The organism is Candidatus Methanoperedens sp. BLZ2, from assembly GCF_002487355.1.
Lineage (GTDB): Archaea > Halobacteriota > Methanosarcinia > Methanosarcinales > Methanoperedenaceae > Methanoperedens.
Window position 1 is genome coordinate 1 of the sequence record NZ_NTMG01000040.1, and the last position, 57,671, is coordinate 57,671.

The 57,671-nt window shown below is 38.4% G+C and carries 49 protein-coding genes (1 of these 49 running past the window's edge); 23 read left to right on the plus strand and 26 right to left on the minus strand.

Annotated elements, in window-relative coordinates; all coding sequences use genetic code 11:
* Positions 1–227 precede the first annotated feature (227 nt).
* The 3 genes from CL181_RS06550 to CL181_RS06560 all read right to left on the minus strand — a co-directional run bounded on the left by CL181_RS06550 (position 228) and on the right by CL181_RS06560 (position 2,339).
* Positions 228–1,196, minus strand: a complete 969-nt coding sequence (locus CL181_RS06550) for a methyltransferase domain-containing protein (RefSeq protein ID WP_097298504.1) — start codon at positions 1,194–1,196, stop codon at positions 228–230.
* Positions 1,197–1,402: 206 nt separating this feature from the next.
* Positions 1,403–1,531 (minus strand): DHH family phosphoesterase, encoded by a 129-nt coding sequence (locus CL181_RS06555; RefSeq protein ID WP_097298505.1) that lies wholly within the window; start codon positions 1,529–1,531, stop codon positions 1,403–1,405.
* 28 nt (positions 1,532–1,559) lie between these two features.
* Complete coding sequence (locus CL181_RS06560) at positions 1,560–2,339, minus strand: DUF6293 family protein (RefSeq protein ID WP_097298506.1); 780 nt, start codon at positions 2,337–2,339, stop codon at positions 1,560–1,562.
* A gap of 273 nt (positions 2,340–2,612) precedes the next feature.
* Between CL181_RS06560 and CL181_RS06565 the strand changes: the two genes are divergently transcribed.
* Both CL181_RS06565 and CL181_RS06570 read left to right on the plus strand, forming a co-directional pair.
* Positions 2,613–6,065, plus strand: a complete 3,453-nt coding sequence (locus CL181_RS06565) for a hypothetical protein (protein ID WP_097298507.1) — start codon at positions 2,613–2,615, stop codon at positions 6,063–6,065.
* Positions 6,062–8,191 carry a hypothetical protein gene (locus CL181_RS06570; RefSeq protein ID WP_097298508.1) on the plus strand — a complete coding sequence of 710 codons (2,130 nt, stop codon included), beginning with the start codon at positions 6,062–6,064 and terminating at the stop codon, positions 8,189–8,191. The genes CL181_RS06565 and CL181_RS06570 overlap by 4 nt, the downstream gene beginning before the upstream one ends.
* Before the next feature lie 175 nt (positions 8,192–8,366).
* On the opposite strand, the gene CL181_RS06575 is transcribed toward CL181_RS06570, so the two are convergent.
* The 7 genes from CL181_RS06575 to CL181_RS06615 all read right to left on the minus strand — a co-directional run bounded on the left by CL181_RS06575 (position 8,367) and on the right by CL181_RS06615 (position 23,753).
* Positions 8,367–11,636, minus strand: a complete 3,270-nt coding sequence (locus CL181_RS06575; RefSeq protein ID WP_097298509.1) for an ATP-dependent DNA helicase — start codon at positions 11,634–11,636, stop codon at positions 8,367–8,369.
* Positions 11,637–11,946: 310 nt separating this feature from the next.
* Positions 11,947–13,350: a helix-turn-helix domain-containing protein gene (locus CL181_RS06585; protein WP_097298511.1), complete on the minus strand. Its 1,404-nt coding sequence runs from the start codon at positions 13,348–13,350 to the stop codon at positions 11,947–11,949.
* 82 nt (positions 13,351–13,432) lie between these two features.
* The gene (locus CL181_RS06590) at positions 13,433–15,025 is read right to left on the minus strand and encodes a hypothetical protein (protein ID WP_097298512.1); all 1,593 of its coding nucleotides are present in this window, start codon (positions 15,023–15,025) and stop codon (positions 13,433–13,435) included.
* The gene (locus CL181_RS06595; protein WP_097298513.1) at positions 15,004–16,074 is read right to left on the minus strand and encodes a nucleoid-associated protein; all 1,071 of its coding nucleotides are present in this window, start codon (positions 16,072–16,074) and stop codon (positions 15,004–15,006) included. The genes CL181_RS06590 and CL181_RS06595 overlap by 22 nt, the downstream gene beginning before the upstream one ends.
* A 678-nt stretch (positions 16,075–16,752) precedes the next feature.
* Entirely contained in the window at positions 16,753–20,049 is a 3,297-nt protein-coding gene (locus CL181_RS06605; RefSeq protein ID WP_176505100.1) for an Eco57I restriction-modification methylase domain-containing protein, read from the minus strand.
* Positions 20,046–23,414 carry a helicase-related protein gene (locus tag CL181_RS06610; RefSeq protein ID WP_097298516.1) on the minus strand — a complete coding sequence of 1,123 codons (3,369 nt, stop codon included), beginning with the start codon at positions 23,412–23,414 and terminating at the stop codon, positions 20,046–20,048. Before CL181_RS06610 ends, CL181_RS06605 begins: the two co-directional genes overlap by 4 nt.
* Positions 23,415–23,450: 36 nt before the next feature.
* Positions 23,451–23,753: a hypothetical protein gene (locus CL181_RS06615; protein ID WP_097298517.1), complete on the minus strand. Its 303-nt coding sequence runs from the start codon at positions 23,751–23,753 to the stop codon at positions 23,451–23,453.
* A 443-nt stretch (positions 23,754–24,196) separates the two neighbouring features.
* Between CL181_RS06615 and CL181_RS06620 the strand changes: the two genes are divergently transcribed.
* Together CL181_RS06620 and CL181_RS06625 are read left to right on the plus strand one after the other, a co-directional pair.
* Positions 24,197–24,436, plus strand: a complete 240-nt coding sequence (locus CL181_RS06620; protein WP_097298518.1) for a hypothetical protein — start codon at positions 24,197–24,199, stop codon at positions 24,434–24,436.
* Positions 24,437–24,468: 32 nt separating this feature from the next.
* The gene (locus CL181_RS06625; RefSeq protein WP_097298519.1) at positions 24,469–24,867 is read left to right on the plus strand and encodes a hypothetical protein; all 399 of its coding nucleotides are present in this window, start codon (positions 24,469–24,471) and stop codon (positions 24,865–24,867) included.
* A 53-nt stretch (positions 24,868–24,920) separates the two neighbouring features.
* Here CL181_RS06625 and CL181_RS21365 read toward each other — a convergent pair whose 3' ends face one another.
* From CL181_RS21365 to CL181_RS06635, 3 genes are all read right to left on the minus strand, one after another.
* On the minus strand, positions 24,921–25,298 hold the full coding sequence (locus CL181_RS21365; RefSeq protein WP_097298520.1) for a DnaJ domain-containing protein: 378 nt from the start codon (positions 25,296–25,298) through the stop codon (positions 24,921–24,923).
* 87 nt (positions 25,299–25,385) lie between these two features.
* Positions 25,386–25,508, minus strand: a complete 123-nt coding sequence (locus CL181_RS21110; RefSeq protein ID WP_255251460.1) for a hypothetical protein — start codon at positions 25,506–25,508, stop codon at positions 25,386–25,388.
* 25 nt (positions 25,509–25,533) lie between these two features.
* Complete coding sequence (locus CL181_RS06635; RefSeq protein WP_097298521.1) at positions 25,534–25,755, minus strand: hypothetical protein; 222 nt, start codon at positions 25,753–25,755, stop codon at positions 25,534–25,536.
* Between the two features lie 421 nt (positions 25,756–26,176).
* On the opposite strand from CL181_RS06635, the gene CL181_RS06640 reads away from it, so the two are divergent.
* From CL181_RS06640 to CL181_RS06665, 6 genes are all read left to right on the plus strand, one after another.
* Positions 26,177–27,145: a replication factor A gene (locus CL181_RS06640; protein ID WP_097298522.1), complete on the plus strand. Its 969-nt coding sequence runs from the start codon at positions 26,177–26,179 to the stop codon at positions 27,143–27,145.
* Positions 27,146–28,249 (plus strand): hypothetical protein, encoded by a 1,104-nt coding sequence (locus CL181_RS06645; protein ID WP_097298523.1) that lies wholly within the window; start codon positions 27,146–27,148, stop codon positions 28,247–28,249.
* 252 nt (positions 28,250–28,501) lie between these two features.
* Positions 28,502–28,795, plus strand: coding sequence for a hypothetical protein (locus CL181_RS06650; protein ID WP_097298524.1), 294 nt, complete (start codon positions 28,502–28,504; stop codon positions 28,793–28,795).
* Positions 28,756–29,238, plus strand: a complete 483-nt coding sequence (locus CL181_RS06655; protein ID WP_097298525.1) for an SLOG family protein — start codon at positions 28,756–28,758, stop codon at positions 29,236–29,238. Before CL181_RS06650 ends, CL181_RS06655 begins: the two co-directional genes overlap by 40 nt.
* Positions 29,239–30,229: 991 nt before the next feature.
* On the plus strand, positions 30,230–31,708 hold the full coding sequence (locus CL181_RS06660) for a hypothetical protein (RefSeq protein ID WP_097298526.1): 1,479 nt from the start codon (positions 30,230–30,232) through the stop codon (positions 31,706–31,708).
* A gap of 595 nt (positions 31,709–32,303) precedes the next feature.
* Positions 32,304–33,509, plus strand: coding sequence for an ISAzo13 family transposase (locus CL181_RS06665; RefSeq protein WP_097298527.1), 1,206 nt, complete (start codon positions 32,304–32,306; stop codon positions 33,507–33,509).
* 63 nt (positions 33,510–33,572) lie between these two features.
* Here the strand turns inward: CL181_RS06665 and CL181_RS06670 are convergent, their stop codons facing one another.
* The 3 genes from CL181_RS06670 to CL181_RS06685 all read right to left on the minus strand — a co-directional run bounded on the left by CL181_RS06670 (position 33,573) and on the right by CL181_RS06685 (position 37,565).
* On the minus strand, positions 33,573–34,343 hold the full coding sequence (locus tag CL181_RS06670; protein WP_141398819.1) for a hypothetical protein: 771 nt from the start codon (positions 34,341–34,343) through the stop codon (positions 33,573–33,575).
* A gap of 893 nt (positions 34,344–35,236) precedes the next feature.
* Complete coding sequence (locus CL181_RS06680; RefSeq protein ID WP_097298530.1) at positions 35,237–36,937, minus strand: DUF262 domain-containing protein; 1,701 nt, start codon at positions 36,935–36,937, stop codon at positions 35,237–35,239.
* 241 nt (positions 36,938–37,178) lie between these two features.
* Positions 37,179–37,565: a hypothetical protein gene (locus CL181_RS06685; protein WP_097298531.1), complete on the minus strand. Its 387-nt coding sequence runs from the start codon at positions 37,563–37,565 to the stop codon at positions 37,179–37,181.
* Between the two features lie 384 nt (positions 37,566–37,949).
* Here CL181_RS06685 and CL181_RS06690 point away from each other — a divergent pair, with 384 nt between their 5' ends.
* A complete protein-coding gene (locus tag CL181_RS06690; RefSeq protein WP_097298532.1) occupies positions 37,950–38,405 on the plus strand; it encodes a hypothetical protein in 456 nt (151 codons plus the stop codon).
* 504 nt (positions 38,406–38,909) lie between these two features.
* Positions 38,910–40,037 carry a HEPN domain-containing protein gene (locus CL181_RS06695; RefSeq protein WP_097298533.1) on the plus strand — a complete coding sequence of 376 codons (1,128 nt, stop codon included), beginning with the start codon at positions 38,910–38,912 and terminating at the stop codon, positions 40,035–40,037.
* A 286-nt stretch (positions 40,038–40,323) separates the two neighbouring features.
* On the opposite strand, the gene CL181_RS06700 is transcribed toward CL181_RS06695, so the two are convergent.
* On the minus strand, positions 40,324–40,737 hold the full coding sequence (locus CL181_RS06700; RefSeq protein WP_097298534.1) for a hypothetical protein: 414 nt from the start codon (positions 40,735–40,737) through the stop codon (positions 40,324–40,326).
* Between the two features lie 391 nt (positions 40,738–41,128).
* On the opposite strand from CL181_RS06700, the gene CL181_RS06705 reads away from it, so the two are divergent.
* The gene (locus CL181_RS06705; RefSeq protein ID WP_141398820.1) at positions 41,129–41,347 is read left to right on the plus strand and encodes a hypothetical protein; all 219 of its coding nucleotides are present in this window, start codon (positions 41,129–41,131) and stop codon (positions 41,345–41,347) included.
* Here the strand turns inward: CL181_RS06705 and CL181_RS06710 are convergent.
* Positions 41,333–41,689 (minus strand): hypothetical protein, encoded by a 357-nt coding sequence (locus CL181_RS06710; RefSeq protein ID WP_097298536.1) that lies wholly within the window; start codon positions 41,687–41,689, stop codon positions 41,333–41,335. The genes CL181_RS06705 and CL181_RS06710 overlap by 15 nt on opposite strands.
* 463 nt (positions 41,690–42,152) lie before the next feature.
* On the opposite strand from CL181_RS06710, the gene CL181_RS06715 reads away from it, so the two are divergent.
* On the plus strand, positions 42,153–44,561 hold the full coding sequence (locus tag CL181_RS06715) for a COR domain-containing protein (protein ID WP_097298537.1): 2,409 nt from the start codon (positions 42,153–42,155) through the stop codon (positions 44,559–44,561).
* A 266-nt stretch (positions 44,562–44,827) separates the two neighbouring features.
* Here the strand turns inward: CL181_RS06715 and CL181_RS06720 are convergent, their stop codons facing one another.
* The 3 genes from CL181_RS06720 to CL181_RS06730 all read right to left on the minus strand — a co-directional run bounded on the left by CL181_RS06720 (position 44,828) and on the right by CL181_RS06730 (position 46,210).
* A complete protein-coding gene (locus tag CL181_RS06720; protein WP_176505101.1) occupies positions 44,828–45,166 on the minus strand; it encodes an AbrB/MazE/SpoVT family DNA-binding domain-containing protein in 339 nt (112 codons plus the stop codon).
* Between the two features lies 1 nt (position 45,167).
* Positions 45,168–45,419 (minus strand): DUF4258 domain-containing protein, encoded by a 252-nt coding sequence (locus tag CL181_RS06725; RefSeq protein WP_097298539.1) that lies wholly within the window; start codon positions 45,417–45,419, stop codon positions 45,168–45,170.
* Positions 45,420–45,484: 65 nt separating this feature from the next.
* Entirely contained in the window at positions 45,485–46,210 is a 726-nt protein-coding gene (locus tag CL181_RS06730; RefSeq protein ID WP_097298540.1) for a tyrosine-type recombinase/integrase, read from the minus strand.
* A gap of 296 nt (positions 46,211–46,506) precedes the next feature.
* Between CL181_RS06730 and CL181_RS06735 the strand changes: the two genes are divergently transcribed.
* Complete coding sequence (locus CL181_RS06735; RefSeq protein ID WP_097298541.1) at positions 46,507–47,484, plus strand: endonuclease/exonuclease/phosphatase family protein; 978 nt, start codon at positions 46,507–46,509, stop codon at positions 47,482–47,484.
* Between the two features lie 7 nt (positions 47,485–47,491).
* Here CL181_RS06735 and CL181_RS06740 read toward each other — a convergent pair whose 3' ends face one another.
* Positions 47,492–48,115: a hypothetical protein gene (locus CL181_RS06740; RefSeq protein ID WP_097298542.1), complete on the minus strand. Its 624-nt coding sequence runs from the start codon at positions 48,113–48,115 to the stop codon at positions 47,492–47,494.
* Entirely contained in the window at positions 48,106–49,488 is a 1,383-nt protein-coding gene (locus tag CL181_RS06745) for a hypothetical protein (RefSeq protein WP_097298543.1), read from the minus strand. The genes CL181_RS06740 and CL181_RS06745 overlap by 10 nt, the downstream gene beginning before the upstream one ends.
* A 196-nt stretch (positions 49,489–49,684) precedes the next feature.
* Between CL181_RS06745 and CL181_RS06750 the strand changes: the two genes are divergently transcribed.
* Entirely contained in the window at positions 49,685–49,993 is a 309-nt protein-coding gene (locus CL181_RS06750) for a hypothetical protein (RefSeq protein WP_097298544.1), read from the plus strand.
* A gap of 75 nt (positions 49,994–50,068) precedes the next feature.
* Here CL181_RS06750 and CL181_RS06755 read toward each other — a convergent pair whose 3' ends face one another.
* Positions 50,069–50,602 (minus strand): M48 family metallopeptidase, encoded by a 534-nt coding sequence (locus CL181_RS06755; RefSeq protein WP_097298545.1) that lies wholly within the window; start codon positions 50,600–50,602, stop codon positions 50,069–50,071.
* A gap of 125 nt (positions 50,603–50,727) precedes the next feature.
* Here CL181_RS06755 and CL181_RS06760 point away from each other — a divergent pair, with 125 nt between their 5' ends.
* The 5 genes from CL181_RS06760 to CL181_RS06780 all read left to right on the plus strand — a co-directional run bounded on the left by CL181_RS06760 (position 50,728) and on the right by CL181_RS06780 (position 53,667).
* Entirely contained in the window at positions 50,728–50,952 is a 225-nt protein-coding gene (locus CL181_RS06760; protein WP_097298546.1) for a hypothetical protein, read from the plus strand.
* A complete protein-coding gene (locus CL181_RS06765; RefSeq protein ID WP_097298547.1) occupies positions 50,942–51,220 on the plus strand; it encodes a hypothetical protein in 279 nt (92 codons plus the stop codon). The genes CL181_RS06760 and CL181_RS06765 overlap by 11 nt, the downstream gene beginning before the upstream one ends.
* Before the next feature lie 393 nt (positions 51,221–51,613).
* Positions 51,614–52,120, plus strand: coding sequence for a hypothetical protein (locus tag CL181_RS06770; protein ID WP_097298548.1), 507 nt, complete (start codon positions 51,614–51,616; stop codon positions 52,118–52,120).
* Positions 52,121–52,659: 539 nt separating this feature from the next.
* Complete coding sequence (locus CL181_RS06775; protein WP_141398823.1) at positions 52,660–52,905, plus strand: hypothetical protein; 246 nt, start codon at positions 52,660–52,662, stop codon at positions 52,903–52,905.
* 12 nt (positions 52,906–52,917) lie between these two features.
* Positions 52,918–53,667, plus strand: coding sequence for a hypothetical protein (locus tag CL181_RS06780; protein WP_097298550.1), 750 nt, complete (start codon positions 52,918–52,920; stop codon positions 53,665–53,667).
* A 124-nt stretch (positions 53,668–53,791) separates the two neighbouring features.
* Here CL181_RS06780 and CL181_RS06785 read toward each other — a convergent pair whose 3' ends face one another.
* Positions 53,792–54,499 carry a hypothetical protein gene (locus CL181_RS06785; protein ID WP_097298551.1) on the minus strand — a complete coding sequence of 236 codons (708 nt, stop codon included), beginning with the start codon at positions 54,497–54,499 and terminating at the stop codon, positions 53,792–53,794.
* Positions 54,500–55,019: 520 nt separating this feature from the next.
* Here CL181_RS06785 and CL181_RS06790 point away from each other — a divergent pair.
* Complete coding sequence (locus CL181_RS06790) at positions 55,020–55,664, plus strand: hypothetical protein (protein ID WP_097298552.1); 645 nt, start codon at positions 55,020–55,022, stop codon at positions 55,662–55,664.
* A gap of 266 nt (positions 55,665–55,930) precedes the next feature.
* Positions 55,931–56,710: a hypothetical protein gene (locus CL181_RS06795; RefSeq protein ID WP_141398824.1), complete on the plus strand. Its 780-nt coding sequence runs from the start codon at positions 55,931–55,933 to the stop codon at positions 56,708–56,710.
* A gap of 300 nt (positions 56,711–57,010) precedes the next feature.
* On the opposite strand, the gene CL181_RS06800 is transcribed toward CL181_RS06795, so the two are convergent.
* Positions 57,011–57,671, minus strand: partial view of an NB-ARC domain-containing protein gene (locus tag CL181_RS06800; RefSeq protein ID WP_097298554.1) — the final stretch only. 3,281 nt of this gene lie beyond the right edge of the window; only the last 661 of its 3,942 coding nucleotides appear in the window; its start codon lies off the right edge, out of view — the gene reads right to left on this strand; its stop codon occupies positions 57,011–57,013.

Below are 57,671 nucleotides of genomic sequence, written 5' to 3' on the forward strand. Positions count from 1 at the left end.
TAAAATAATTTCAAGTTATTTGAAGCTATTTTCTTTTAACTATATGTGTTTTAATATTTAAATTTTGTTTTTCAAAAAATTCCTTAATATATTCAAAACTAAAGGTTGACTATTATTTCAAGCATTTTTTCGATGACCTTGGGCTGTTCAGACTCCTAGAAGAGTTCAGGACTGTTTTGTAATAATCGTTGCCAGGGTAAGCGAACTTGAGAGCGACCCTCACAAGTTCATTTCTCCAGGAAAGCCGTGATAAGCTGTTTCTCTTTGTCAGCGAGGTCGAGAACTTCAATTTTGCTAAAACCTGCGTCTTTTAGCCACTTTATGTATTGTTCCTCTGTCCATGTTCCACCACCTTCTGTATTTGCAAGCATGTTCACAGCGAACATCTCTGCATATGGGCTTCTTGCGCGAACGAAATCTTCGATGGCTACCATTCCCCCTTTGTTCAGAAGTCTGCCAACCCGCATCAAGAGACTCCTGTTTACATCCTCAGAATATATATGGGTTATATTTCCCATGAACACGATATCGAACAATTCTTCGAACTCATTCACGAACAAATCTTCCGTGAAATCGCTTTTCTTAAGCGTGAGGTTCCTGATATCAGTGAGCCCGAATTTATCGCTGACATAGTCTATAGTCTCAGGTGTGTCTAAAAGGACTGCTTTTAATCCCCTGTTCACAAAGACCTTTGAGTATTTGCCAGGTCCTCCGCCCAGGTCGAGCACTGTCTTTGCATCCTTCTTTTTATCAAGACATTGATTTACTATCTCCTGTATGTCTTCTTCTGGTGTGGAAGCCATTGCATTAATGAATGTAGATATATTATCTGGCTTCCTTCTTCCGGTTTTTTCTCCTATTATTATTTGAGGAAGCTCAAGCCAGGCATTCAATTTATTCAAGGTATGTGGAAGGTAGCCGCCTACATAATCCTTGCCACCATTTATGAAGAGGGGGTGCGCCCGGTCAGCGATGATATACCCGTCTTTTTTCTTTTCCACGTATCCCATTGCACACAACGCCTCAAGCACGATATACAGGGCGCGCTCATCAGCCCCCAGTTCCCGCGCCAATGAAGGAATATCCTTTTTTTTGGTGAGTGATGAAAATAGTCCGGTTTTCAATGCTGACCCAAGAAGTATTATCTTATTTGCATCTTCGATCGCCCTGTCAAAATCAAGTTCTTCGTAATTCATATTAACCTCTTATGGCGCAAAATTTCAAATGAAATATTCTATTTATGACCTGATAATAGTAAATGTATAAGCAGCACATTGAATCCATCTCCTCAAATATCTTAAAGTCCCCTATTTGTTGGCTAATTTATCATCTTTCTTTCACTTGGCAATTAAACAATAACCATCTTTAATTAAAATAGCTGCTATGACTTTTTTCATGTACCTCATGTGCCTATCGCTTCATCCAGGTTATATAGAAATGCTTCCAGCTCTTTTCCTGGTATACGTGCTCCTGCTGCAAATGGATGACCGCCTCCTGTCCCGCCATGATCTGGCGCCACACGACGCAGTATTGTATTTCCTCATCACCTCAAGTTTATTTCATACGGTAGCGGCCTTTATGAATGTTTCAAAGGTGTTTTTACCTTCTTCCGTGATTTCAATATAAGATGAACGCCCCTTCCCTTTTTTAACAATCCACTCTTTATCTTCGAGTCTTTCGAAATATTGCCTTTTAGCTTTAGCGTATCCTTTTTTGGTAACTTCTTTCTTCCTACTGTGCTTTGCAATTGCATCACTTATAAACCCTTTCTCCTCAAGTTGGAAAATGTAATCTTTCTGGGTTATTCGTCCTCCGTTTTTCGAAAGTATAGCTAGAGCATTGACAAGCTCATCGGCTGGTGGCTCTATTGTATATAGGGGTATCTTTAATATCTTACGAACTCCGCTTGTCATGCCGCGTATTTCCCCACCTTCAGTATCTGGTTCTATATTGTATTTCTCTGCCTGTGCATAATATGGGACTGCTCCATACATGAGCGAAGCCAGTGTGCCTGCGATAGCAGATAATTTGTTTCCAGATGATAGATTTATATAAACAAAGTTACCTGCTAGCTTTTCTTTTCTGACAAGTTCGCAAAGAAGGGACATAGATTGACGAAAATCCCACATCGGGCAGTTCAATACTTTGAGCTCTTTCTCCGGGATCAACTTCCTTATTCTTCTTCTGAGTTCTTTGAGATATAGAAGTCCTTTTTCTTCATTTTCATCTATTACAAGGTATACTCTATCAGCACCGACATTCTTTAGGGGTATTTCGATTCTATCAATTTCAAAACCCATGGGTACGATATGGACTTTCTTTTGGCCTGTTAATTCCATATTTATCAAGTAAGTAACATTGTTAACGTTACCAATATATGTAACGTAGAAAAAATGATATAGTTCAAAAATATACTATGGTGGAGACGAGATATTACGGATAATAAATCTAAAGATGCAAATAACTAACAAAAATCGAACACACTGGTGGCTTAATAAGAGGTAAATGATAAATCAAATATCTAAACAAACATATCAATATCAATTCGGATATTTTCAAGAGACCAGACTTGCAATCCTAAAAAGATTATTTTTTGGATGAGGTAATGATTTATGCAAGAGATTCTTGAGAAGCATTGTCTGAATGAAAATGCCAATGGTCTGCTTCTTCTGAGTATGCCCACAGGATTCGGCAAAACTCATAACGTATTAGATTTCATCTACAAACATTACAAAGACTTCGTTGCTCATAATAGGAAAATATTCTTCATCACCAACCTAAAGAAGAACCTCCCATATCAGAAACTTCAGGATCGGTTCAGAGATGATCACGCAGAAGATGCTTATGACCAGCATGTCCTTTTCATTGATTCAAATGCTGACGCTGTCATTAATCATCTTTTATCCGTCGATGCTCAGATTCCAGATCAGTTTAAAACAAAGGACTACACTCACCTGAAATCTTTTATTGAAACTTTGAAGAATGGTAAAAGGCCCTCGAAAATGGTCAAAGAGGCCCTTGAAAATGAAATATCTGAGAAACTTGAGCCTGCTTTCCGTGAATCCATCCAAGTATATCTTCATCGAGAGTTTAGGACTAAGAAAGAACGGTTGAATGCCATTAAAAAAGACTCCAATTACCAATGGATTGGAAATCTTTATCCAGCCGTCTTTACTGACGAGAAAACAATTCTTTTTCTCAGTATGGATAAGTTTATTCGCAAAAACACTACTCTTGTGGAAAGGTCATATTATTTCCATGAACGTCTGCTTGAAAAAGCAGTGGTATTCATTGATGAATTTGATGCTACTAAGGAAAATGTGCTCAGAAGCATTATAGAATCCGGTGCTCGGCATCGAATCAACCTTCTCGATCTATTCCTTAATATTCACAATCACCTTATGGAGAGCGAGTATCCTGAAAGTTTATTGCGGGAATCTGAACAACGCAGAAAAATAAGCGATGGAAAAAATTGGCGGTCACCTAATGAAATGATCGAAATTTTCCGACAAAAATCTGACGATATTTTCAAGAAATACAACCTTCAACATACTTGTAAATCCCATGAAGATTTTTCTTATAACAAGCGGAATTTTCTTTTTTATGATTTTCAGTTTCACCATATACTCAATGCTCGAAATAAACGGATCGAGGTTGTTCAGGATGTTAAAAACCGAACTAACTGGATAAAAACCTTGGAAGCAGGAAAAGAAGGTTCTGGTATAAACATTCGTTCTCTCTTGAGTGAGATTGCTGGATTTCTGACATATTTTCAAAGACGTGTCAGTTATTTGGCTGATAACTACTGTCACCTCAAAATAGAGGACGATACAAGTCAAGAAGTTTTCCCTTACGAGTATGCTGTTAGAACAGTCCTGTATAATTTCGGCCTTGATGCGGATATTGTGGATTTCTTGACAAACAATATAATAGAAGGGAGTATGCTCTCTGATCCACGTTCTAAAAATAACGCAATCCAACAGAAGGGATTCTATGACGCTGGTTTTCGTTATTATGATATTGTAGACAGTGATGAGCATGATACTTTATCAAAGATTTACATGTATAACTTTTACAGAACACCGGAATCATTTTTGGTTGGAATCTGCTCAAAAGCAATGGTAGTAGGAACTTCCGCTACGGCTGGATTATATACAAATATCGGGAATTACGATTTGGAATACCTGCATTCTCGTCTTGGACAAGCATTTTTCAGAATTTCAGGCGGGCCACTTGACCGAATTAAAAACCAGTTTTTGGAGACAACTCGTGGGTACGACCAGATATCCATTAAAACGGAGTTTATTGGGTCGGACAATCCCGAAGAAACTTTAACGAAGCTCCAATCGTTGCTTGAAGACGAAGAAGCTGCTATCGCCCTTAGGAACAAAGTTATATATAGTAATCCTGATGCTGATAAACAGAAAATTGAGTTTATTTTTTCTCGCTATGTACGTAGTCTGATTGTATGGAAATACTTCCTAGATAACCCTGGAATCCATGCATTCTTCTGTTTTTTTAATAAGTTCCCTAAACCTGATGATCCAGAGTTCGATTTGGATGTTATTCGGAAATATGCAGAATTGATTCAAGATGGACTCACATCTGTGGGGAATGAACCAGTTCATGAGACCGTCATTGTTTTAACAGGCGATGACTTTAATGATAATAAGATAGGCTTATTATCTGAATTGGGTGGTGGCAAACGACGGTTCATTTTCTCCACTTATCCGACTATTGGTGCCGGGCAGAATCTACAATATCCAATCCCTAAATCCGTACATCCTATACATATCAATGCATTCCCCGCCCGAAGCGAAATGGACGTTGAAGCTATTTATTTAGATCGTCCAACCAATCTTCTTGTGAATATTTTCAAGGATAATATCGACAATGAGCAATTCATAAAATATCTTTTCCAGCTTGAATTTCTTCTCGAAAATGGTGCGATATCTCCAAAAGAATTCAATAGTAAACTTGATGAAGCTTTTCATCTATTCGTTGGCAAGCGCAGGCAAAAGAAGAGGGCGGAAGATTTTACAAACCTCTATCAGACCGAGGCATATACGCGCTTTCTTAACAAGATAGTCATCCAGGCCATTGGGCGAATCTGTCGAACGAACATGAAAGCACCAACAATTCATATTCTTGCTGATTCTTCAATTCGCAGGCATTTGGCGCGATTCTCTTTGGGAGATGAGATAATCCCTGTTAGAGAATACACAGCATTACTTGAATCAGCCGGAGAAACAACAGTTATTCCTGCAAATATTGTACAACATCAAAATCGGGCATCAAATAGAAGCAATACAACAGCCGCATTTATTCATCGCCAACTGAAAATCCAATGGACAGAGGATAGTATAAAACAATGGCAGGAGCTAAGAAAATACGTGCTTAAGCACCCGACAATTTCCGAAAAAGAGAAATGTAATTCCAACTGGAGTCTAATTTACGTTGAGCTTCCATCACCGAGATGCTCTTATCGATTTACCCAAGAAAAAGATTATAGAGATACTGAGGTCTTCTTTTCAAATGATAAGGGAAAGCAGGAGGTAAGTGAGCAAACCGCGCGGTTGCCAGAATTGATGTTAATAGAACCACTGCGCAAGCTTTTTCAAGAAAATAATTGGGCAACCAGTTTCCCTGAAAGTAAGCTCATACTGACACCGCCGATGTTTAACAACATCTACAAAGGAGCTTTGGGTGAGGTATGTGGTCGCCATATTATACAAGATATTTTAAAAATTAACCTTAATGAATTGGAAGTTTCAGAGTTTGAGAAATTTGATTTCAAGACTGAAAACAACATTTATTTTGACTTTAAACTTTGGAATGACCAGACTGCTGTTTCTGCGGATGAACATATCCCTAAGATTAGACGAAAAATGGAAGATTGTCATGCAAACCGTGTATTTATAATAAATATACTGGGAAAATCCGGGGACGAGTTTCACCCGATAATATCCACTGATGGTCGAATTATTGAGGTTCCTTTTATTTGCCAGGGCAATTCTTTCAACGAAGAAGCGTTAAAATTTATTATGGAGGAATACCACAAATGAGCATTCAAACAAATAAACTAAAAATCAACTTTAATATTGATGCCATCGAACGTGATTTTGCATTTATCCGACTTAAAAGGGAACAGAAAAATTACTTTGGAGCTCACCAGCTGGATCGGCTTTTGGGTGAGGAGTATCAAGCAACATCTGTCATGTGGCAATACAGCAGTTTCGCTTATGCTATGTTCAAACGACCTGTGAATACTTACGAATTGATTTCCAAAATTCGAGCTGATGATGATTTTTCTGATGATGCAGTCGTCGAAGCCGTGCCTAGAACCTATTGGACAGAAGCAGATGTTTGTATATCTGAAGCATGGCTGGCACAAATTTTGCTAAATTCCCTCGCTTCATCGAGATCGCGTTATAGACAGTTTCACTACTGTAACTTGACAGGTGCGCTACTCATTGTGCCTGACCTCAATAGCAAGGATGGGGATATTATTGATGCGGCTAAAGTTGTGATTAATAGAGATTATTTGCTGAATGTGCAAATTATACGCCATCGTAAATTGATATCTGTACAAAATGAGATAAAAACAGGTAAAATAGCATCTGAAAGTATAAACAAGACCCCTCGTTATATTTTGAATGATGGTACAGGCACATTACGTAGGTTGTTGCCACGCGACGGTGAACCTGATGCGAAAAAAATCTATGTTCAACGCGGCATTCAAGGGAAAAAAGCAAACCGTAACTTTCTCGATTTCAGTTCTCTAGAACGTTATGAAGAAAGCCGAGCAGGCATTATGCATTATGTTTTGGATAGCTTCCGAGAACATCTCTCTGACTATATGTCTGTCGCATTATCTCCAATAGAGACGTTGCGCGCTGTAGAAAAATTGACAGAGACTATTTTGAAGATCCCTAATGTTCAGTCGAAACTTGATGGTCAAATGATTCATATAGTGGACAGAGTAAATTCAGAAGACTCAAATAATTTGGTTCAAAATTTGAAAGAAGCAATTTCACCATACCTATCGAATAACAAATTTTTGACCAATGGGAATCAAGACAAACACAATTCTCTGAACCTTAGAATTATACATGAGGCCGACTACTATCAAGAAAAAGGTGAAACGGATGAACACCTTGCTTCCAGTCCTGACTTTCGCAGGCAGCATGTTACTATCGAAAGCACAGAGGCCTTTCCAAATAATGCCGTAGTTAAAACAATTGTCAAAGAACTATTGATAAAACGTGACATAGGAGAAAGTAACCTTAGGCTATTTGATTGGAGCAAATTGAATGCAAACCGAAAATGGACATTTGCCATAAATGATGACAAGTCAAAGCGCATTGTGTTCATGGATATTTCACCTGATGGCCATTTTGAGTTCCGAAAACTGGATGGAAACGATCTTTTTGGGCATGGTGAATACCAAGACTATGTCGAAATAATTAACGAAGCAAAAAATAAAGAATTTAAAACACACCTCTTTCTAGAAGGTCTTATCATTTCCGAGGATGGGGATAAAAATTTAATATTCCGTACTGAAGAAATCACTATTCCTGACCTTACCAATATAAAGAAACTAATTGCTGAAAAGGACGCTAAACTACCAGAAGGAAAGCAAATTGGAAGTGAACTGGCTCTAATTGTTGAACAATGCTTCGCTAAAGCATTTGAGACGGAAAATTACAAAGTTAATTTACTAATAGAAGAGCTACGCAAGATTGGCGCTCAGGAGTTATTAAAAGAGGATTTCAGGAAGATGTTAAATACAAATCTTGGGAGTACCTCGAAGGCAGCCGCCAAATTGAGGAATTACTTGCTTGAAAATCATAGTGTAAGGTTGATTTTTCCAAAAGACAATCAAAGTAAGGATGCACTATTCGATTCATCTATAAATATCAACTATTTTGGAGAAACAGATTCTGAAGCTTACTACTTCGTTGGAGATCGCCGGGAGAATGTTCAATTCTCATTTAAAGATGCCTGTCATCTCCGCAAGGTTGTTGCTGTGGATGGAACGAAGCTGATATTTAAGGAACTTCTCCGTACCATGAATGTTGATTTTGTTCGAACCGGACAAAGTACCGTTGTGCCTTTTCCGTTCAAATATCTGCGTGAATATATGAAATTTGAAGAAAATAAAGAGAATAGAGAGAATAGAGGGATTTAGTTGAAGTGGTTAGATATACCAGATTCTTTAATTATCGATATGCAGCTCAATGTATGTATCAAGAGTCAAGGATTATCTCCAGACATTTCAGCTAGAATATGTTACTGAGAAATCCTGGTGAATCATCGAATATGAGCTTGATAAACTCTTTCCATTTTATTAAGCCATAGCTACTCTAACAATATAATCTATATCCACACTCCCCGCAAGCCTTCTCATCCTTCGTCATCTCAAACCCATGTTCGTAATCATGCGCAATCGACTTTGCGATCTTGATCATACCATCAACAGCATTCTCATCAAGCCCTTCCATCCGCGAGCCACCCGCGCTCTCAAACTTCCCATCGATCAGCTCAAATGTCCTGGGATTGGGAAGACCAAGCTGCTCAAGAGTGAGTCTTTTCACTTTATATTGAGGATAAACATGCTCAATACCCCTGGCATAAAGCAAAAGTTGTTTTGAGCGCTCATCAGGTCCGGGTTCAGATTTTCCGGTCTTGTAATCAATTATCTCGATTTCATTCTTATTGCCAGACATCAAATCCACCCTGTCAATGAATCCCTTGAAGGTAAATCCTCCAAGCGGTACAGCGAATCTTTGCTCAACCATCAGGTTATTCGCAATTCTATTTTTGTTCCGCTCCCAGAATACATCGAGCGCTCCAGTTGCAGCTTCAACATCAACACCCCTGAAATCAGGTTCTTTTGCGACCGTGTCCCTGATCTCATACAGCTTTTCCTTCGTGGTTATTTTCTCACTCACCGCTATCTCAAGCACCCTATGAACAAAAGTTCCCCTGTTCATGGCTCCCGTAGAATCTTCAGAATCGCGTGTTGGCATCCTGAGAAGTTCCATGAGTTCATACTGCCGGGGACAGTTCTCATAAGTACTTATTGAAGAATAGCTGAAAGTCATGCTTGCAGGATTGAATTTCAAACCGTTTTTATTATCTTTTATTGTGCCGAGAATCTTTTCAGCGTCCTCTGCAGGATTTATTTTTGACCAGTTGGATTCAATAAGCTCCTTGAAGTCCGGCGCCTCCCCCACCTTCAACGCCTGATACAACAATGTATTTTTCATGATTTCGGCAAAATTCCCTGAATCAAGCGACTCGATGAGTAGTCTTTTACGCATTGCTTTTTCCCGCTCAAGAGCACTGTCCTTTACCATCTCCCTGACTTTCGTATCAGTATCCCTGAAATAACTGAGATCCCCAACTATGATATTCCCGCCAGCCCTCCAGTTGTCATATCCGATATCTATAAGGAACTCGGACGGCTCTCTTTCATCGTCAGCGTATTTTATTGCCAGTGTCATGAAAAGATGTTCTTTTGCCCTTGTAAGTGCCACATACGCAAGCCGTTTCTCTTCTTCCTTTTTGATCTCTTTCTTGCGTTCCCTGACTGCTTTTTCAGTGTCTTTGATGGATTTATCCTCAAAAATGTCTCTGTACTGTTCCATCAATTCAGGCGGAATAAGTGGTTCTGCGCCTCCCCGATACAATGGGAACTTATCTTTTGCAAGGTTCGTGACAAATACAACCTTGAACTCCAGCCCTTTTGCCGAATGTATCGTCATGAGGTTTATTGCATCCTCATCCGCTATTCTTGCAGGCGACGGATTTCCGTCCATCTCGTCAAGGATCTCAAGATAATCTATAAACAAACTCAGGTCTTTTCCATGGAACTCCTCAAAATTACTGGCTAATTCATGAAGCTGCCTGAGATTCAAAAGCGCTTCTCTGCTTCGCTTTGTGTCAGTATGGGCGAATTGCCTTGACAGTCCCGATTGATCATACACCTCAAAGATGAGGTCTGATACATCCAGATTCTTCTTCGAGCACAGTAAATCGACTCTCTTTTTTACATTGTTTATGGTCTCAAGACCGCTCTTAGAAAGTCCAAGTTCTCCAATGTGATGATATATAGCTTCCTGGAACGAGACCCATTTTTTCTTCAGATATTCTCCTATCCTGATGGAATCTTCCTGGTTCAGAGCATTATTGTAATGGAATATCCTCCACCACGCCTCTGTTCCGCGGGCTGTGGGATGAGAGATATTATTGATAATATACAGGTAAGCAAGAGCTGTCTTTATTTCAGGCTGTTTCAGGAAATCGGTATCATCTTTGACCCGGAAGGGCAGACCTCTGTTCTCAAGAGCTTGTCTAACCTTGCGTCCCTGGGCATGTGTCCTGTATAATACAGCGATATCTTTTGGAGGGATACCCTGTGCCAGATAGTATTCGATCTTCTCGACTATGGCTCTTGCTTCTTCATTATCATCCTCTGTTTCAATGATACTGACGTTATCTCCTTCAGTATCTATGTGGTTTTTCAGGAGCAGACATTCCTGCTTTTTGTCCTCGCCATAGTTCTTTTCGATCAGGGTATGAGCAACTCTGAGGATCTTATTGGTTGATCTGAAACTCACATCCAGTGATACGATGTCTTTTTCTGAGAGAGAGAATTGCTTTTTGAACTCCTCTATATTATTGGTGTACGCTCCCCGGAATGCGTAAATGGTCTGGTTAGGATCTGCCACCACTGTTATGTTTTTATTCGATGCTGTTAGCTTCTTAATCAGCTCGAACTGGACATAATTGGTATCCTGGAATTCATCAATTATGATGTAGCGGAATGTGTTGTTCAATTCCTCAGTGCCGTACACGTCGAGATACCAGAGGGCGATCTTATTCAGGTCGCCGTAATCCAGTGCACCTATAGCTGATTTCTTCTCTTCGTATTTCTCCCAGGCTGATATGAAGTTTGAATATTTCAGGTATTCTTCATAAAGGTCTATGAATTCAGAGTATCTTTTTTTATCTGCCTGTTTTGCCTTCTTATCTTCTTTGTCTTTGAATTCCTGAAGATGGAAAGTATTGAGTTTGAATTTAGATTCTCGATAAAGTTCCTTCCATGTGCTCTCATCTTTTTCAATATCCTGAACTTGTTTTTTAAGCGTTTCAAGAAATTCTTTGAATTTATCTATCGAGATATTCAGGTCTTTGGCTTTTCCGATCGTATTTGCATACAGGCTGGCGGTCCTTGCATCTGTTTCAAGTTCCCTGAATATGAAAATGGCTGAATCCACCTCCTCAAATATCTTGAAGTCGCCGGGAACTTTGCATCTTTCTGCATGATCCTTGATAAGCTCGGCGCAGAATGAGTGAAAAGTCTTAACGATCACTTCCTTTCCGTGAAGGAGTTTCTCGACCTTTTCGCGCATGTTCCTTGCTGCTTCTTTGGAGAAGGTGAGGGCGAGGATATGGGAAGGGTCGATGCCTTCTTTTTCGACCATGTATGCTATTTTTGCTGTGATGGTCGTGGTCTTGCCTGTTCCTGCACCTGCGAGGATCAGCTGGGGGGCTTGGGTGTGCTTGATGGCTTCAAGCTGGCGGGGTTTTAGGGATGAGAGGAGGGAGTTTAATGTGATGGATACCACCTTTTTAAATATTCATTTGTATTTCATAATTGATAATTGTGAATTGCCTCAATAAAACGTGCGCGCTCGTTTCCATAATTGTGCGCGCACATTTAAATGAGCGATTAATATCCCATGTGCGCTGCATCCTGTTCATTATTCGGTATATACAATAATCAAGGTCTTCCGAATCGAACTGGAATAATTTTCTAAGTAAATTCTTAAGACTTTTTCTATAATCTTCTACCATTTTCCCTCATTTACTGTAATTTTATTATATTAATACTGGCTTATGAATTATATTACTGGCTCATACTGGCTCATTACTAGCTCACAAGGGGACTTTCTTTGAGCCAGTAAGTTCATAATATCCAGACGGATCTTTTTGACTTCTTCCAACCCATATGAGATATCCATTATCGATAAGGTTTCTGATCTTTCTTTTTATTGTAGCCTTACTTTTTCCCAATTTCTTTTCCAATTCCTTTGTGCTGGCTTTCCCTTGTTTTTGGATATATGCCATGATCTCCTTTTCATCAGGATCAAATTTTAACCTCTCTTGCAAAGGTTCATTATAAATTATCGTTTTAAAGAAACTGTTAATGTCCCTAAATTCAGGCGGCATTAACCCCATTTCCTCAATTTCATTTCTTATCCGCCTTATCCCTGTTCCCCAGCCTTCGATCAAACCTGCTTCATTAAAGATCCTCCCGATAATCTTATTCCTGAGCTCTGATACTCCTGTGCCTAAATCAGAAAGTGATATCTGTGGAAGAAGCCCTCCCGGACTTGTAATTTCAATTCTTTCATCGAAAATTGCAAATTTTATATCCGCACCCTTGCGGCTGTAATCCCTGTGGCACACAGCATTTACCACTGCCTCCCGTATGGCTTTCTCAGGATACTCATATTCTTCTTTTCTATAAAGACCCTCGATCTTCGCGCTTCTCTTTACGTTCTTTTTAAAGAACCCTATTGTTTCCTCTATCTGTGAAAAAAGCGAACCTGTGATTATTCTCTGGTCAATGAATTCATCCATTTCAGTGCCTTTGAATCTGGCACATTTTATGACCGCACCTTGAATGTATTTTTCAGGTTCACTTGAAAATAACAGTATTCCAGCAACAGTTGGATGAATACTGCCGTTTTGCTGTCTTAAGGCTTTGATTTTTTTAAGGAATTCCGCATCAGGTTCAACCTTTGGTATGTCCCTGACCTCTTTCCTTTTCTTGAGGTAAATCTCTATATTTTTCAGATCGATATCTTCTATCGTAGCATCAATGATAGAAGTTTCATCAAAGCTGATGTTCATCCTCTGACGTCCCAGTTCTTCGATGGTTTCCAGGTCTGCCTTCCTGTTTGTTGAACCCACTCTGATGTACGTGCCTTCGATCTCTCCTTTGTTCTTAAGGTGATATGGTTTGAGACTTCCTGGAAACACATCGATCTTTAAAATCAGTTTTCCTTCAAGATTGTGGATCGATATGTGAAATGCTGCTGTCGGTTCAACCATCGTATACACTATATTTGCTATTTTTTCTTCCAGAGCGTGTATTTCCTGCTCATTTATTCCTGTAATGGTTTTTTCCTTATCAACCACTCCGATAAGGATCGTGCCCCCGCCGCTGTTTGCGAACGCACAGGCTGTTTTTGCTATTGCATGAGGTTCTGGCATTTTTTCTTTGAATTCCAGAGTTTTGCTTTCTGGCAGGGATATGAGGTCAAGGATCGACATGATCAGATAAACTCCTTACGTATTATACCTGCAAATAAGTTTGTAATGGCATTGTCCACAGAAATATATACTATAGTTTATATTATTGTGTGACATGCAATATGACTACGGGAACCTTTATTGCAGCGTAAATTGCAAGGATGATAACTATTATGTAGGCCAAAAGTGTAGCTATAAACCAACTCTTGAAACTATGCTCGCTTTCAGTTATATTTGTACCCATGATTTCCTTCACTTTATCGGGATGTAGCCGCTCTTCAAACCGATGGTGCCGAGCTTTGAACTCTTTATCGATTGTCTTGTAACGATGCCACTGATAGCTCATATTGTAGACTAGAGGGAATATAAAAACATAAGCTGCGTAGACCGCCATCCCGATTATGAAAATAGTTTGGTTGAAACTATTTTGAAACAGGGCAGCTATAAATGAACCTAGCAGCACACCTACTGCAGCCAACATAGTATCAGACAGGCTCTTGATCATGGCTTCGGTCTGATCAGCAAATGCCTGGCTGGTGTCACCAATGTAATCCTCCAGTGCTCGTACTTCTGACATATAGGCATCCACCCTACCTTCTATGAAGGCTTTCCAGTGCCATATTAGTCCATCGAATATATTAACAGCATTATGCATGAGCAACCGATAACGAACGTGCGGATCGGCTACGTAAAGAGCCTGTACTACGCTAATCTGCACGAGAGGTAGACGATCGACTGACCATTGAGGTTCATAAGTCCACTCCAGCATTTTCAACAGGGACCGAATACCATCTCTTTCCTCTTCTTTCAACTGGTCTTTAGGATTTGTCAGAGTCAGGTTCACACTCTGAGTTGCTTTAGCATAAGTAGAGAACTCGGGTTTATCTGTATTTCCTACTGTCCTATCAGCCGTATATAAGATGATAGAATTAACTAAATGAACGTGCAGAGCATTAGCGATGAGGTCTTTAGGCAGAGCTTTTCCTTCTACCTTGATATGTAAAGGCGTAAGAAGCTGGAGCCATGACTCTTGCCATTTCAGGTTCTCTCGGCATGTCAGATACATTTTCTCCACTTTTTCGATGTCTAATGGATCTCGTGGGACTTCATTACGCCAGTTCTCTATTTGCTCACCGCCAAGCACAGCTAGATAGGGGCCAGTCAGCCAAATCTCATGTTTTGGTATAAGTATGATTACCTTGTGCTTGGTTTCTGTCCCCCAAAGCGATTGCTCTAAACCTTTCAATTCACTATATAGGAAACGTTCCAGTGCGTTTGGAAATAAGTATAGAAACAAACGGCAGTGGGGAGGTAACTCACCCTGTAGTTTCTCGATGAGTTTTGACTTGTCTAGCCTTAACTCAAACTTCAATGTAGGACTATGGTGGGCTTGATCTCGGAATTGTATTAGTTTTTCATCATTTATATCGGGTGTTATTTCCAGAACGACAAGTTCACCCAATATGAAATGACACATAAGCGCATTACCATAAGTGTTTATCAGGGGGACTATCTGGTCTAAGGTTAGGTTAATTGCCTTTGTGCAGTCGAAGTCTGGGTCGTCGTATGTGAGCTTTTCTAATTCTTCTTGTTCTTCCCATGTTTCTGCTCCAATCCCCAGTAGTTTGCCAAAGGTTACCAAAGCCTCGGATGGGTTTCTTAACGTATGTACATTCACCGTGTCACTTCGTTCCATTTCTTTGTATGGATCTCAATGCTGTAATACATTATTCCTTTTTCTGGATCGGGTGGTTTTACTGAAGAGATGACATCCTTAAAGTTCTTCGTGGATATAGTAACTTTAAGGTCATTGTCTCCTTGAAAGATCCGTTTACGAGTGAGTTTCTCCGCAAATGTTGTATCTATATTGAATTCACGATCAGGCAATGCCGTTGAAATCTTCTGGTCAATTTGTGTTTTTACTTCTTCTGATACAGGTAGTTCACTAATCCATGAATCTACATTTATATGAGCCAATTTGACGGCATGTGTAACCGAATCCCTTAGTAATTCATTTTCATGTGGCTGCAATTTGGATTGGACATCATGGCATGCGCCAATCGCGCTTATGTAGAAGAGCTGTGTTCGTTTTTGGTCATCGAATGCCATATTGGCATCTAAGAAGCGTTCGACGAAAAACCGTGCCATCTGAAGGTTTTCAGTTCCTGTCTGTTGGTCAAGAACGATCATGTCATATTCAAGAGGTCGTGGATCCAATGGCTGAATGAAGGCACATTTCTGAAGTCTCTCCCTCGTAGTAGGCATTGCCGTTCCATCAATTTCAAGACTTATATACCGTTTACCTTCAGAGTCATGTTTGATTTTGTTGCGGTAGACTTTTGATGGGTCGATCTTTAATATGGCCAAGTAATGGGGTACTTTAGGTTTGTTTCCAGCTTTAAAGAAAGCTATCGCTAAATCGCCTGGTGCAATACGCTTGTCATCCTTTTTGATGTCATACAGTATCTTTGCTAGCAGTTGAGAACCGTGAACGAAGTTCATGCTTCCGTTTATGATGGCTTTGCATATTCCAGATGCTATGTTTTCATCAATTGCTTTGAAACGGGCTGCGGTGGCTTTTGAATAGTGTAATGAGTGCTCGATGTGACTATTGATGTATTCGACCAGCTGCTGTTTATCGTCCAGCGGTATAGATCGTTCTGATAGTTCCAGATCGTTAGATTCTCCATCGCCAAGCGAGTGAATAATTATTTGTTCAAGCTGAATGTTAGTTGCGTAACGCATGTGACTCGCCTCCACTTATTATATTGGCATTTGTTGCCATGTTGTTATTGCCTCGGATTACAGGATACACATTTGTTCTGAAAGTTATGGGTACAACACCTTCTTTGGTTTCCGTTTTCAAATCGTACGGATAACCTTTCTGATAACTTATTTGCTTCGTTATATATTTGTCTTTGAACACTTTTACCACCGTTCTATATAATGATTAACAAAGATTTCCGTTTTTTTATGAGGTCTTGATTACTTGTATCTACTTTAATTAACAGTTGTAATATATAATATCTCCTTCAACAAGTTTTATTTCTTCTTCGTCAACCCAAACAGCTTGTAAACTACCTGGTCAATGAGCCTGTCGGTGGCTTCAATCCTGGCCAAGAGCGAATCCAGTTCGTTGACTGATTGTGTGTACCATTCCTGCTGGAGAGGATATCAATATTGGCATTATTTTCAACTAAGCCGATAATGCGAGTATAACCTGGATTGGAAAACGTATGAGAGGAACGCCATAGGAAAGCTCATATCGTAATGTATCACAACATGTTGATGAACTGGCCTGCTCATTACATCTGGTATCTTTATGAATCCGAAATGGTAGACTGTAACAAAAGACTTGGTCTACTTACTGGTAATTGAGGAATCGGGCGTAAAGTATGAAGATTGTAAAGGTAAATCGATCAATTATTCTTCGTTTTCGTTATCCTGTCCCATACGATACTTGATGTCGTAGTTTATTATATAATCTAGTTCTTCTTCCGTGAATCCATAATGCTGCGCCAGCACGCGGTCAATCTCGTCTATGATGGGCTTAGATAAAGAAGGAGTAAAGGATTGGATTCTCACTTCACCTGTCTGTTGTTGATGCCTAACCTGAAACCAAGAATTTGCCTCCATACCTGTCTGCAAGTCCTGGGATAGTCTTTCCAGCGTTGGTTCATCTAACAAAGACGCAGGTATACGGAATGTCTGGATGTCTGAAGGATTAAGATCGCGGCAGTTACTCAATTGTTGATAGACAACGAAATAGAGGGAGCTGCTCAAAACACAATGAACGACTGCGATTAATTTGGGATTTTTTAGTCTCAATGCCGTCTCACGCGAGCTTGGTTCTTTTTTGCCGTTGATAAAGCACTCGGGTGGCTTCTTTGTTACTACCACAAAATAGCCGATTCCAGTGTTCTTATGGTACAAAACGCTGGAAGTATCATTGCCCAAGCAATCAGCTATCGAAACATCTTGTTTTTCTACTTTGCGAAGAATATCTTCTGCCACAGGGCTGCCAAGTTTCGGCCACACATCTCGTAATGTCTTGTCTTTTGACCACTTTGAGTATTCAAGGCCACTGAACACATAATCTCGTTCGTCCGAATTCCATTTGATGTACTGGGTCGTCCAGATGTCTTCGTTGCCTCCTCGATAAGCAATGAAAATAGTAAGTCTTTGCTCCGCCCCTGTGAAAAGTTTGCTTGGTCGAATAGCATAATTACTCAGCCATACATTTGAATTGTCATTTAACGCTTTGCGAATACTTGCCATTCTATCTGTGCTCATAAGTGCCACAGGTACAATCATCGACAAGTAAGATTTATCGTGACAAAGAGTTAAACTTCTGTAAGTTACCATTGAGTGGAGGTTTCCTCCAAGCATTAGTTGCGGATCTCGGACTGTGTACTTTGTTTTGACCAAATTATACTCGACATACGGGGGATTTCCAATAATGACATCAAACCCGCCGCTCTGGATAATTTCATGAAACTCCGTATACCAATGGAAGGGAAGGTGTGTCTTACGCCACTCTTCATACTGTAGATCTTTATCTTTTTTCAACTCATCTAACCCATATTCAGCGAAAAGATACCTATTTAATTTATTCCTCAAATCTGCCAACTTGAACTCAAGTTTCTTCTTGGCGACAGCCTGCATATTCGGGTTTATATCGGGTTTTGTCTGAAGCCTTTTGAATTCTTTGAACGCTTTATCAACTGCACTACATTCTTTTTCAATATCACCCATTCTATCAATTATATCTTCTGTTATGAAGACGGTTTGGTATTGAGTTAAACGAGTCATCACTTTTCTTAACTTCAGTTGGTCAGTTTTTCCCTCACCAATCTTATTTGTGCGAACGGCACTATCTACCTCACTTTTATTGGTATAGCCCACCAGAGTATTACCACATCGTATATTATAATCAATATCAGGCAAAGGTCTGATCTCGTTGGTGTTCTCCATGTTAGCCACAAGTTTAAGGAACAGTCGCAGTTTGCATATCTCCACCGCTTCTTCCATAATGTCTACACCATATAGGTTGTTGAGGATTATGGTTTTTAGAATGAAGTACCGTCGGTTGGGATGTTCGAGGATGTTATTCTGTATCTTGACGAAGTCTTTGCACAGGTCGGGAGAAGACTCCGAGAGAGACTGCATTTTATCAAGGCATGCTTCATAAAGTGGCTCGAGTACATTAAGTCCAGCGAACAGGAACGCGCCGGAACCGCAGGTCAAGTCCAATACAGTTATTTTCGTTATAACGGTATAGAACGACAGTAGAATTACAGGATCATTTATAGTTCTGATATAATCCCTTGCAAACTTGTTGATGTTGAGGTTGTAGGTAATCAAATCGTCAATTGATTTGATATCTCCTTTCTTCATCATATCCAGGATATCTTCATATCTGGTTCGCCTGGCAACTACCTCACGCCAGGTCTCGGTTTCTAAAGCATACTTTTCATCAGCAGGTTTGTTCCAGTCAGTCCGTTTCGATACATCTCGTATCCCTGCGGTTATGTTATCAGGAAGAACTATAGGGTTGCCATTAGCATCTTTGATGCCTTTCTTCATTGCAGGATAGAAGTATTCATCGGGATTATCTTTTAAGAGGTGCCATCTTGACTCTTTACTTGTGAATGCTTCTGGGTGTTCTGTCTGGACTTTATTAAATATGAATGGGATTATCGTGTTCTTGCTGATGTTTCCTGTAATATCTTCTTTTGTATAATATGCACCCATTTGTCTCTGGTTGACGTATTTTTCAAAAATATAACCAAGTACATCAGGATTAATCTCCTCATCTGCGGAGACTTGCTGTTCATCATCAAAATGTCTATCATCCAGATACCATGACCATTCATCAAAGAATGTGAATAAGTCTTCAAAAGCTTGATCTTTGATATTTATATCTGGGTTGTCGATTTCGATCTTATGTTTTAGAAATAAGCCACCGTTCAAGTACTGTATTTTATCTCCAAGTAGATCTTTTGCTTCATGTGATCTTTCCTCGTAGCGTTTGGCAAATCCTTCGAAGAATAGAGTCCTCAGAAACTTTGTGTAAAACTTATCAATGCTTTCCGGTGGTGCAGATTCTAGTATTGACCTCAGATAATATTCATCATAACATTTCTTTATGTTATTGAATAGTAGTTTCTTCTTCTGAAGGAAATAGATGAACATCAAACGATTAATGATTATGGAAGCATACCAGTCTCTTGTTTCTGTAACTGAAATCCCAGTTATTTCTTTTGAGAACTTTTCGTGTTCTTTTTCGAATTGATCAAAGAATCTTTTTACAACTTCTTTAACAACGAACATGCTTTCGAATGTATCTGTTTTGTCAAAACTCAGACCGTTCAGCTTCTTAATTGTGGTCCTGGAAATGTTTGATTTATTGAACTTGAACGTGGAGAACTTCTCAGTATCGAGTTTGGTAAACCCTTTCTTCAAGAATGCGAAGTTCTCGAAATTTGTTGTGATCAACAGTAGATATTCCACTGGATATTTTAGGTATGAATGATATTTCTGGAGATCTGATAACGAATCTATCAACACTATCTTGAGGAGGTCTTTTTCTTCAGAAATCTTCATGACCGCATTATTATCTACAATTTTATGTTCTGAGAATCCTTTTCCTTTGAACATATTTACAACGTCGTTCATGTTGTTTATCTTAAGGATATCTTCTCTGGTTATTTCGGTCATATAAACGCGCCCCAGCATATCTGTTTATATTCGATATTCTTTTCACTTCTCAGGGATTTCTGATAGTCTGGGTTTTTGTTTATAATTTCTTTCCTGAACTCTTTCAGTATCTTTATGAATCTCTCTACATCTGTAATAAACACACCTTTTTCGAACATCTTATTCAACTTCGCAGCATCTCCCTGGCTGAGGAATACGTTTGTATAGATGCTCTTGAGATCGTAGAGTGTGCTTTTCTGTCGTTGGATATCCTCATTCAGAGACCTTGTTTTCAGAACATCCTTCAGGTATTTGATAACCATCTCTTGAACCTTAGATATCTTGAATCCCGTAATCATTTCAACATCACTGTACCCGCTTTTTAATGTGAAGAACATTTCTTCAAACTGTTCAGTTATTTGTTTCATACCAGGTTCGATATCTATCGTTTCATTACCTGCGAGTCTTGTGTGTCCGAGTGTGCCCGGCATAATCTGTATATCTAGTGGTGTTATTTCAGAGACTTTCTTAGAATCAGTATCATAAAATAGAAGGACATCTTTGAACTTATGCCCATCCTTTGTATCGTATATCCTGTACATTGAGAATAGTCCTTTCTTTCCGGTTCCTGATATGCTGTAAGGCACATTCCCATATTCTTTAAAATCGCTTCGGGATAAACCCAACTCTTTGATGTTAGACCTTAATCTGAACCTTATCTGTGCTTCTCTCTCATCTCCGATATTGCCGAATATAGGGTTCTTTGTTTTATCTTCGAACTCTATTATATCCGTGAAGCTTCTCATTTCAGTTATCTTCTCTCCTATGGTCTTGATATTGATGTTCTCTTCTCCATGGAGTATACCATTTTCTTTTCCTATGATTGTTGCTATGTTTTTTATCTTGTTCTGCAGTTTTTCAAGAAGTTTTAACAAACTTTCAATACCCTTGTCAGGGAAGAAGTTGTATACTGTGACTTGATTTTTGTTACCTATTCTATCAACCCTGCCTACTCTCTGCATTATCTTTGTTGGGTTCCAAGGTAGGTCATAGTTAATAATAAGACTGCAATCTTGCAAGTTCACTCCTTCACTCAGGGTATCGGTCGAGATCAGAATATCAATTTCACGTTCATTTGACTCTAATTTAAAGTTATATGATTTCGGGCTGAACAACCTGACCTTAAGATCCCTATGGGAAAGAGAACGTTCTTTGATCTTTCCATTTTCTTTATACTGTACTTTTCGACCGGATGGAGATGTCTCTCCGCCAAGTACCATTTTAACATTTCTGTTAATATCAATCTCCTTTAGATGATAATATAGGTACTCTGCAGTTGTGCGGAACTGAGTGAAGATGAGAATCTTATCCTTTCTTTTCTGCAGGAGGATCCTTATTATCCTGTCCAGTTTATCATCGTCGAAATCATATTCTCCATTGCTTCTTTTTACTTTCAGGAGAAATGTCTTCAGAAACTCGGTAATTGTATGTATATCGAATTCGATCGCATTCAGAACCTCCGATTCTGTCATATCCTCGAACTTGCCATCAGACACGTTCTCATCTATAAATGCACTGAGATCAATGTCGGCACTGATCTGTTCATCGATCTTTTCGAGATCATTTTTCCGTAAACCTATAGCTGTGTTGAATCCGAGCTTATTTATGTCTTCTTTCAGATTGGTCTCTTTCTCTATTATATGGTTCAGAGACTTTATGAACGAATACACACTGCTTTCGAGTCGTTTCAGAAGTAGTACTTTGAACAGTCCTTCTAGTGTCTTTCCATTTGACTGATTCACGACATACAGGTGTGGAAGCTTTAAACTTGATATGAATGTATCGATGTTCTGGTAAATAGGTTCGTAACTAGACGATAACCTGTACTCCATAGGATAAATCTTTGGTGTGGGAAACTCTAGATTCTTGCCCTGGATATCAAGATTGGGATATTTCTCTTTAATGATCTTCCTGGTGCGTAGAATCATTACTTCGTCAAGTATTTTGCCAATCTCATGTATTGTCTTATCAAGTTTCACAATATCTTCAGGCGATGTTGTTTTATCTATAACGTTCTTAGACAACTTATAGTACTCATCGAATGCATTAAAATCCAAGTGTTCATTTCTAAGTGTTATCTGGTTTGTGAATATATTGACTAGATTCTTTAAATCTCGGATTGTATTGTTCAATGGTGTAGCTGTGAGCAGAATAAATGTCCGACCTTTCAACTTTTGGATGTTGGTGTAACGGTTCGGTTCACTGTTCCGAAAATTGTGTGCTTCATCTATGAGAACCACGTCAAAGCTTCCATATTCTTTTAATATTTCATTTTCAGAGTGGTTGCTGAACTTAGTATCGGATATTATCTTTATTCCTATATCGTCCACTGAAAGACCAAAATAAGGTTGTTCTTCAGAGATGCCGTCTGTCTCCAACAAGTTTCTCCATTGTTCGATGAGACTTGCAGGGACAATGAGCAGTATTCGTTTGTTCTGGTCCCGATACCATTTGATCAAATCGCCACCGATGAAACTTTTGCCGAGTCCTACGGAATCCGAGACTATTACTCCGTTGTATTTCCTTATCTTTTCCTTGGCGTTCTCAACACCTAGTTTCTGAAACTCTGCTAACACACTCTCATATACTGTTATATCTTCGTTCAGATACCTGTAGATGATATATTTATAAAGTTCAAATGGTGTTATATAATCAGGGTCAATCTGTGCAGCTTGATGTTGTTTGATAGCTGGGGAGCTTTCTATTATGGTGATTAGATCTTTGTTAAACTCCTCAGCTTGATTGAACATTTTCATGAACCATTTATTGAGGTCTTTTATGGTTGCATAGTCCTTTATGACATAGTTTAGTTCCGTGTTGCCTCTCATCCCAGGTTCTGTGAAATTACTCGATCCGATTATAGCTATTTGTGGGGTTACTGCATCATCTCTAAAGATAATGTATAACTTTGAATGAAATATATTCTTATCACATTTGGTATAAACACGGAAGTTTACTTTTCCTTCTTTGATTAAATCTCTCAGTTCTACTAAACTCTTAAGTTGTGGGCTTCCTTCCGAAAGGTTCTGAGAGTCTTTATGCAAATCATTGGTAATCTCTTTTTTTGCATCATATCCGGCGGCAATTTCTTCATATGTTGTTCTGTTTGTTTTTGGACTCATTAATATGTTGATAACTTTCAGATCTTTTAAATCGTCTTTTAAAAGTCTAAATCCATTTAGATAGAAGTATCCTGTTGCAAAATTAGCTTCCGTACCATGTTCTAAGAAATCATGGATTGTTTGGTCAAAATGCACTGAGTCATTGTCAATGATATCAGGGTTTGGTGTATAATTGGAGGGGGATGTTGTTTTTGTGTCTTGCATAATGTGATTATCTAAATGATTGGATAGATATTTGATTTACATTTTTATTATTGCAATTAAATAAGATGCATTGAAGCTTATCTTTGCATAATGTCCTGGTCTCATGGGGTCATAATCGGAATCTATGACCTCGTTGAACTTCTCAGCGAATCGAGTCCATTCTTGTTTACCGATTGTTCGGGATATTCCTGTTTGTTTTGGGGTTATGGTAATTGTGTTTTTAACAGGGTCTGAGATTGCAGTAAATTCAGATCCTTTTGGAAGCTTGAAAGTAGTCTCTGTGGATAGATTTGAGATCACTTTCTTCCAGTTGTTTTCCACATCCAATCTTTGGATCATAGTACTTATCATGTAACCTTGATATATCAATCTATCTGTCAATCAATCAAATGTAGCTCTTTGGATAACAACAACTACTGAGGCATTTTCTTAGGAAGAAGAATCAATTAGAACAAAAAGGCTCATACTGAAATATGGAGGGATGTAACAATGGGCCGGACTGTTCCGAGCTTTCGAATGCTGCTTGAAGAGATAATTTAAGAGTTATCGGATTTTCGTAGGGCACTGCGTGGAGAGGATAGACTCGCTTTTGATAGTCTGATGAACAAGGCGAGGGAAAATGCTTCATTCTTGTACGGTTGTACCGACTCATGACCCGATGCATGCTATTTTCCTATCTATACTGGTTGAACAGGAGAAAGAGATCAACTCATTAAAAGTGGCGAAATAATGCTTGTTAATAACAATTACGATCGAAAACGAGTGACATATCTTGAGGGGTCATGTTTGAAACTGCTCAAGAAAGAGTAAAACTATTAAAAACAGGTTTATCTGGAAGAGAAATTGAGATGCTTTATATTGAACATAACAATTTCAAAATAATTCGCACACCTATCCTATATGAAGCAATTGAATCTGATATTGCTCCCTCCATTTTAGACAATGAAGATTACTTTGAAAATTCCCAGATCATCAAAGCATTTAACCAAGTAATTGTCATAACTGCATGCGACAATGGTTGATACAAAATTAATGGAGATTAGATGATAAAATAATGACCCGAATCGATGTTCCTTCAGAAACACTTCTTGTTGAAATGGGAAATGATGGATTGAACATACTTGAAACAACTATGCAGATGTCGGATATGGACGAAAGTGCCCAGGTGCAATGTGACATATGTTCAAAACCACTCGGAAAAATGAAAGACGTGAAACACATAGAGTCCCCTGAATCAATTACAATTGCTGTATGGAATGGATTCAAGCCTGAGAAAATGCTGAAAGCCACTGAGAATATGCTCAAAGAGGAGGGTGAAGAAAACCCTGCTGAAATCATGGAAATAGTACTTGATTCCTGGAAATCCATCGTTGATAAGAGCGAAACCCCATGGGCGTTATGTGAGGAATGCTATGAGAGCATTCAAATATATATTAATAAGGGTGGAAGTTGAGGGAGGTGCTAAGGGGAGTGTAAAGAATTTTGGAGTTTCTAAATTTTTTATAATTATGCATACATAATATTCATCGCTTCTTCTTCTCTTTCTTTATATTTGATACGTTCTTGTTCCTGGAATTCCCATAGAATCCGGTTTGTTCTGGCTTCTCTTTGTTTCTGTTCTCTTATTATTTGCCACATCTTTTCTTGTTTATTTCTTAGCTGAACATTTCTCGGTTCATTGTCCAGATCATATTGTTTCCGTTTGCCCGGTTCTGATAGTACTGAATAAGCCTCTGCGATCCCTTTAAACATTCCTTCGGCTTCTAGTAACTTGTTTTTGTCGGGATGATCTAGCATAACCAGTCTGCGGTAAGCGGACTTTATATCTTCCTGGGTTGCTTTCTTATCGACTTCTAATATTTCGTAATATGTTTTTTTAACCATGGGCTATTGATATTGCTTTGCTTTGGTTTCGTGTCTATGTCCTTTAACTTTACGATTAGTGGATTTTACTTAACGATTACTTAACGATTAGACCTGCACTTTAAGGCGGTAACGGGTGGAACGGCCAGCTCCAAATTTTTCAGCCAATCCCATTTCGATCAGTTTTTTAAAGTCACCTGCTATAACAGGACCGGTAACATCAAATTCCATTTCACGGAGGATAAATGAAAAAAACTCATAATTCAATCATTTCAGCAACTCTGTTGTCGCAGAAACCGCATTGCATTAACCTGGCATTCCCCACTGAAAAATACTGCATCATGTGACCGCATTTTTTACAAAATGTTGCGTTACCTTTCACTTTCAAGGCATCGATCGCCAGTCTGATTGAACGTAATTGCGTATCCTGTTCTTTATCAAGATACATCAGGTCTTCATCCGTGAATGTTATCGCCATATTATTTTAAACTCCTCTTTTTCGAGATTTATGAAGTTACTACAATCCATGTTTTTTCCTGTCCTGCAGTGAAGATTTCGTTAAAATATCCTTCACTATCAAAATCTATCTTCCCTTGTTCCCTTTTAATAAAGTACGAACCGATACCTCCTTATATTTTCTCTTTATTTCTCCACATCAAATAAAAATCCAAAAATGGAATTTTATGCGTATACATGGAGTTCGCAACCAATCTATTCACACATGTCGCGGCATTGATAAAGACTTCCCCCTGCGAACTGCGCAGGGGTCGGCGCTTGGCGCCTAAGTCATTATCATGCCACTTTTCATAAAATCCTATTGTAGTAGTCAGCAACGGCTACTGCCACCTCCAATTCAAAAGAGGTGTTAAACGACTGCTTAATGCAGTGAGGTTTAGAATATGAATACATCAACAATCGATCCAGTAATCGAAGATATCTATAGCCGCTTCAAAACGGCCGGTATAGAAATTGACCGCAATAAGATCAGGAGCAATCTTGACCGCCTTTTGGGGTACAAGGTTCCCCTGAATGAGGCATCAAGAACGGTAGTAACGATGCTCAGAAAAGAGTATAATGTCCCGTTCGATGCCTTCAAGCCTGGAAGTGCAGGATTTGTCCCAATAGCCTCTTTAAAAGAGGACAATAAGTGGGTAACTATAAGAGGTAAGGTACTCCAGCTGTGGGAACCGAAGAGTGATTCCATAAGCCAGACTGGTCTCATCGGTGATGACTCCGGGGTGCTAAGGCTCACAATCTTCGCCAAGAGCGCGGAGAAGCTGGATGTGATACTGGAAGAGGGGGAGTCATATGAGCTCAGGAATGTAGTTTCATCAATATGGCAGGGTCAGATCTCCGTGAAAGCGAATTCGAACTCTGAAATAATCATGCTTGATACAGATATCGAGGTAAAGAGACAATCGGTTACAGTCACAGGAATTATAACTGAGGTATCAGCGGGTTCAGGTCTTATTAAGAGATGCTCCGAGTGCAAGCGCAAGCTCACAAAAGGAAACTGTGCAGAACATGGCAGAGTAGAAGGGGTATATGACCTTCGACTGAAAGCTGTTCTCCAGGATTCAAGACAAGCCAATCCTCCTCAAACCATTGACCTGATAATGAACGCAGCTATCGTAGAGAAGCTCACTGGAATAAGTCTGCCCAGAGCGATAGAGCTCGCAACCGAAGCTCTGGATACAGCCGTAGTATCTGATATGATCGCTGAAAATGTGATCTTCCGGTATTACAGAATATCAGGAACGCAGCTTTCGAGCAATTTCCTTGTGGATGAGATAGTGCCTGTGGTTGGTATTACACGGCAGATGGCGACAGATGCAAAGAATCTCGTTTCAAGCATAGAGGTGAGTTAAATGGAGAATTTTAAGAGACTTCCAGCAATCAGGATGCTGGCATCAGAGCTCATCGGTACAGTGGTAGAACTTCAAAGCGGGCAGAAGGACTCGTATCAACCAACTATATACCTCTCTCCAACGGGAGCAGAAGTCAACAGGGTCCTGATCGCAGGAACCGCAGTTGAAAAAGAGGATGTGGGTTCAGACAACTCCTTCTGGAGAGTCAGGGTAGCAGACCCAACCGGCGCAATATTCGTATATGCAGGCCAGTATCAACCGGAAGCAATGAAGGCTATCCAGAAGCTTGAAGCCCCTTCCTTCGTGATTGTTTCAGGAAAACTCTCTCATTATACGCCTGAGCAGGGCGGAGAGACAATAGTATCAATCAGAGCAGAGTCCATAGCGTCAGTATCTCTGGAGCTACGGGACCATGCCCTTGCAGATATATCAGTCCACACGATCAAACGCATAATGGATGCTAAGACCAACAAGAATGTCCAATGTTACTACGGTAACTATGACTTCGGTTCACTGGCAAAGAGCATATCGGTTCTTCTTGATCAGATTGTTGAAGACTCGGAACAGGCTGGTGCAGTTCCCCCGGCCTCTGTTACTGCTCTGGAAGTAAAACCTGCAGAGACTCCAAAACCTCCAGAGGTTAAGCTTCCGGAAGCTCCGGTAACGAAGCCGCCAGAGTCGCCGAAACAGGAAGCGGTTTCACCCCCTCAACCTCCAGTAAAAGAGCCAGAGAAACCCGTTCAGGATGCGGGAAAAGGTGCTCCCGGAGAGAAGACTAAGAAGTCTCGCAAGAAAGAGACTGCAAAGGGCCCGGCTGAGCAACAGAAAGAAGCTCCAGGCGCATCAAAGCCGGAAATGAAGCCTGAGCCGCCCAAGGAAGCCCCGAAGCCGGGTGCCACGCCGAATGTCCTGGATGACGCTGAGAAAATGGTTCTTGACATCCTCAAGACCCATAAACCACAGGGAACTCTCGCGAAGGATACCATAGCAAATGTCCTGAGAGCCCTGGGATACGCGATGCTGAACGTTGATGGCATCCTCGCGAAGCTCAAGTCGGCCGGTGAGATAATAGAACCAAAGGATGGTTTCTACCGAGCAGTGTGAAAATATGGGCTATAGTTTCCTGTTCCAGACGCGTCAGGCATAGTGTCGCTCACGGTAGGCTCGTACGATTTTAAGCTCCTGGGTACAGTCCTCTATACCTGCTCGTAACACGCCTCCGACTCTGCACACGATTACCCTCCGTCTGAGGGGTGAAGGTTTCCACGAACTGCATGGAAACCATCACTCCCTCAGCCGGTATCCACAAGAAACGTGCAGATTCGAGCAGTAGTTCGATTGCTGCAGGAGGTTATTATGAATAAAATGCGGTTTGATGTTAAATGTGTTCGGGATTGCTTAGTGACCAATGGTGCTGTTTTTACGGTTAGATCATGGGAAGGTTATTCGGTTCTCTCGAAGGTTGAGGTTGATAAGGTTGGATTATGCACGAAGAAGAGGGTTATGCGCGTCACTCGTAAAGAGGATCTCACTCAGTATATCTCGCTAAGTGGATTTACCTCTCTCGATGATTGGTGGGCGAAGATTGTCAGTTTCGGTGCTTGCGGTGGATGGTTATTCGAGGTCAGGGTTATTCCTGGCCGGGTTTAGGTATTACCATGGATAGAATTGCTTTTACTGGCCATCGCCATCTACGGTCATCTGAGGTTGTCCCGGCTCTGGCTGCGATCCATGCGAAATATCCTGATGCGATATGGATTACCGGCGGTGCTATCGGACTTGATTCACTGGCTGCAGAATATGCCCGCACTCATGGTATTACCCTGTGGTTGATTCTTCCTTTCCCACAGAAGGTTATGACTGCCAAGTGGAATAAGGCTCAAGTTGACATGCTACGGTCACACATCGCATATTGTTCAAAGCTGTCGGTTCTGGCTCCGGTCTATAAGGCATCGGTTTACCAGGACAGGAATGTGCGTATGGTTGACTTATCTTCACTTCTATGCGCGTTCTTCGATGGCTCACCCGGCGGGACTGCCAATTGTGTGCATTATGCCAGGTCAATCGGCCATCCTATTCAGATGTGCCTTTAATTTTTCATGATTCGAGAGGCATATCCATTAAAACAAGGATGTGTAAAGTCTGGGGTTTATCAAAATAAATCGGAAAGGCTATTTAATATATCCGTTACCTTTCTATTAATCTCTCCATTGGCTTTAGAAGGACCAAGTGCCTGACTCGAATAGACATTCACGAAAGTAGGACCTTGTATTTTCAGAAAAAAAACACTTCCTGCAAATCGTTCTTTCACGGCGCCTTCACTGGTCGTCCAGACGGTGTGATCACTCCCCTACCGGCTATACCCATTGCGAGTCCACTTCATGCAGGAGAAATCAAGCAATTGTCCATTGGTGCGTGTGGATATAGCTGCGGCAGCGGGGCTCGGTCAAAATTAGGCGCGTGCCACCCACATTGCAACCGTCAAAATTCGCGAACTGCGCGAATACGTCTTTTGTTGCAATACGCATCCTACCCAATTCCCTGAAGGGAATGGCCGGCTGCCGAGAATAGCAAAGGCTGGGTACCCTACCCCAGCCTTCGCATGCTTGAGCGGTCAGCCGGACGCGCCAAATTTCGACATACCGCCCCTACACCCCTCGCAATCGCTGTCCAGTTCGCTGTTGCGAACACGAGGACAAATTGCGACCAAAGGGCTATCCACCCTTTGGAAACCGGACTGCTACGACGGGAAAACCGACGCGCAAGATAAAGGTGGCGGCATCTCAGGATAATCGCTTTCGGTAGCCGAGCGCGCAAGCGCGCTGGGTACGACGAAGAATTACGTAAGAAGTGGTGGGCGTCTGGCAAGATGAAGGATTGCCCCGAACTGCAGGGCAACCATCATCATGCCCACCGCCATTGATTCTTTCTTACTCATTCTATTACAGGGCTACCGAAACCGTTATCCATCGACGCATCGCACGGCTCGCCACCATTATCAGCGAGTCGGTTTTCAATCCCATGGCGCAGACGACCGTGAGTCACTCATGGACGCACTGTGACCAAGATTTTTTGGAGGTAAATATGAACAATATAGAACTTGAAGTGCCAAGAGACATGATCGGTGAACCGATATCGGATAAATCGTTTAACGAAGTTGCAGTTCTGGATACTATACATGAAGACCTGAAACTTGCATGGACTGTTTCTCCTGAATATGCGGTTGTTAAAGGTACTTCGCTGCTGATTAAGGATGTACTGCAAACTGATAATGAATATGGCGTTACTGTCCAGACACGAGTAAAGATGACTGAAAAGTCGTCTCTTCCAATCCTGAAAACTATAAAGGCACCGATATGTGATGAATGTCCTCATAAAGAGGAATGCACATTCATGTGTGAAAACAGGATAGACCAGCTGTTAAAAGAGGAAGCGGAGTCTAATAGGCTCCATTCTTCTCCAAAGCTGATAAACCAGGATAAGTATGTTGGAATAGAGAGGTCACACTGGACCCCAAAAGAACCAATGCCACTTAGCGGATGGGCGGAGACCATATCAGGTAAGTTCTCACCAGCCAAGCCAAAACGCGCTATTGAGGTCATTTCTCTGGAACGCAGAGATTTCAAAGATATGACAATATACCCGAAAGGGTTCCCTGTTCCACTCATTTGCACTGAATCTTGCGATAAGGTTGATATCTGCAAACTGAGAGGCACAGGATTCGATGACCTGTGCAAGCATCACAACAAACTCGGAGAACTCGTTCATGAGGTACATCTCAGGTATCCTAAGACAACTATTAAAATAGATCCCTGGGTAAAGTCTCCATCGCCATCGAGGATGCGAGATAACTCCAAGTACCTCGGTTGTTACGATCCTGAAAACGTTATGGAGGCAATCGCAGAAAAGATACGCGTGACTCCTTGGGAATATCGCGCTTACATGGAAGACAGGTACACCCATCGTAGAATCTACGTAGGTGACGATAATATGGTTCGAGAGTCTGAACTCAGTAAATCCATGGGAGAAGAGGATAATACGTTTGCTGCTTACTCTTCGCAGCAATTCCTGGATACATGGGATGACCCGGAAGAAGGTTCAGAGCTTGAATATACGATGGACACTGGCATGGCCTCTCGAAGCAAATCCCAGGCAGGATATGTACCCTCATTCTTATACAGGACTGTGTACCGTGACCGTAAGATACTACTCGGCTTCGAGTCCAGGAGGATTGAAAAGACCTACGTTGAAACCAAGCGCGAATGGGTTCATGACGCTTCAAGCGGCAACTGGTCTTACAGGGAAATTCCGGTTATACAGACTACGAGTTACCGCGATGATGTCCCAATATACAAGTGGATATCGCTCCCAACCTTAAGACCGATTGGCTGCTATCTGAAACCCGGGAAGGTCGTTGGCTCAAGTACGGTTGTTACTCGCAAGGAACGCAAGTTCGGTCATGATATGCGTGAGGTTGAGCGCCAAGCTTGCCGGCATGAGAGGATACTCATAGCCCAGGATGAGATTGATGCTCACAAACAGGTAGTTATGGCTACCAGTTAATTTTTTTCTTTAAGAGTTAACTATTGAGACTATGGATCGATTGGTTGAAGCCTTCGCTGGAGATACGGACTGTTATGGCTGCGGAGGTGCCCTGACTTCCCGGTTTTATCTCGAAAAACACTATTGCTGCTAGTGTCTGGCGGCTCGCGAGGGTCAGGTTATACAGTTAGGCAATCGCGGTGTGGTGTCTCTTTGAACGCGTAGATCCTGCGCTTAAATCCCCGGGGTGTTCCACACCTGCAATAGTGCAACCATGAGTTCTTCCATTACCTTCTTTAGACGCATCCTCGAAACAAGTACATTAGGACTAATCTTTTTTTAGGAATACAGTCAAAGGATAGCGAAAATTAGACCTCTTTGAATGATGAGTTTTACTATACTACAATTTAAAAGTTTTTATAGTTTTTAAAGCCTAGTATCTGCTTATTTTGGTCAATATGTCCCTAAAAAAAGGGTGAAATACTATATTTTTGTGATAAAAGTGTAGTATTTATTCTCAATGGTTTATCAGCTGGAAAAGCTCTGTTCAGTCCCTTAGGAATTACCGAAAAATAAATTAGCTAATCTTATCATGTAAGCCACCATATATGGTTGCATGGATACAAACAAGCAGTATACATGGTGGCTAAAAGCCCTCTCAGGAGCTGATGAAGTTCAAGCAAGACGTTTTGCAGGAGCTATAGCACTTGAAATGGGTTGGGGCGGAATCTCAAGGGTGGAAGAGTTAACCGGAATGTCCCACTCAACCATCAGCAAAGGGATAGAAGAACTCAAAACCTCAGAGAAACTTGAACAACCAGAAAGACTTCGAGTATCTGGCGGAGGAAGAAAAAAGATAGAAATAAAATATCCTGGAATAATTGAAGATCTTGAAAATATCATGGATGAAAACACTTCAGGAGATCCGATGAGTCTTCTAAAATGGTCAAATAAATCCACCTATAAAATCGCTGAAGAATTGGTAAAGCTAAACCATAAAATCGATCCAGATACAGTAGGTCGTCTTTTAAAAGAAAATGATTACTCACTTCAAGCGAATAGGAAGAACATTGAAGGCTCTTCAGTACCAGAAAGAGACGCCCAGTTCAGATATATAAACGAACGGGCTAAAGAATTTATAAATCAAGAGTATCCAGTTATATCAGTTGATGCAAAAAAGAAAGAAAATGTGGGAGAATTTAAAAATCCTGGTCAAATTTGGACAAAAAAAGGCAAAGCTAGAGAAGTAAATGTGTATGATTTTGCCTCACTTGGGATTGGAAGAGCGACACCTTATGGGATTTATGATCCCAAGAGAAATGAAGGAATGATAAATGTGGGGATGAGCTATGACACGTCTGAATTTGCTGTTGAAAGCATCAGGCAATGGTGGCTTCTTTTTGGAAGATACAACTATCTGAATGCAAAAGGATTAATGATATGTTCAGATGGGGGAGGAAGTAATGGAAGTCGCAATAAAGGTTGGAAAATTCATTTACAGGAATTAGTTAATCAGATTAAGATACCCATAACGGTCTGCCACTATCCTCCCGGAACAAGCAAGTGGAATAAGATTGAGCATTGCATGTTTTCATTTATTTCAAAGAATTGGAAGGGAACGCCACTTGTCAGTTTTGAAGCTATTATTAAACTCATAGGTGCCACTACAACAAAGAAAGGTCTTACTGTAGCAGCACGTTTAGATAAGAATGAATATCTGAAAGGAATTAAATTTTCAGATGAAGATATGGCAAAATTGCATATGGAATCTCATGATTTACATCCAATATGGAATTATTCTATCTTGCCAAAAAGTGACTAATTTGGATAAGTTATTTTTCCGGTAGTCCCTTAGTTGTTTTTTTCTCTATTACTACTGGAAGGCCTACTCTAACGGCTTTTTCTTTAATCGCTCTAATAGCTTTTTTTGTTCCTTTTTTTCTTCTTCTATTTCATTCTTTGTATATGCAACTACTTCTATTCTTTTTCCTGTAGAAATCAAATGAATGTCTTCCTTTATTTTTTTGATTTCCTCAGCTATCATATAAAGGGGTGGATTTCCTGATTGAATCAAGCCTTCTAATTGAGAGAAATCGATTTTAAAAATATGGTCGTAAGATTTATTTGTTTTGTCTTGATAGATTACCTTAATTTCAAGACGCTTAGTAATCTTTTCTTCAAAATTTTCAACCATACTCGTTAGAAAGAAGATCAATTTTTGTTTTGGAGCAAAATAATCTAAGCCATTTTTTATATATCCGATATTGGATACAAACTTTCCTTTTTCGCATTCAAAGTCAGAAATGACTTCAAAACGGATATTACGGGCCGAACCTAATCCTACGTTTTCTATGACTATATCTATAAAATTAATCCACTCTTCACTTGGTTGAATGGTTATGCTTATTTCAGGCTCTGTTTGAGCTTGTCTCATTTTTGTAGTTTCTGAAACTAATATATAAGTTAAAAATGCATAAAAAATAGTTGCACTTGCCATTGCTGTATTCGAGTTCAAGAGTTCTAACAAAGTTGTTTTCACATGGTTAAAAGAGTCAAAAAAAATTATTGTAGCTACTATAAATCCACAAATCCAGCCTACTATTGCGCTCTTGTATTTTGCGTGCATATAAATTAACCGCCAGATTTGGGAGGTCATTCTGGCATTCCATCGCCTTTTGAGAGTTAAGACTTGGCTTGAAGATAGGGATTTTTGCCTATAAACCTTCCTTATTTTATCCTCAGTGCAGCCCAAATGAATAAAGTAAAAGGTAACCAGTAAGCAAAGAATATAATTTTATAGGCGATTCCTTCTGTTGATGGGTTTTTAATATCTTTAATAAAGCTTATTGGGTGTTTTTGACTATCCTCGCATAAAGGTAAAGCAGGATGAAAATTCTTTCTAAGAAAGCAGGCAGAAAGGAAGACGTAGATCCTGATTTCTCCCATTGCCTGGCAAAACTTCAATTTACTCGGTCGATTTGAATTTCAAAGCAGCAAAGAAAGTCAATATCGATGAGATGATTTGCCTTCTTGAACAGAAATTCGTATAGCAGCAACTCAAAACAACCGATGAGAAGTTAGATCAAAATTCTTACTTTACCTTTATGCGGGGATAGTCAAAAATACCCACGATGATACCAATGTAATATTTAATTCATTTCTTTTCGTGCTGAGCACTCAAGGAATGGGCACGGCCAACAGTACCCTTCAAAAATCTCACCGGTGTCCATAGGACAGTATCCTATTGGCCAATTCCTAGTCTTACGGTATTCCTCTGTAGCTTGACTTAAATGACTCATAATGTAATCTTCCCGTCTCGCTTCAACATGCCTTGGGATGAGTATTAACATATAAGTTAAAATATATAAAATTTCTGTAACGGTGTTGTTTGCCCCATGACTGGGCCTAGTTGAGAGCGCTGATTTTAATTCCCTTTCATATTGTTGGATGGTATATTTGCGGGATCTTCCCCTTACTTTTTAAAATGCTACAATAATACAATAAAAGTGTAGTATTTCACTTTTTTTTTAGTAATATCCTGGATACGAGTTATATTGATAATATCGAATTGATCTTATGAATTATCAGGCCTCTTCTTTCGCTTAAGAAATCCGTATAGTTTTCTATTTCCCAAAGATCTTCATTCTCTGGTATAAGATGTCTTTTAATATATAGATTTTTATTTTGCACAAAGTTTTTTATCCATTCTTTCAATGGCTTGTTATTCTTTATCCCTCTGTTCGTGCCTGGATCTAATAACTGATAATTTTCAACTATATGAATAAATTGGTAATCATATTTGTTTTCTAAAAGTGAGATAGGATGGATGTGGTCTATATCTTGCGATCTTGTGATTGCTTCTCTATCATAGAGTATATAAAACAAAAATGTTTTTTCTAGGCTATTAAGATTTGATTCCTCGAAAGTATCATAAAAATATACTGGATGTAACCTATATACATCGAATAATTCTTTTATTGGAAAATCCTTTCCTTTGAAATTCTTTATTTTTCCTAATATCTTTTTTATACCTGTTTTATAAGGAATCCAACCCGCACCTTTGCTTTTGAAAACTCCACTCAAGAGAGATAGATACATCCATTTATACAAGTTCCTGTAATCAGTATTTGTTGTGTCATAAGTAACAAAAATATCTTTCAATTGATCGTCCGGAATGCTTTTATTAAAGATATGATAAGCTACAAAATACAGAGGTATAAAAGAACGATTTTCGTTCTTATAGTAATCATATAATTTTGCAGCTATTAAGAACATCTTTAATGCTTTTAATGTTTCTGCGATTCTTTTATTATTATTTATTGCAAAAGTAGCATCTTCTTGCTCTATATTAGACATCTCTTTAGATTGGTTATCACTCAAAATGAATACGAGCTTAATGAGTGTATCTTGGGTTATCCCAATATCAGTATAATCTTTAAGAATTTTATCTAAGAATTCTTCCATCCCCCATTCATAACCTTTTAATTTTGATGCTACTAAGTCAAAAGATGATAACTTTGTTCCTCCATCGTTTAACCTAATGAATAATTCAACCACTCTTTGCCTATTTGCAACTGGATCTAAAGCGCGATTAATTGTAACCCTGGCGAGACCGACATGCTTACTACTAAAAACATTTTTGTAAAAAGTTCTAATATTCCTGGCTACATGTTCTTTTTGTTTTTCATTAATAATATTTAATCTTTTTATAATTTCATCTGCTACTTGATCTTCATTATTGGTTTCTTTAAGGCGCATAAATAATGATGGTATCGAAATCCATTTTGTTTCTTTAAATGCATCCTCATTTCTATCTTGATTTTTCTTAGGTAATTTTGATTCATCATTTTCGAATTCAAAATCAAATTCCATGTTTTTAAAATCGCTAAATAAGTCAAAATACAATATCTTTCTATTTATGCTACCGGTAAGACCGATATAAAAAGATTGTAACCTTTGTTGACCATCAATCACAAGATTATGATTTCTTTCTAACTTAATTTTGCTAAAAGAACTTTGTGGCTTCCCATCTTTTGTAAAGTATCTAAAGGCAAACAAAGGTTCAAAATTTGCCTCCTCCTGAATTGTCATTATTCCACCAAAAGATTCTCCCTTCAATAAAGTATCAAATAATAGCTCCATTTTGTCTTCAGCCCACACAAGCCTTCTTTGGATAACTGGTAAAACTAATACATTTTCAAAAATATCGTTTATGGTATCAGATACTGATTTTGATTCCCAATTTGACATGTTTATCCTCACGAATCAAGAATATAACTACAAGTGTGTGTATATTATATGACGGTTATATAAAACTATTCAATTATAATCTTAAGTGTAAACGGTTTGAAGTTTTTCTGAGGTTTTGCCCGAAGCCATGCTCTTGCTTGTTCTTGTGTAAATAACTATGCCATGTATTCAACTCCTATAATATTTGTTTTAGTTTATAGAAGTTTCAGCAAAGTGCGATTACATTCCCAGAGAAAATAAGTCAATCTTTAATTTTTATCTTTATTAACTCATGAAATCTTTTTGCATTAGAAAAATCGCTTTCAGCAGCTGACTCTCCTGATATTATCTTAAGCATTTCAAACAATATTTTTTGTTCTAACAATTTCGTTGCTATTTCAAATGAACCTATTTTTCTTGAAATTATGGATTCTCTTTCTTTATCATTATAAATTTCCTTGAGAATGGACTGAATGTGTTCATCCTTATGCCAAGATTTGATATCATTTTTATTTCGCCCTTCTATTAATGAATATGAAACACGACCGACTAAAATTGTGTATATTACAAATAAACTCCAAAGATGCTCACCAAGAAACGGCCTTGATTTTTCAACATTCTCTTTAATCTGTAGGATTTTTTTTTTCATCAAATGAAAGGGATTTGAGTAACTTCACACTTTGATCTTTATTATATTCACTTTCTGGCAAGATACCGAAAAAAAATGATGGAATTTCGCCGATTTTCCTTGTTTCTATTAGGGGTATTGCTACGTAAGCTGTCACCAGGGGCAGAGTTTTTTGACAGTTATGTTCGACCTGTCACCCGTAACTGTTTCCTGCCATTGCATGGAAGCGACATTTGAGTTATCCTGAATCACGAGTGTGTTAATGCTTCGATGTCCACAATTCTCAGGCGCAAAGCTGCAGCCACTCCAAAATACTCTGCCCCCAGTGACAGCTTACGTAGCTCTACCCCTATATCCTGAAAGATCCCGGAAGGCTTATAACTTGCTTCGATAAAGAGTGATAAGATGATATCAGATAGAATATCCTCGATACTGAATAATAAGATGATATTAGATAAAATTTTTTTCTTAGAGATTGAAAGAAAAAAATTAAATGAAGAACTGGATAGACTTATTGAAATTGAAAGTGCGAATCAAAATATAACATGGATAAAGGAAGGAACAGGAGATTTAGAAACAGAATATAGGTTTTTAGTGGAAACTGAAGAAACAAAAGAGATAAGTAAAGAAATTGAAAAAATAGATAAGGAAATTGAGAGAATAGAACAAGAAAACAGGGAAAAAGAATCAAAAGAATATTGGGGAAAAATTACAAATGAAAAAGGTCAAATAATAACTGATTCAAGTCGTTTTACCGGAGTAGAACCAATAATTAAAAAACCCATTCTTATTCACGAAGAACCACAAGAAAAAAAGAAACCTGATGTAGCAAGTAAAACAAGAGAAAACTTACACAGATGAATCAGGATCTTTTATCTCTCTAATACTTTTTAAAATCGACCTTCCGGTAGTAAAGGAGAAAAAAACAACGCTAAGCAAATCTCACTTATAGGGTATCACTATTTCCACGATCGTTTTGTAATATAGAATAAAACATAATATCATGCCAGTTTCCTTTCTCACTGATAAAAAGCGGGAACGATTGCAGTGCTTCCTGGCAGAAATATCCCTAAACGTTGTTTTTTTCTCCATTACTACCGGAAGGTCGGAAGGGATGAAATTAATTACTTGTTTCGATAAGGAGTGAATATTCACCAGGATGCGATATAATAGGCAAACGCACATTAGCCCTTATGATTCTACCTTTGAGTAGGCTATAATCAAAGGGCAAATAGCAATTATGCTTATTTTTTGAATTAATCCGGTAAGTCAAAGTAAATAATTTATATTGGTAAGAAATTTGCATTACGATTCTTAAATAAAAATTAAACAATAAAAATATAATGAATTTAATGAGGTGATTTGTTGAAACAAGATATTCTAAGCGGAGGATATATTAAAAGCGAAAGAAAGGAGCATCCCCTATATAAAAAAATATCAGAACAAGGGCATAATATTAGTAAAGAATTAAAAGATAATAAAATGAAATTGTATTTTGTTTTGGATAGATTTATTTATAGGAATGAAAAGGGAGAAATTGAATTTGATTCAGGATTCTATCAAAAGACTTATGATTTAGATTTCTCAAATAATCCAGACGACTTTTTCCTACAATACTCTTTGCGGCTTATGTCTCTTCATACGCTTATTATGAGAAAACCTTTACCTTTTGTAGCTATAGGTATATGGAAAAAAAATTGGACTATATACCCTATTATGGAAAATATCTCAGAAAGGTTAGAGTCTAACCTATTTGGACTTAGGGATAAATGGGAATTTTTGATCAATGATATAGAGATTATTGAGAAAAATATTAAATTCCATTCGAGTTTTCAAAAAGCTCTAATTTGGTATACGCTTGCAGAACTATCTCAAACTAGGCTTGAAACTTTTATGAACTATTACCGTTTTATAGAAATACTATCAAAAGAAATGTATAAACATGTTGAAGAGAAAATAAATATGTTTATAAAAACGGAATTATATATGTTTGACGAACAGGAAATAAAAAACAAGTATAGAATCCCCAATCGTGAAAAAATAAATTCTTACCTTAAATCACAACATGTTGAACATAATAAAATACAGAAAATAATTGAATTTAGAAATATGATTTCACATGGCGATGATTATACATTGGAATTTAATGGCAATCTCGTCACTGCAATCCATGAAATGGAAGAGATTATTTCAATAATAATCAAAAGAAAAATCAAACAAATGGGGGTTAAAGGTTTAAGAAATGAGTCATTTCTATTAGACTATGTTGTACTAATATGGGAATCTGATCGCAAAATCGTCCTAACCGATATTGATAATACTGATCTCTATCGCCTTCCAAAAAAATGGAATTCTTTAGGTTGGATAGGGAAAAATGACGACAATGAAAAATTGATCGAACAGATCCAAGGTATGGTAAAATCACATGGCATAACAGATAAGCAAATTTATAGAAATCTTATAAAAAATTTTGGACAAAAAATAAGTTATTGAGTTCAGATAACACCATATATATAAAGTATTAAGTATTCAAACATTATTAAATATGTAACTCATTTTCATAAGCAAGTCATTTGAAAATCCCCCCTTCCCCGGATTCCTTTCATTGAAAATAAATAAAGGAAGTAAACTGAATAAAATAACGCTTATACGCACATTTTATCAGGACTTTATCTGAAAACAATATCTAGGGACGAAAAAATCTATCTCCTTCTATATGTCGTATAAATCATCTCATAAATGCAATATGATTCCCATACAAGATGTATTGCTAAAAGGTTTACGTCTTCCGATTATCTTTTTCTCTACCCCCGTAAAGAGCTAAACTGACCAAAATAAAAATGAATAATCCGAATCCAATCAAACCTTCTTGCGGGAATTCCATATTCATATAAGGTAAAAGTGCTATTATGGCAAAACCGAATGCTGCTGAAAAAATAGATATAAAAAAATACGCGAAAAATAAATCACCTTTGGGCTGTAAATTTGCTACTGTAATATAATAAACAAGGGAGCCTATCAAAAAAGAACCCCATGAAGTGTAAATTAAACCACTAATTTCCGGATTTGAATCTGCCGTATCTTTTATTTGCGTGCCACCAATTATCCCGCCAATAATCAACAAAATTTCAATAAATCTTATCTGTTTGTCTCTTATTTTTTCATCGTTAATATCGAACATAAATTTAGGCATGTAATTTATAATTACTTTTCAATAGATAATAGCTTCTGACATGACTCAGAATTGAAGGAAGACTTAAGATTACACAGACAAAAAAATATCGGAAAAACAGAGACATTATTTTCTTTGTTAGACGCAGCCGGTCTGGAGGAACAGGAGGTTTTCAAACTCGTGGTTAGAATGGTTATACGCACATTTTACGAGGTCGCTAGCTGAAAACAATTCCAGAGACGATATAATCTACCTTCTTCCATATCTCATATAATGGCTTCCATTATTGCGATGTGAGCGATTATTATTGAGTGGATAATAAGTTATCATCCGTTGAATTTATCTGAAATTAGGATTAATAGTTACATTTAAGTAAAGAACAACCAACTATTAAAATAAGATAAGTATGCAAATGCAACAACAAGATTATAGTTTTAGGATTGATAAAACAAGCATAAAAAACATCTCAAAAAGCATAGCCAGTGAGGTGGCAGATAGAATCTATTATGAATTTCTGCTTGCTAGATATATGCCAGAAGTCCTTGCCATAGAGAAAGGTAGTGTTGCACCCATAAAAACTGAAGACTTTAAGCAACAGTTAATGTCTAGGATTAATTCAATGGCTAAATAATTCCATTATATTTTTTATTCCTCCTTCAAATGCATATTCCAGCTTCTTCGTAAGTTGGTTTATTACTTTTTGCTGTTTTTCTCTATGTTCCCACTTCACAATGTAAAACTTCTCGTTTTCCTGGTTAATAATAACATAAAGCCTGTAAGGGGGATTCATGAACTTTATTTCACCGAGGATATACTTGTCTCTGACTTGAAGCAGTTTGACGGCGTTTTTGCCCATTCTCTCTATCTTTTCTATTGATTTGTAGATAAGTTCCAATTGCTTCTTTTCCTTTATCCTCTCAATCTCTTTTTGGAAGGATGGAACAATTATTACCTCAATTTTCTCTTTAGTCATTTCTGTAGCACTATTATTATATCATGTCTATTTAAATAGAACCTTACTGTAGTATTGCATTAGCACTCCAGTCTATTTATAATAATACGAAAATGGTTTGGTATAACGCATTAACCAGCCCCAACTTCTTACCACGTTAAGGTATAGGAGCATGCGCGTATTACGCATCGTAACGTATGAGTTTCAATCCTTTGATTACATTGAGAACGTATTCAGCATAAAATAATCCTTATATGCAGTTTTTACGAGGACGCTACCTGAAAACAATATCCATAGACGGTATTCTAAACTTTCGTTCATACCCCATATAAACGCTTCCATAAATGGACTATGGGCGATCATCATGGAATGGGTAATAAGTTAAGCCATCACATTTGTGTACTATAATGCCAGAACTTTAAGAACATATTTAACCATATTTGACATCTTTAAAAAAAATAGTTATGAAATGTTGTAGGTAGTTATGGAAATGGCCGATATTTTAGACTTAATCAATATTTTAGTAAAAAATAGTGTATTAGATTTATCCGGATATCAGCTGAGTTCTCTACCTCCTGAAATAGGTAATCTCACGAATCTCACTGAGCTTAACCTGATGGAGAATCAACTAAGTTCTCTACCTCCTGAAATAGGTAATCTCACGAATCTCACTGAACTTAACCTGTACGAGAATAAACTGAGTTCTCTACCTCCTGAAATAGGTAATCTCACAAATCTCATCGGGCTTTCCTTGGGAGAGAATAAACTGAGTTCTCTACCTCCTGAAATAGGTAATCTCACGAATCTCACCGGGCTTTTCCTGGAAGGGAATCAGCTGAGTTCTCTACCTCCTGAAATAGGAAATCTCACGAATCTCACCGGGCTTTATCTGTACGGAAATAAACTGCGCTCTCTACCTCCTGAATTAAGCAAGCTCATGAATCTCACCATGCTTGACTTGGAAAACAATCCTCTTGAATCCCCACCGCCAGAAATTGTTGAACGGGGCATTAAGGCAATTTTTGAATATTTAAAGCAGCTTCCTGAACCTGAAAAAGTGATTATTCATAATGAAGCGAAATTACTATTGGTGGGTCAAGGAGATGTGGGGAAGACCTGCATTAAAAACAGATTAATTCATGATGAATTCATAGAAGATAAGTCTACACAAGGGATCGATATTTCAGAATGGAAGATTGTTGCTCCTACTGCAGAACAAGAACAAATAAAGCTCAATATCTGGGATTTTGGGGGGCAGGAGATATACCATGCTACTCATCAGTTCTTTCTAACCAAACGTTCTATTTATCTTCTTGTTTGGAATGCCCGGAGGGCTAAAGATTATGAGCATATTTACTATTGGTTGCAAATTATTGATGCTTTCGGAGAGAACAGCCCAATAATTTTGGTGTTGAGCAAATTGAATGAGCGGGATGATGATCTTAATATGAAAGATCTCAAAGAACAATTTCCGCAAATTGTAGATATGTTTAAAATTGATAGCGAAGATGGAAACGGATTTCCTAATTTAAAGGATATTATAACACGGACTGCTTGGCACTTACCCCATATGCGCACTCCCTGGGGGGAGTCATGGTTTAAGGTGCGTGAGCAATTAGAGCAGAATGGACGAAATTGGATCACATATAATGAATTTCATCAAATATGTGAAAAGGAGAAATTGGATCAAAAACAAACAGATACTTTGGATGAATATTTACACGATCTTGGTGTCATAATTCATTTTAGAGATAGAATTGCATTGAAAAATATGGTAATACTAAAACCTGATTGGGCAACCAAGGCTTTTTATAGAATTCTGGATACCCCTTTTGTTCGTCAAAATGGAGGTGTTTTACCACACGATAAATTAGAACAAATCTGGGATATCAAAATCTATCCTCAGGAAATTCACCCTAAGATACTGGAACTTATGAACAAATTCGAACTGGTATACGAACTGCCTGATAAAAGAAGCCATTTAGTTGCAGAGCTATTACCAAGCACTGAATCAAAACTTGAGTGGGATAATACAAATAATCTGTGTTTTTATTACCGTTATGATTTTCTACCTGCTGGAGTGATAACTCGTTTTATAGTACGAGTTCATCAGGTTATAGAAAGAAGACCTGATGGTACACAATTATGCTGGCGGGAAGGCGTGGTGTTACAGCGGGAAAATACGCGTGCTTTTGTCAAAGTCAAAAAAATTGAAAGGCTGATTGAGATCAAAATCAATGGAGATAACAAACGAGAACTTTTAGCAGTTATTCGTCATGAATTTAGCCAAATCAACAGGTCAATTAAAAGAATTAAAATAGATGAAGAAATACCTTGTAATTGTTCAATAGATTGCACTTATAAATTTGAATATGGAAAATTATTGAAAGCTGAAAAGGCTGGTAAAGGTATCGTTCAATGTCATGATAGTTGGGATGATGTGCCGCTTTCACTATTGTTAGATGGTTATGAAAAGAAGGAAAATAGAATAAAAAACTTGGATTCTAAAGATTCAAGAATTTCGATACATGCAAGGGAAGTAATTATGAGAGATCAGTATAAAGCAGGCCAGGTCGGCGCTCAGGGTCCAGGGGCGCATGCACACGATATAACATTTAATCAAATTTGGAATGAAAATAAAGATGATATAGACCTGTTAGCACTTGCCATGGAATTAAATGATCTTCGTTTAAGGCTTAAAAAAGAAGCAACAAAGCCAGAGCACGACATCTTCATCGGTGCAATCACTTCCGCTGAAGGTTTTGCGAGAGAAAAAAATGGACCAAAAACGCTTGAATATTTATCAAAAGCAGGTAAATGGACTCTTGACATCGCCACCAAAATTGGTGTTCCGGTAGCTACTGAGGCATTAAAGAAAGCATTGGGATTATGAATATAAGGGTATCACGGCCATTCATGCGGACAAATTTGCTTAGGCACAGAATTAAAAAAAATTATAAAGTTATCCTTTTGTCACTATTATCGTTATAATTCCACTTGTTTTACAATGGCACAGCCTATCGTTTCATCTCAAAACTACATATATCCCAAAATTATACGACATTTTACCGTTCCTTGACCAGCATGGTAAGCCCTGGCTGTTATCACAGATTTCTGGGATTTACCATTATCGTGACGGTAGTTTCCTGCTTTCCAAGGCTACTTTAATTCCACCATAAATCTTTTCTTGCCCAGAGGGATCATCTCAATCTTGCTGTTCTCTGTAATATCTAAATGCTTTGCAAGGTCTGCCGGTATCCTTATCACCAGTGATCTGGCACTTTTGCTGACTGACCTTACAAATCTGAAGGCATTCTTTTTAATATCCTCGCTGCGTTGCTCCATATCGGTCGCCTGCTCTTCTGTGAAAGTAATATGACCATTGGTACAACGCATTGCTTTTACATTTTCAAGTACAATACCCTCTTCGAATTCATACTGTTCCAGTTCAACCTCTTGCATCTCCTGCCTGCATTTACCGCATATTATTTCTGTCATTTTAGCTCCATTTTCTTTTAATTTCATACAGGGTGAGTATGAGAATGTCATCTTTATCATATGTCCATCCAACCATTATTTTCCTCCAGAATGGATCCTTTAGTTCGATGGAATGCGTGTATTCCATCCCTCGGCCTTTTTCATCGATCTTGGTAAATTCGAGTTCTCCATTTTCGATGGCAGCTTTCACATCATCTTCGCTTATCTTTCTGGAGGCCATTCTTTTTCTGGCATGGTCGGAATATTTGTACATTCATCCTCTTTTCATCTATATGTAAGATGAATAATATATGTTTGTCGTTGTGAATGCCGTTGGAACTACCATCCCTCCACAAACGCCGGATGAAACCGCCTGTAGCTTTCATGAACCTGCTCAAAGTCCTCGCCTACCTTCTCGTAATGCTTTTCTTTAACGTGCATTGTATGTCCCGCCGCCACCGCCGATAATTTCCGGGACCCACCTGCATTATCGTGATGGCGTTCTCCGGCCTCCCTGAGGGCCATGCAGGTAACAAGATGCCTGGGATGGATATCTCCTGTCCTGGTATCGTAATATTTCACATCTTTCTGTATTCCAAGCAGCTTCGCATAATGATTTATCCTGTCCTTGAACCATGCCATTGAAAGTTTATCCCCGTCAGCGTTCACGAAGATGTAGCCCTTCTTGCGATTGCTAACGACCGTTTTCATCATGAGGTTGGTATTCTCACTAAGAAAAGCTGTCCTGGGCTTTGAAGGAAGGCGGATCTTCTTGTGCCTGTCACCCTTTACGGGCGCAGTCTTTTGCTTCACCCTGACAGCGGTAACTAATTGTTGCTCGCGGTCCCAGTTCTCTATCAGGAGGTTCAGGGCCTCAAAAGGCCGCAGCTGGGTTTCATAGATGGTCCTGAAGAACAGCTTCTCCCTGATAGGTATCTCAGGAGATGTGCAGATTGTTTTGCATTCATCCAGGTTCATGCCTCTGTCCAGTAGAGGCTGGTCAGTGAGTAACTTACCATTTGTTAAAATGGCTGGTTTTTTGGTCAAAATTGCTTGTTTTGCCATAGGAGTTTAGCCCTTTACTTACCATTTAATATATAAAATGGTAAGTGAATAAACACTTTCAGATAGAGCGACCAATGAGTAGGTAACAACCCAATGCCCATTGCAAAATCATCGCTCATACTGCATCCTTTTCATCCCATAAATGAAGTATGGTTGATGCTCCCACCAAAGCCTATACTCCCGCCATAGACCGAAAGATTGTACTTTCGTTAACAAGAAAGCATATCTTGACTTCGTAAAGTTTCAGAGCATACCCTTTTAATAAATCAATATCATGTAGCTCAAAGAGGCAGACTTTGGTAAAGAGGCGAAAAAAGAAGACGAAGAGATCAAATGGTTTGATATTTGTTGCTCTCATTTTTATTTTGATGGTAATGATCCTTGTCGGATCCCTATACAGATACAAAAACCCCGCTTTACTTGATGGAATTCCAAATAAACCTGAGAAACCGCCAGTAACAACACCCACAGTTACACCCATAACAATCACTTCCCCAAACAATACTGTTAAACTCGCAGCCTTCAACCTCCAGATTTTCGGGACCTCCAAAGCAGACAAACCTGAAGTCATGGAAGTACTCTCAAAGACCATCAGGAACTTCGATATTGTTGCTGTCCAGGAGATCCGGGACGCTTCTCAGACAGCTCTACCAGCTCTTAAAAATGCCGTAAACGACATGGCTGGCCCGAAATACGATTTCCTAATGAGCGAACGCCTCGGCAGGACAACCAGCAAAGAGCAGTATGCCTACTTCTACAACACCCAGACAATCCAGCAAATCGTAGATCCTTACACATATCCTGATCCAAATGACCTGTTTCAAAGAGAACCGTATGTCGCAGAATTCAAAGCCATGAACGGCAACTTTGATTTCGTACTCATAACCATCCACACCGACCCCGACACAGCCACGCAGGAGATTAACGATTTGCCAGCAGTAGTTGAAAATGCAAAGGGAAGGTATCAGGGAGAGGGTGATTTCATTATCCTGGGAGATCTCAACGCAGACTGCAATTATTTCAATGAGAACAGCCAATCTCCATTGAGAAGTTATCTCTGGGTTATCAATAATAGCATTGACACAACGACAAAAAGCACAGCCTGCACTTACGACAGGATAATTGTCACAAGCCAGGCAAAGGACGATTTCACAGGGAATTCAGGAGTGTTCAGGTTCGATGAAGCATATAATCTGACCTATGACATGACGATCTCGGTTTCAGACCATTATCCTGTTTATGCGGAGTTCTGGAACAACAGGGATACAGATTGAAAAAATATCAATCTATGAACCTGAAAGATGAGGACATTTCATTGAAATTGCTTTCAAGTTCGGCAGTCACATTGTCCCGCTTTTCAACATCGGTGCTTATTACCTTAAAACGTAATACATACAACCTATTTCCGTGAATAACATTTATATCCCGCTGAAATAAGTCTCCGACAGTCCTATATTTTCTAATAATCTCCCATGCTTTTTCTCCACCGAGTGTTGTATTTCCCTCATAGGTAATGCCCGCTTCTCTTTTCAACTCCTGTGAACGTGCATACTCCAATGTGTATCCAACAGGGACTAATTGAGTGTCCATATTCACCTGAACTATGGAAAGAGTGCCGTACTTTTGCAAATCCCGCCTTATGGCGCCATCATCACCCGACGGCCACCAGGGATATTTGTCATTGACAAAATTAACTATACCGCCATAAGGTAAATTCCACATCGCATCATCTTTCCATCCTGCCGGAAGCTTCATTTCAAACATGAGAGTTTTGTTGGAATAAACATCTTTTTTATTGGATGATATCTCATTACCTGCTATTTGCTGAATGCATCCGCTGAAAAGAACGATCAACAATAAAAATAAAGTGAGTACAATGTTTTTCTTTTCCATAATCAGAACCATTGATAAATTAAAGTTAGAAGCTCCTGGTATGTTATTGACTCTGTAAATCCGGCTGGTACTGTTTTGTTCATCCAGTCATTTGTTGCTTTTAGAATGTCACTGGATTCCACTCTGTCGGGATCATCACCAAGTCCCCTGTAATATGCAAGAATATTAAGTGTACTTGTTGGTATAGGTTCAACAACCCAAACCCAATATTGTATGGCACCACCGTTGGCATTACTGACAATTGAAGTTACAATCCATGTGCCTGGTGATGCGCTGGCGTTGATATAATTCCCCTGGGTTACACCGCTATTGGTCTGAACCAACGCACTGTTTAGAGACCACACCAAATTTGCAGTCTGATTGGTTGTGACGCTAAATGTTCTTTTTTCACCCACATTATTTTTTACTATTGAAGTACTTGGATTGAAACTGGTTATATAGGGACCACCGATTGATGACCCATCGATGGATGGGGTTTGATGTGACTCTTCAGTTGCATTTATTGTAATAACCTGATTTTTCCCCTTTAACGAAGTTACATTAAAGTATATTCCTTTCCCATATTCCCTAACCACAGACGCAGAAGTTCCGGATGTAAAACCCATTTCATCGTAATATGGCGCTTTTAACGAATCTTGAATAATTACATGGTATAAAACATCGGGCTTAGTGTATGTAAAATTGAAATACGTTTTTGCAGAATTTGATGAGTACGTAACAACATAAGGAATGGTTGAACTCACAGATACTGAAGCATCATAGGTTGCATCAAATGAGCCGCCATAATCGTCATCGCTTCCGATATAACAGCCCCCTTCCTCAACACGCACAAAAGCAGGCTCATTGGTATCAGGACTGCAAACTTTATAGTATTGGACTAAATAGTTCAATCGTTTCAGATTTGTAAATATATTTGTGTCGTATGATAAAACGATATCTGAGGATGTAATTACGGCATTATCATTAAAAGCCCAATGAACTTTGTTATTGAGACGAGAAAAAGATACAACTCCACCGCCAGAACCGCCGGAGCTTATCGTAAAGGAAGTCGTATAATCCCTGGGAGGGAAGGAATATAGATTTGTTAAATTAATGGTTAGAGCTGCCAGATGATCCCAGGAGGAAGTATCAAAATATAGTTTATCGAATAATACGTTATATTCGGTAGCCCAATTGTTCCCGTTCCCAAATGTGTAAACATGAGTGTATGTTTTTTCCTGGGTGTCGTTTACGACGACTTTACCGGACTCTGCTCCGGCTACGGAAGTAAATAAAAATATCACTATGAATGAATATAATATGTTTTTATAATTTACATTCCTTTTCTTCACTGAAATGAACGATTCTTTTCTCAACGAGTGTTCAACCTCTATTTCTGCAAGCATATAATATCACAAAAAAACCCGATACTGTTGTTATGTATTTAAATTAATGCATGTAGATGTATATGAGAAAATATTTAAAAAGTTACATAGAAGGTGGGTCAAAATTGGTGGGAAAAGGGGTCAATTTTCAACGGGAATTTTCAAGGTATCTTAAAACCTAACCTTTAATCTGAAACAACACGGATATGGATTGAATATGAACAGCGAGAACAAGGCCTTATTTATCTTCGGATTTATCTTTTTTTTCATCGGAGACCTGGCGACAACTTATATTGCCCTGAGTAATGGAATGCCTGAAAGCGGTCTTGTCAGAGTAATCACAAGATATAATTTCAGCATTATGCTCTTGATAAAAGTGATTTTTTATCCTGCCCTGTATTTTTTCATTGAATACCTGGAAAAGAGGGATAATTATCTTTGCGGTGCTGTCCTTGGGCTTGTTGCAGGCATGGGGATGACGGTTACGTGGATGAATGCCCTGGCTATTATGGAGTACCTGGGATGAAAAATACCGCAGAATGGATACGGCTTTAGTTACCCAGTTTGCGTTACGGGGTTATCTCCAGATGCGGGGATCCAATCAAAAAACTCCATACTCATTGGAGAATTGCTTGAGATTTTCCATTACATGTTTTTGTTCGGGGTTATATTTCAGACACTTCTTCCAGGCCTCAATAGCCTCTTTTCGTCTCTTGACTTCCCACAGACTGCATCCAAGATTATGATATGTATCGGCTATTTCCATTTTTTCATACTCTGAAAAGTATTTCAAAGCCGTCTCATACATATTAATTGCTTTTTCATACTCCCCTTTAGCATTATAGACAAATCCAAGAAAATATAATGCCAGGGGATAGTTGGGATCTAATAATAAAACCTGGTTGAGCTTATTCTCTGCTTCGATAAACTTTCCCTCAACACAATAAATATTAGCATGCAGAGCCATTATTTCTACATCATTAGGGCTTAATTGTAAAAGTTTCTCAAACACATTTTTGGCAGCATCGTATCGATGTTCAAGAACATATTTTGAAGCTAACAGCATTCCCGTTGTCCTCGTATTTTCAATATCCTCAAATGTGTTTCTTTTCGTTTCAGGGATGTCACGAGGCATATCTCCATGAATAATGCTAATTGATATAATTCTTCTCTTGTCAACTCACTTTCGCTCCGCTCTTTCCAATCGCTTTTATCCTTCCGGATCCAACTTTATTATTCCAGATAAAGGAAGTGAAAAATATGAATAATCCCGTTGATCCACGCAAAATCCCGCTTTTTCTAGAACGATTAGCAAAGGCAGGATATCTTTTGGATGTTGAATGTTCAAAAAGAGAGATCAGAATAACATACAACAGGAATCCTTCTAAATATACGACTATCCCGTTTGGCCAGACCAGATTAACTGATTTTCAAAGGGGTGATTTATATTGGCAGAACAGTTCCAAGCTTTCGCATGCTGCTTGAAGGGATAGTAGAAGAACTATCACCATTCAGAAGGGCATTAAGGGGAGAGGACAGGAATGTTTTTGACAGCCTCATGAATAAAGCAAGAGGGCATGCTTCGTCATGCACGGTTGTGCCTCTTCTTGACCCGATGGAGGCTATCTTCTTGTCGATACTGGTGGAGCAGCAGAAAGAGATCAGTTCGCTCCGTGAAGCGCTATCTAACGATGGGAGGACAAGTATTTCGAATACTTCAAAGGAGCAATTCCTAGAGGGGGGTCCGGTTTGATCTGACCGGGTTTCCGACTGGATGTCACTGCGTTACATTATTTTTAAGCATTCGTCATCCGAAGCATCAACTTTTTTCTCATATAGTCTATAATGACGACATTCTTTACAACGATAATAATAAAATGCTGTAGTATTGTTGCGTTTTCTGGAATTTACTTCAATATTTTTGCTGCCACAAAACGAACATTTTATACTCGGAGTCATCATTGTTTGTATGGACTATCTACTTCTTGATTTTTTCTATTCTGCATGGTTCTCAGGGAGGAGGCTGGTCCCGGACCAGAGAGGTGAAGGTTTTTGAAATTACAAATTCTCCATATCTAATTCCTTAACCAATGACCGATGTTGATGAGGGAAAAGAGATTTAACAACAAGAGCATAATGATTCCTTATGGAACTTAAAGAAATAATCAAACAAATTGCCAATGTCAGTAAGGTTGAGATTAAAAGGGTTGCGCCAAAGGAATGCGAAGAGATTAAAGGCCTGATATTAAAATCAACACCTGATGACCTGTATGAGAAAATGGTAGTTGGTTACCTTACATCGATATGTGCTGAATGCATGTACCCTGATACATTTCACCTCCAGCGAAATGACCTGGATTATATCGGTTTTGAACTTGAAAAGGGTACTATAGAAACAGAAACAGCGGGAAAAATGCTTGGCACTTGCATGAAAGGTGGAAAGATCAAGGTTAATAAAGCGGGAGATGAAACCGGAAGCTCCATGAACGGGGGGGAAATAATCGCAGATGAGATAATGGGTATTGGTAATACATTAAAAGGGAAAATAATTGCCGGTAAAGTAGGCAAACTCTCAAAGAACCAGGGAGCTGAGATAATAATAAACGGAGTCAAATATAAACGGAGTCTGCTTGACAGATTATTGGGAAAATAGCAGAAAGCTATACCAACAGTACAATTTTATATTTGTTGGGGAACCTTGTATTATCTCTCTATGTCCTCTATTCCCATTTCTTTAATGAATGTACTCTTCATTTCAATCCTTCATTATAATAATTATAACCGTCATATTATTTACATGCATAAATATATATGTCCGAATAGTATAGTATAATATGGATTGGTTGCAAATGGGAGTGACTTTACCTCCCTTTGAAAAGATAAAAAAATGACATCATTAAAAATAGACAAATGGGCTTATAATTGTACAAATTATCGAAGAAAAATTGGCTGTGTTTTGAAGAAGAGATATTGTTGCCCTGAAAAATGTATAAAATATACCCCTTTTAAACCTAAGTAAGCTGTATCTCTATTTTTATTCCTGAGAGCTTTTGATCAAAATGTCGTATAATTTAGGGTTAGATGCAGTGTCCTTGGAAAATCTCGGCGGATATAGCAATTGTAATATTTGCATTTTTAAAAATCTCCCCATCTTCATAGGGCTAGAGTACGTTAGCTATATGGACTGATCTCTTGAAAGCTCATGAGCTCAACACGGTCTCAGATAACGCAAAGATGTTTTGTGATCAAGTCGATTCTCTCGCTGGAAGTGGCCGGTTACCTTCCTGGCTTGTGGGTGCTATCAAGATCACGATTAAGCCAATCATCTTGAAGGGTATGGTAGAAAAAGAGATTAACTTTGAGGCTATCAGAGGAGCCTGGAAGATCCCGGCAAATATGCGATATATCCCACAATACGAAAGATATCTGAAATGTTAAGAGGAAGATAAAATGGAAACGAATGAAATTATTAGCAAAATTTGGGAATTTATAGCGAAAGTTAAGATAAAACACGTTTCATTAATCATCAGTCTCCTCGCAGCTGTGTTTGTATATCAATCCAATGACATTGCATCTCAGGCCTATAATAATTCTGCTGTTGCCAATAGCATAGCATCTCAGGCCAATAATAATTCTGTTGTTGCGTTGGCACATGAAATGAATACTCAAGAGTCTACTATCCGTGTTGGAATGTCAAGCTCCACGGTGTTAAATGACGGTATAAATAACAGTATATTCATGTTTAGGATACCACTTATTAACGGGTATTACGCAAGATATCCGGCGTCAGTTATGGGTGATAAGATAGATCTTATTTTCAATGGTGATAGTGTTGATTTAAGAAATACTTTAGTATCATTTCCACAATCACCAGCGAATTTCTTAGTTTTCAATGACCAGCCACGATACATTGATTTTGTCTTTGGGAACATTTCAATAAATGGTAATATTTTTAGAGAATATAGCTCCGATATATTTCTTAATTTCAAAAAAGAGAATTTAAAGGTTAAAGACAACACTATTTCGATGGGCTTTCCATATTTAGATTTTTCTTCTGACAATTTCCCCGAAGATTTCAAGTATATTAAAATTGATTTTCAGTTTAACTACGATGGAACAAATGTTACAGACACCAAGCGTACTGTGAATTATAATGATTATAAAGTGACGGTTTATCAAGTGAATCTTACAACAACCTGAGGGAAAACTGGAAAAAAAGAAAATGACGGTGGATATTGACTTTGAGGGGCGCACTCCATCTATCTATGAGTCTGCGACACCCTCCCGTCGGGGTTGATATGGGGGTTTGTTTTAAAACTTAACTTTAATTAATCTTATTTATTTCACGTTTTTCGATTTTAACTAAGCTAACAGAGTTTATTTTTCCATCTGATACGGTAAATTCAATATTTGGATTAATCGTCCATGTAACCATCTTACTGAAATCTGTATAATGAATTTCAAGTATCATAAAATTTTTACCATCGTTAAGATTGTCGTTTGAGGGAACTAATTTTATTGTATAGAGTGATTCATCCTCGGTTAGATTATAATAAGGATATTTGGTGAAGACGATTTCAATATAAGTAGGCTTATCCCTATCAACAAACCAAAAACTCTTAGGATTATGAGTGGTTTTTGTCTCTATAATCGGTACCTCTTTCAGATCCATTTTTTTCCCATTTAATACACCCTGGATTGAATCAATTAGTGTAGGATATCTAGCGTAATACCCATTAACTAGAGGAATCCTAATAGACGATTTATTCAGATATGTATCGTTTATGTAAGAATTCGAATATTGTGGAGATCCAATTTGCAAATTCGCCTCTTCAATAATATTTTGATGAGATAAAGCCTCATTGGAAATAATTAATGAGAAAATCGAAAATATTGCAGTAAAGATAAATACAATTACGCCAAGATTGAACTCATTTTTAGTTATTATATAATTTTTTTCACCTAGTTCACCATTCCCAGAGATATCTGCGCCCCTACTAATACAACCGGATTTTCTATTTGACTTAGTCATTTTATATCATTCCTTATCCAAGCCTGGAAGCTCTTCCTGGGATGGCATGAGCAGCCTAATCGAGCTGGCCGTATATCCTAGTATGATCTTGGATTAAAAAGCCGTTTTGATTTTGGGTATTTTTGGGGAACGCACCCAAAAGGCAAAATAAGAAATCTTTAATTTCTTGTTGTTGCGACAACCTCATTGTTTTAACCCGTGGTGGAAGCTCGCTTATGTGGTTTTATATTGTTTTCTGGCAAAAGCCCGTTAAAAAGTGCATATAAGGCATTATAAGATGCAGTTTACCTTCTCTATTATTTTGCAATGAAGGTGATCTGAGGATGCCAGGTTTTCAAATGATTTTGTTATGATTATGAAAATCAATTACATATTTAAAAATACATGAATAGATATTATTTTATATTTATAATGTCTGATTTTTATAAACGCCATTAAACAGAATTAAAAATCCGTTGGAATATGAAAGATTTAAACGCCATGAAACCTAATCAGAAGTTAGCCATAAGGAAGGACAGCCATGCATATCACTCATAGTTATATTGGAACAATTAAAGCACCCTATCGATGCTTGTTTTTCTTACTTATTGAAGATTACATTGAAGCTCAAACCCAATTTACACATGAATTAGATTTACACCTTGAACGCTTCGCTCGCAAACTTGGCGATAGCTCAGCATTGGTTCGTCCATTTACCGGAGATATAGAAACAGTATGGCAACACGTTTTGGAAAAGTCTTGGTCTGCTGAAGAACTGAACGAAATACAAAATACTCCTGCCTTGCTAATGATTGATCAGGATTTCAAAGATTTTGATCCTCGTAAACATCCATGGCTGGTTATTAATTTTGGACGTAGAGTGACGGGAGAACATGGAGGACTTCTGCTGTTTGAACATATTCTTGATAATTTAGCAGAGATTGTGCTAAATGCAAATGAAGATTTTTTCACTGCCGCCTATAATTTAAAACATGAAATTAAAGCGACAGAATTTGCAAAAACCTTTGAAGCGAAGCCTGGTATACTTGGATTCAGTATCAATCTATTTTATGCTAGTAGTCTGCTCCAGAAAATTTATAAACGAAGTCTTGGGATGATGAGCGCTCCAAAGGCCAGCCCTAGCTTCAAAGCTCCTTATCCACCCAACCCCCCAAGGCTGGAATAGCATTAAGAACATAAATATCGATGAATAAATGACTAAATCGTAGGAAAAATGCCCAGCACAGTAAGGAGAGAGGGGACCATAGAATAAATACTACAATTTTACTCCTGAAAGAACCGCTGATATCATCCAAGAGCCTTAAGTCCGAGATTTTGGGTAAATTGGGAAATTGTAGTTACGTTTATACTATTTTTATTAGTTTATTTATTCAAAAGAATGATGTTTTTATGTTTTTAAAAATCTTCAAGATATATAAAATCTATTTCAATATGGAAAATGATTTACTTATGAAAAATTTAGATAAAAAAATTTCAATATCCAATGTTATTTTTAATGTTGTTTTTGTTATTGTTTCAATTATAATATTTTATGTTTTGTTTAAAGTTTCAGGAATAAATTTCTCAACTTATCCAGATATTTTTCTGAACTTTGCAATAAAAATGAATAATTACAGTAATCTAATTCTTTCAATTTTAACTTTTTTCCTTGTAATTATCACAGCCTACTATGCAAAGGTAACTCATAAATTACTCAAGCTAACGGATGATAACCGAAGATTCGAGATAAAACCAAATCTACTGATTAATGTAGGTGAACCAGAGTTTAGTGTAGATAACAAATATAGAATTTTATCTAATAAAATAAATATAACAAATTATGGTCGAGGACCTGCTGTTGATATTAAATTTAAAACATCTGTTGCAGATGACAACGAAACAAATGCAGTTTGTCAACATAGAGATATTCCTATATTATTGCCTACCGATCCTACTTATGAAGTTATAGTAAACATCCATACTTCACAATATAATTTGCATGATTATAAAGAAGATTTTCTAAGATTAGATGTACTTTATGAAGATGTTGAAAGGAATCTTTACAAACTGAAGCATGTTTATAGATTAGTTATTATTCAAGAAAACCCGGTTTATTTCGTTATGAAAAGTGAAGAACTATATTTCTGCGCATTCGAAGATCGAACATCTATATTTGAAGGTAATTTTTTGAATAGAAAAGATAAACTAATTTTTAGTAGGCAAGGTTGGTGATCCGGAGAAAGGAGAAAGGGATCCATACAGAAATAAATACTACAATTTTTATCACAAAAATATAGTATTTCACCCTTTTTTGAGGGACATATTGACCAAAATAAGCAGATACTAGGCTTTAAAAACTATAAAAACTTTTAAATTGTAGTATAGTAAAACTCATCATTCAAAGAGGTCTAATTTTCGCTATTCATTGACTGTATTCCTAAAAAATGATTAGTCCTAATGTACTTGTTTCGAGGATGCGTCTAAATATATCGATAAGAAGGTAATGGAAGAATCATATTGATATACAGTATCTTATGCCTTCCCTCTTTGCCACGCCTTCGCCACCTGTCGCCAGTCCGCATTGATGGTGAAGGGGTTGAGCCTGACTGACTTGCGGCAGTGGGGGCAGGGGATTTCTGTGCCGAGGGCAGAGGCGGGAATTTCGGACCATGTGCGGCAGAAGGGGCAGGGGAAGGATGTATTTTGGCGCCAGAATTGCCATAAAGGAGGATTGGAATACCAAGCAGAAACAATTGGTACACCCAAGACGTTCTCCATACGCAAAAAAAGCATCTTGCCATATTTTTCACCTGCAACGATAGTCACGCCATCTGATGAAATATTTGAAGTCGTTATTGGACTTTCTCCTTTGAAATTGGCAATTATTTCACCATTTTCCATATCCCACACTTTCAGTGTTTTATCATCTGATGCAGAAATTGCACATCGCCCGTCTATTGTTACAGTAACCGCATTTATGAATCCAGAATGACCTTCAAAGGTGTTCAGTAACTTCCCTGTTTCTAAATCCCATACTTTCAACGTTTCGTCATATGATCCAGAGATTGCGAGCTTGCCATCTGGCGTCAAAGCGACAGCAGAGACAATACTATAATGACCTTTAAGTGTGTGCATTACATTCATAGTTTCCAAATTCCAAGCTTTCAATGTTCCATCAAACGATGCAGAGATT

Excerpts from the sequence above, each read along its gene's own strand:
- CL181_RS06550 (WP_097298504.1), bottom strand. The coding sequence starts at position 1,196 with ATGAATTACGAAGAACTTGATTTTGACAGGGCGATCGAAGATGCAAAT.
- CL181_RS06560 (WP_097298506.1), bottom strand. The coding sequence starts at position 2,339 with ATGGAATTAACAGGCCAAAAGAAAGTCCATATCGTACCCATGGGTTTT.
- CL181_RS06565 (WP_097298507.1), top strand. The coding sequence starts at position 2,613 with ATGCAAGAGATTCTTGAGAAGCATTGTCTGAATGAAAATGCCAATGGT.
- CL181_RS06570 (WP_097298508.1), top strand. The coding sequence starts at position 6,062 with ATGAGCATTCAAACAAATAAACTAAAAATCAACTTTAATATTGATGCC.
- CL181_RS06585 (WP_097298511.1), bottom strand. The coding sequence starts at position 13,350 with ATGTCGATCCTTGACCTCATATCCCTGCCAGAAAGCAAAACTCTGGAA.
- CL181_RS06590 (WP_097298512.1), bottom strand. The coding sequence starts at position 15,025 with ATGGAACGAAGTGACACGGTGAATGTACATACGTTAAGAAACCCATCC.
- CL181_RS06595 (WP_097298513.1), bottom strand. The coding sequence starts at position 16,074 with ATGCGTTACGCAACTAACATTCAGCTTGAACAAATAATTATTCACTCG.
- CL181_RS06605 (WP_176505100.1), bottom strand. The coding sequence starts at position 20,049 with ATGACCGAAATAACCAGAGAAGATATCCTTAAGATAAACAACATGAAC.
- CL181_RS06610 (WP_097298516.1), bottom strand. The coding sequence starts at position 23,414 with ATGCAAGACACAAAAACAACATCCCCCTCCAATTATACACCAAACCCT.
- CL181_RS06615 (WP_097298517.1), bottom strand. The coding sequence starts at position 23,753 with ATGATCCAAAGATTGGATGTGGAAAACAACTGGAAGAAAGTGATCTCA.
- CL181_RS06620 (WP_097298518.1), top strand. The coding sequence starts at position 24,197 with ATGTTTGAAACTGCTCAAGAAAGAGTAAAACTATTAAAAACAGGTTTA.
- CL181_RS06625 (WP_097298519.1), top strand. The coding sequence starts at position 24,469 with ATGACCCGAATCGATGTTCCTTCAGAAACACTTCTTGTTGAAATGGGA.
- CL181_RS21365 (WP_097298520.1), bottom strand. The coding sequence starts at position 25,298 with ATGGTTAAAAAAACATATTACGAAATATTAGAAGTCGATAAGAAAGCA.
- CL181_RS21110 (WP_255251460.1), bottom strand. The coding sequence starts at position 25,508 with ATGGAATTTGATGTTACCGGTCCTGTTATAGCAGGTGACTTTAAAAAA.
- CL181_RS06635 (WP_097298521.1), bottom strand. The coding sequence starts at position 25,755 with ATGGCGATAACATTCACGGATGAAGACCTGATGTATCTTGATAAAGAA.
- CL181_RS06640 (WP_097298522.1), top strand. The coding sequence starts at position 26,177 with ATGAATACATCAACAATCGATCCAGTAATCGAAGATATCTATAGCCGC.
- CL181_RS06645 (WP_097298523.1), top strand. The coding sequence starts at position 27,146 with ATGGAGAATTTTAAGAGACTTCCAGCAATCAGGATGCTGGCATCAGAG.
- CL181_RS06650 (WP_097298524.1), top strand. The coding sequence starts at position 28,502 with ATGAATAAAATGCGGTTTGATGTTAAATGTGTTCGGGATTGCTTAGTG.
- CL181_RS06655 (WP_097298525.1), top strand. The coding sequence starts at position 28,756 with ATGGTTATTCGAGGTCAGGGTTATTCCTGGCCGGGTTTAGGTATTACC.
- CL181_RS06660 (WP_097298526.1), top strand. The coding sequence starts at position 30,230 with ATGAACAATATAGAACTTGAAGTGCCAAGAGACATGATCGGTGAACCG.
- CL181_RS06665 (WP_097298527.1), top strand. The coding sequence starts at position 32,304 with ATGGATACAAACAAGCAGTATACATGGTGGCTAAAAGCCCTCTCAGGA.
- CL181_RS06670 (WP_141398819.1), bottom strand. The coding sequence starts at position 34,343 with ATGACCTCCCAAATCTGGCGGTTAATTTATATGCACGCAAAATACAAG.
- CL181_RS06680 (WP_097298530.1), bottom strand. The coding sequence starts at position 36,937 with ATGTCAAATTGGGAATCAAAATCAGTATCTGATACCATAAACGATATT.
- CL181_RS06685 (WP_097298531.1), bottom strand. The coding sequence starts at position 37,565 with ATGAAAAAAAAAATCCTACAGATTAAAGAGAATGTTGAAAAATCAAGG.
- CL181_RS06690 (WP_097298532.1), top strand. The coding sequence starts at position 37,950 with ATGATATCAGATAGAATATCCTCGATACTGAATAATAAGATGATATTA.
- CL181_RS06700 (WP_097298534.1), bottom strand. The coding sequence starts at position 40,737 with ATGCCTAAATTTATGTTCGATATTAACGATGAAAAAATAAGAGACAAA.
- CL181_RS06705 (WP_141398820.1), top strand. The coding sequence starts at position 41,129 with ATGCAACAACAAGATTATAGTTTTAGGATTGATAAAACAAGCATAAAA.
- CL181_RS06710 (WP_097298536.1), bottom strand. The coding sequence starts at position 41,689 with ATGACTAAAGAGAAAATTGAGGTAATAATTGTTCCATCCTTCCAAAAA.
- CL181_RS06715 (WP_097298537.1), top strand. The coding sequence starts at position 42,153 with ATGGAAATGGCCGATATTTTAGACTTAATCAATATTTTAGTAAAAAAT.
- CL181_RS06720 (WP_176505101.1), bottom strand. The coding sequence starts at position 45,166 with ATGACAGAAATAATATGCGGTAAATGCAGGCAGGAGATGCAAGAGGTT.
- CL181_RS06725 (WP_097298539.1), bottom strand. The coding sequence starts at position 45,419 with ATGTACAAATATTCCGACCATGCCAGAAAAAGAATGGCCTCCAGAAAG.
- CL181_RS06730 (WP_097298540.1), bottom strand. The coding sequence starts at position 46,210 with ATGGCAAAACAAGCAATTTTGACCAAAAAACCAGCCATTTTAACAAAT.
- CL181_RS06740 (WP_097298542.1), bottom strand. The coding sequence starts at position 48,115 with ATGGTTCTGATTATGGAAAAGAAAAACATTGTACTCACTTTATTTTTA.
- CL181_RS06745 (WP_097298543.1), bottom strand. The coding sequence starts at position 49,488 with ATGCTTGCAGAAATAGAGGTTGAACACTCGTTGAGAAAAGAATCGTTC.
- CL181_RS06750 (WP_097298544.1), top strand. The coding sequence starts at position 49,685 with ATGAACAGCGAGAACAAGGCCTTATTTATCTTCGGATTTATCTTTTTT.
- CL181_RS06755 (WP_097298545.1), bottom strand. The coding sequence starts at position 50,602 with ATGCCTCGTGACATCCCTGAAACGAAAAGAAACACATTTGAGGATATT.
- CL181_RS06760 (WP_097298546.1), top strand. The coding sequence starts at position 50,728 with ATGAATAATCCCGTTGATCCACGCAAAATCCCGCTTTTTCTAGAACGA.
- CL181_RS06765 (WP_097298547.1), top strand. The coding sequence starts at position 50,942 with ATGCTGCTTGAAGGGATAGTAGAAGAACTATCACCATTCAGAAGGGCA.
- CL181_RS06770 (WP_097298548.1), top strand. The coding sequence starts at position 51,614 with ATGGAACTTAAAGAAATAATCAAACAAATTGCCAATGTCAGTAAGGTT.
- CL181_RS06780 (WP_097298550.1), top strand. The coding sequence starts at position 52,918 with ATGGAAACGAATGAAATTATTAGCAAAATTTGGGAATTTATAGCGAAA.
- CL181_RS06785 (WP_097298551.1), bottom strand. The coding sequence starts at position 54,499 with ATGACTAAGTCAAATAGAAAATCCGGTTGTATTAGTAGGGGCGCAGAT.
- CL181_RS06790 (WP_097298552.1), top strand. The coding sequence starts at position 55,020 with ATGCATATCACTCATAGTTATATTGGAACAATTAAAGCACCCTATCGA.
- CL181_RS06795 (WP_141398824.1), top strand. The coding sequence starts at position 55,931 with ATGGAAAATGATTTACTTATGAAAAATTTAGATAAAAAAATTTCAATA.